Origin of the sequence: Fusobacterium sp. (genome assembly GCF_032477075.1) — a bacterium.
Taxonomy (GTDB): domain Bacteria; phylum Fusobacteriota; class Fusobacteriia; order Fusobacteriales; family Fusobacteriaceae; genus Fusobacterium_A.
The window spans coordinates 1-57,671 of record NZ_JAWDXO010000023.1 but is presented as its reverse complement, the minus strand read 5'-3'; the positions used below and the strand labels follow the sequence as shown (position 1 = coordinate 57,671).

Below are 57,671 nucleotides of genomic sequence, written 5' to 3'. Positions count from 1 at the left end.
AAAAAGAAAGATTTGCAGTTGATGACAGGAAAGTTTTCCCCAGTGAATCATACATAATTTTCAATCCTCCAGATGAAGAACCTGTAACTGCACATACTACCATTGTGGCTACAATAGCTTGAACATATGGATTTAATCCCAGTCCCAGTACCCAATTTACTATATGTTTAAAGGCTATTGAATTAGATACAACTGTTCCAAACCCTACAACTCCTGCCAGTCCACCTATACTTGTTATTCCACCTTCCAGCCCTGCTGTAAAAATATTTTTCATATCTTTATCTTTAAATCTTCCAATATTTAAAACATATGTAAGTAATGCCCCTGTTAGCATTCCCAATACTGCAAGCATAGTTGAGTTAGCTACAAATCTGCTTCCTAAAATAATTATCAGTACAAGAGATATAAGTGGTGTAAAAGATATTGTTACTGAAGGAAGCTGGCTTCTGTCTTTTATTTCATATAGCAAGGGATCAGCATTTTCAGGATAGCTCCAAACTTCTCCTCTCTTTCTAGCCAGCCTTTCTGCATATCCCATATACACCATTGCCATTGTAAACATTGCTATAGCAGCAAGAATTCCAAATACAGGAGCAGCAGTCAATGTTGTTCCTAAATATTGAGTTGGGATAACATTGGTTAAAGCTGTTGTTCCTGGAAGGGAAGTCATGGTATAAGTTGCTGACCCTGTTATCAGACATGCCATTGTAAGATGTCTTGGCAGATTAGCTTCCTTGAACAGCAGAAACATAATAGGAGCTACTGCATAAACAACTACAAATAAGCTTACACCACCATATGTTAAAACACTTATAATTAAAGTTGAAACTAATAGTACTCTCTTTTTTCCAAACCAGTCAATAAATTTATATCCAATAGAAGTTGCACACCCTGAAATATCCATCAGCTTTGCATATAGTGCTGAACTGCAGAATAGTAAAAAATAACTGAAATAAGCATTTGTATATCCACTCATATAATGTTGAGAGAATCCAGTCCAGATTGGAATTCTGCTTGTCAGTATAACAACTGCTGAGGCAAGGAGCGTCAAGGGAAGTGCTCCAAGACCTTTATAAGCTCCTATAATTAAAACTATAACTGCTAATATCAAACCTAGTACAGATAATATATCCATCTTTCCTCCTCATTTTATTATTCTTGATAATATTCAAATTCAAACAGGTCGTCATTAAAATATTTTAAATTATCCATAGAGAGAGGAAGAATTTTTCCTTCTATCTTAGTGACTATCTCAACAATAGTATCGTTAAATGGAGTGTGTATATTATGTTTATCTCCTGTTGAGCTTACATATCCATTTATCATCTGAACTTCTGTTTTCTTTTCTTTTTCAAGGTCTTGAAGCATACTTGCTTTAGCTGTATGCATATCTTTATACATTTCAAGAAACATTTTTTGATTAGTATTAAACATTTCCTGATCTTTTATGTCACATGAATAAGGTTCCTGCTCATTTAAAAGTATTGGCAGTTTATATCCTTCTGCTTCACAGCATTTTTTTACCTCTCTTGCCAGATAGCTGAGGCAGGCTCTTGATTTTTCATTCTTTAAAATCTCCCCGAAAGTCGCTCCGCATGCAGCAGACATTCCACTCATACAAGCATTGTTTATCAGTTTCCCCCATCTTGAAGCCATGAGGCTGTCTGTAATTTTTGCCTTTCCCATATATCCCAGCATATCTGCCACTTTTTTTATTCTTTCCCCTATAGCACCATCTATTTCACCTATTTCAAAAAGATGGTCATTTTTTCTTATATCCTGTGTAAGCTCTGAAATTCCTGGTTCTATGAATGTTGCTCCCCACAATACAGTTCCCCCTACTGTTCTCTTTTCTCCTGCATATTCTGCTACAAAATGCTCTGGAACTCCATTTTGCAGAGTACATACTGTGCTGTTCTCATTTAAATGAGGAAGGAGATTTTTTAATACTACATCATTAGCTGTCTGCTTTGTGAGAAGAAAAACTATGTCATATACTCCTTTCATTTCTTCTGGTGTAATAGCCTTTACAGGTACTGTCATATCAACACTTCCAATAATATGAGCACCATTTTTATTCAGCATATCTACATGTTCCTTGTAACTGTCAATCATCTCTACATTTAAACCATTCTTTGTCATATAGGCTCCCATGACAGTTCCCATTGCTCCACATCCTAAAATTGCTATTTTCATATTTGACCTCCTTTTAACTTTCCTGTCCTATAATAAAGCAATATCTGTGCCAAATAATATAATTAAGTTTTTAATTTTTTTATGTTATAATTTTAAGTAATTTATAAGGGGGTATGTAATGATACAAAGAGAACTTTTAGAAAATGCTCTGGATAATCTTCCCTATGGAATCTACATTGTTGATTCTCTTGGAAACTATATTTTTGTTAATACAGTCTATGTAAATATGGTTAAAATACCAAAAGAAAAACTTTTAGCATATAATGTATATAATCTAAAGAAAAATAAAGAGATAAACATATGTATAACAGAAAAAGTCTGCAAATTGAAAAAAAGAATAGTGATGTTTCAAGATGTGGAGATAAAAGGGCATGAACATTACAAACAGATTGTGGCATCTAGTCCTATTTTAGATATGAATGGAAATGTGGTATGTGTAATTGCACTGTGCATACCTGCTGAGAATATAAATTATCTATATCAGGAAGCTGTTCATAATGAGCTGAGATCCTTTATAAAACTTTCTTCAAGTGAAGCCCATGAGTCAAATAATATAGTAGCTGTAAGTCCTGTCATGAAAAATATTATTAATCTGGCAGATACTTTAGCACCTCTTGACACTACTGTTATAATTTTGGGAGAATCTGGAACTGGAAAGGAAGTATTAGCCAGATATATACATGAAAAAAGTCAGAGAGCCTCAAAAGAAATGATTATTATAAATTGTGCTTCTCTTCCTGAAAGCCTGCTGGAATCTGAATTATTTGGTTATGAAAAAGGCGCCTTTACTGGTGCCTCTTCCCAAGGGAAAAAAGGACTATTTGAAGCAGCTAATGACAGCACACTTTTTTTAGATGAAATTAATTCTCTTCCATTAGCTTTGCAGGGAAAAATATTAAGAGCTATAGAAACTAAGACAATAAGCAGAATTGGTTCTACTGTCACTAGAAAAGTTAATTTTAGATTGATTACAGCTGCCAATGAAGATTTATTGAAAATGGTTCATGAAAAGAGATTTAGAGAAGATTTATATTATAGATTGAATATTGTTCCTGTTTATCTGCCTCCTTTACATGAAAGAAAGGAAGATATCTTGCCTTTGGTAGAGTATTTTAGAAAATACTACTGCAATACTTATAATAAAACAAAGGTATTTTCTCAAAAAACTCTTAAAGCTATACTAGACTATAACTGGCCTGGTAATATCAGAGAACTTCGTAATTTTGTTGAAAGAAGTTTTATCATGATTACAGGAGAAATTATTGAACTTTCAAATATAGCTCCTCTTTTATTTATAGAACAGAAACATTCTTCAACTTTAAATGATACAGATAATGAAGTTGGTTTTTATAAAAATTCAGAGATAAGAGATCAGCCTTTAAATGAATATTTAGAAGAATGTGAGAAAAAATATATTCAATATGCTTTGGAGAAATATGGAAGTACCTACAAAGCAGCTGAATTTTTAAAAACAAGTCAGACTATGATTGCAAGAAAAAAGAAAAAATACAACCTTTAGTACAAGTTATTTTTGACTTGCAATCGAGTTGTTTTTAACTTGTGATTTAAAATCAACTTAAAGAAATAATTTCTGTTGTTATTTAAAAGTCAAATTTTAGTTAGAAAAACTTACTGTTTTTGTATAGGAGTAGGTATGTAAATTATATTAACCTTTAATGCCTGTAAGAGAATCTTAAAAAATAGCATTTCATTTGCAGAAAAGATAATGAGAAAGTTTTTCAGAAATACTGTTAAAAATAATTTCATAAGATTGATTTTAAAATACCTTAAAGAAAAAATATATTTGTTTTTTAATAAAAATGATATAATATATGTAAAAAAGGAGGGTAATAAGATGATAACAAGTTTAGAAGATGTATGGATTGGAAATATGTACCGTCCACCAAGCGAGGCTTATAGCCTTATTCTGCAAGTGACAGTAGGATGTTCTCATAATAAATGTACTTTTTGCGATATGTATAAAGATAAAAAATTTTTTATAAAGCCCATAGAGCAGATAAAAAAAGAAATAGATTATTTTAGAAAAAAAGTAAAATATGCTGAGAGAATATTTCTTGCTGATGGAGATGCAATGATAATACCCACAGAAAGGCTTTTAGAAATATTAGCATACATAAAGGAAGTATTCCCAGAATGTAAAAGAATATCTTCTTATGCTACTCATAAGTCTATAGAGGTGAAAACAGATGAAGAGCTTAAAAAAATAAGAGAAGGTGGAATTTCTCTGTTATATATAGGATTGGAAAGTGGAGATGACAGAGTTCTGGAAAAGATTAACAAAGGAGTATCTGTCGCTGAACATGCTGCACTATGCAAAAAAGCAAAAAAAGCAGGATTTTTACTTTCAGTTACTTTCATAGTTGGAGTCTTAGGAAAAAAAGACTGGACTGATCATGCAGTAAACACTGGAAAATTAATAAGCGAAATAGAACCAGATTATGTAGGAATTCTTACTCTTAGACTGAAAGAGGGAACGAAAATGTATGATGAATATCTGAAAGGAGAATTTCAAAAAGCTGATGGAATAGAAATAGTAAAAGAAACAGAAAAAATAATAGAAAACATAAATGTAAAAAACCCTGTTGTCTTTAGGGCAAATCATGCTTCTAATTATCTGGATTTGGGGGGTACACTTCCACAAGATAAAGAAAAGCTTCTTTCAGAAATAAAGAATGCTTTAGAAAAAAATAATATCTATTATAAAAAATATAGAGAGCTTTAAATATTAGAAAAAGAAATAATATTTTCTTAGAAATTATTACTTTTTTTTCTAGAATAACTATTCATTTAAAATATTTATAAAAAAATATACATAAAGAAAATATATGAAAAAACCTATGAAATTATTAAATAAAAATGGAACTTGAAATAAAATGTCAAGTTCTTTTTTTTTGACCTGCTGAGAAGCAAGGAAAATCAAGGTGGATAAATTATATACATATTATCAAAGAACAATATATATGGAAAATATTTGAATATACCACAAGATATAGTATAATAGATGAGGAACAATAATAAATATAGGAGGAAAGACACAATGCATAAGATAGAAGTAATTAAGAGGAATGGCTCTATTGTGACTTTTAACAAAGAAAAAATAGAAAAAGTTTTAGAGAAAATAGATAAGGAAGTAAAATTTATTGATAAAGTCAGTATCAGGCATATGATGGATGACATAGTAAGAAAAATAAATGGAAATACAAGAATGTCTGTTGAAGCTATACAGGACATAGTTTTTTATACTTTATGTACTAATGGATTATTTGAACAGGCTAAGGCTTTCCAAACATACAGAACACAAAGAGCAGAACAGAGATTAAAAGAAGCTAATGGTGTATTCAGACATATGACAGATATAGTAGATGTAGGAGACAGAGAAAACAGTAATAAAAATTCTATGCTGCCATCAGTACAAAGAGATTTAATAGCAGGGGAGTATTTCAGATATATACTTGAAAAAAGTATAGATAAGGAATTGTGGGCTGCCCATAGAAAAAAAACTATACATTGGCATGACTCAGATGTAGATACTAAGCTTACTAACTGCTGTCTTTTTAATATAGAGGATATGCTTAGAAATGGTACTAGAATAACTAATGCCGATGTCTGTCAGCCAAATTCTGTAGGAACTGCTATGAATATAGCAATGCAGATAATGGCAAGTATTTCTGCCAGTCAATATGGCGGAGTTTCTTTACCAAACTTCAATGAAGTATTTGCTGAGTATGCAAAGAAAAATTTCAAGAAAAATTTTACAAGAGCATATAATGATAAACTATCTACTGAATCAAATATATCTAGGGCAACAGAAGAAGATATAGAAAAAGAATTTGGAGAAATAAGCTCAGGAAATGAAAAATTAGCTTCTGAAAAATCTATTGAATTCCAAATAGCTAAAGAAAGAACAGCAAAAGATATATATGACGCATGTCAATTATTTGAATATCAGACTAACAGTATATTAGGAAGTGCAAGTCAGACACCATTTAGTACAATTACTTTTAATATACCTACTTCATGGGAATCAGAACATATAATATTATCTTACTTAAAGGTCAGACAGACAGGACTTGGAGAAAAACATATACCAGCTATCTTCCCTAAACTTTCATATATGGTAGTAGATGGTTATAATTTTAAAAAGGGAGACAAGTATTTTTATATTACTGAGGAAGTATCTAAATGTATAGCAAATACTTATTATCCTGACATTCTTTTCTATTCTAAAGGAGATTATGATGCAGGTAAATATTATGCGAGAATGGGATGTCGTAGCAGAGTAAACCACGAATATCAAGTAAATGGAGAATACCAGCATTATGGAAGATTCAACTATGGAGTGGCAACATTAAATGTTCCTCAAATTGCTTTAGATGTATTGAAAGACGAACGTTATGGAGGAGCAGAGGGAAATAGGTTAGAAAGATTCCTTGAAATTCTTGAAAAAAGAAAAGAACTTATGAAAAAAGCTATTCAAACAAGATTTGAAAATGTAAAATATCTTCAGGCTAAAAAAGCTCCTATTCTATTTCAATATGGAGGTATAGCGAGATTAGAGCCAGATGATACTATCGAAGAATTATTAAAAACTGACAGAGCATCTGTATCTTACGGATTCTTGGGATTAGATGATGCTGTGAGAATATTATCAGATAATAAAGAAAATATATCTACTGAAAAAGGTCATGAAATAGGTATTGCTATAATGGAGGCTATGAGAAAACAGGCTGATGATATAAAATCTGAAATAGGACTTCCTGTATCTGTATATGGAACTCCTGCTGAAAGTTCTATAGCAACATTCTTTAATAAGGACATGGAAAACTATGGAGAAATAATGCCTGAGTGGCTGAGAGAAAGAGAGTATTATACAAATTCTTTCCATTTTTCATCAGAACTTCCAATAGATTCTTTTGATAAAATAGATGTAGAGGCTCCATTTATTAAATATTGTAATGGTGGAAATATTATGTATGTTGAAAATGGCGGAAAAACATATAACAGCCAAGCTATTATAGAACTTATTCAATATGCTCATGATGCAGGAATAGAATATTTTGCAGTAAATACTATTTCAGATGTCTGCTATGAATGCGGATACACAGGAGAAATATCATATAATGAAAAAACAGCAAGTTATAAATGTCCTCACTGTGGAAATGAAGATGGAATGAAAATGAAAATACAAAGACGTTGTTGTGGATATATTTCAAACTATAATATAACTCATGCTCTTGAAGGAAGAATGAAAGAAATAAAAAACAGAGCAATACATGTGAAGTAATATGAGAATAATATCAATAGTAAATAATGATCCTGTAAATAGTATGACTGGATATGCACTGACTATATATTTTGCTGGCTGCTCACATAAATGTCCTGGATGTTTTTCAAAGAATACATGGGATTATAATGCAGGAAAAGAATACTCAGTGGAAAAAGTAAAGGAAATAATTTTAAAATCAAGATGGAAGAATATAACCTTTTTAGGTGGAGATCCTCTATATTATGAAAATAGAAATGAGGTCATAGAGCTTATTCACTTTATAAAAGAAAATACAGATAAAAATGTTTATCTATGGACTGGATATCTAAAAGAGGAAGTAGAAGAATGGATAAATGTTTCTCTTATAGATTACCTCATAGATGGAAAATTTGAAATAGATAAAAAAGATTTAAGATTAAAGTTGAGAGGTTCATCTAATCAGAGAATATTTCATAAAGGAATACTTATGGATATTTAAAATATATAGCAAGAGGCTGGAAAGAATCAGTAATTTATTTTATTGGTTTTTCCAGTCTCTTTTTTTATTGCCAAAATTTTAAATTAATCTGCTGAAAAGAAAATTAAATCATTAGGGATAAAAGAGGATATTCGATTAAATCTTCTTAAAAAATAAATACAATTGTATTTTTAATAAGTACACTTTAAAAAAATGTAATTTATTTCAAAAAAAAGCAAAAAATTTTTCCTAACTGGTATGGTTGGTACTATTTGCTTTAAAAAAAGAAATAAAGGAACTTTATAACTTATTATAGAAAAATAAAAAAGTAATATTTTCTTCAAAAAAAAACAAATTTTTTACAAACAATTTCTATATTAATTCGTAAAAAAGATATGTATGACAACTAAAAAATTACATTTTAATTAAATGAAATTCAAAATTTGACTGGTATGATAGATTATTGATATAATGAAAATCAAATAAAATTTAAAAATCAAAGATATTTTAAAATAAAACAAAAAGAGGTGGAATATGTCTAAAAGTATTTTTGAACAAACAAACAGAACAATTCTGTTTGAAGAGATCAACAGTGAAAAACTGGATTTATTGACTCTTGTGGGAAGTGGTAACAATATAACAAGTTTAGATGATGAAAAAATCAGGGAGATTCATGAACATCTTCTAGTAAGAAATTTCAAAGAGTTTCTAACAAAATTTGAGCCTAAAGTTTACAGTTTTTTTAATGCAGCAAGTCAAAAGGTAAGATACAGTCTGGAAAAACCAAATGGAATTCCAGATAACTGTATTACTGAAATACCAATAAATATGGAAAATACATTTTTTAAAATGCTTATAACATTACTGGACAGTAAAAAAGTTAATGGAAGCAAAAATGTTGACTTTAATTTTAAAGAAATTTTAAATATGCTTTCTCCTAAAAAAGTAATGGATGATATAAAGCAGTTAAGAAAGGAAATAGCTTATCTTCATGATAAATATGAATCATTAGAAGAAGAGGATCCAACAAAGCTTGAATATGCAGATAAATTAAATATAGCATTTTCTAAAGCAGGGGAAAGTTATAACAACATTCTTGGAATGCTCCCTCTGGCTATTGAAGATATTAAAACAAGAGTATTGATAGGACAGAGTGAAAATGGCGGAAAAGCAGAGGAAATAAAAATTGGAATGCTTACTATGGATGAGCATGGGGAACTTAAAATAATTGAAGAAAAATCAAAAAAGAGTACAGCATTAACTGTGGCATCTAATCAGCATAATCAACTTCTAGCTCAATATTTTGAAGAAGATTTTGAAGAAGTCAATGAAGAGCCAAATGATTATGTAAAAAATTTAGTAGTGAGAACTTTTGTTCCTCTTCCTACAGTAATAGAAGAAATAGATGTAGAAAGAGAAGTAAAAAATTATAATCAGTATTTAACATTCTACAAGGAAGCACAGGAAGATTTTATAAAGACAATAAAACCTCTTATGGAAAAATTATTAGGAGTAAAAGTATTCTTTGAACAGTATGATAAAGATCTTAATGGAATGAAGCCCACTCTTTTAGTAGTAAACAATAAACTTGAAATGCTTTTAAAAGGTGAAAATAAACAGGCATTGGAACTATACTTAAATACTGTCAATCAGAAAAATGATTTTGAAAATACTATCTGGTATGCAATTATTCCAAGCATCAATCTGGATGAAATTGATGACAGCAAAAATATCAGACAGAGATTTAAAGGAACTACCAAAGTACAGAAAAAGAGTGTCAACACAAATGAAAACCTTCAGGTGCTTATGTCTATACTTGCTCAATATAAAATTACAAGCTTTTTCAGTGTGATAGGAACTGATGAGACTACATTTAATAATCTGGCAACTACTGGAATAGGAAAGTATGTAGAGAAAACTAAAAATCTTCAATATAGAGATTTTTCTCAATATTTAATTCCTTGTGTTCCTAACTTTACTATAATACCGAAAGAGAAGTCAAGTGTAATACTGGATTATAAACTTAAAGCAGAAGAATCTAACTTGGCAGAATTTGATAAAAATGAACTAGTTAAATTCTGGATAGAAGGAGTATACATAGAAAGCTCTTATGTAGCAGCAGGAATAACAGCAGCTCAGCAGTGTCCAGACTATTTGAGAAAGAGATTTAAAAAGACTGACTTGAAAGAACCAGGAGTAAGAATAAACATAGAAGAAAAAGACAACAGCTTTAAGATAGTTACAAGTATGTCAAAAGAAATAACTGGATATACTATTGCAACTAAAGACAGCATTAACAGAAATAATTTTGGATTTATATTTTCTTCAGATAATGTACAGCATGGAGGAAGACTTATAAATAATATCACAGTATACAAGGCAAGAACTTTAGCAACTAATGAAGATGGGGTATTTGAACCTATGTATAAGACTGTGGCAACTACATATATAGAAAGAGTATTGAGATTCCTTACAACAGATTTTAAAGAGGATAAAATAAAAGATTTTTTCAGCAACAAACCAACAAGTCAGAAAAATAGATGGCTTTCAAATCAGGAATGTGTAAATTCTATACTTCAGCCTGGAGATGACATATCAGTAAATATAGAGGGAGATAACTGCCACTTACATATTAATTTTAATGGAGATGTAAAAAATCTTACACTTGAAATAACTAAAAATTAGAGACATTTAATCAAAATAAAAAAATGCAGTTATTATTTATATATTAATTTCAATGAAGGTATAAAGAATTACATTTGAGATAACTAAAAATTAGGGAGACCTAATCAAAATAAAAAGGAGATGATTACATGGGATTCAATCTTAAAATCAAAGGGAAAAATGAGGAGATCAATTTAGGAATGGATAATATTACTACTGTTAAATATCTTTCTGATACTCCAGATGATTCAAACGCAAGAGCTAGTGACTTGGGGGTCATATTAGAAGTAAATGGAAAAATAATAACTCCTGTAAATGGGGAAGAGGCAGATGATACTAAAAAAATGGCTAAATGGTCATTGATACCTGCTGAAAGCTCAGACGCTTACAGAGAACTTACTTTGGAAGTTATTTCTGGAAGTGTAGTAGTTAGAAAAATAGATTTACCAAATGCTTTTATCCTTGATTATAGTGAAGACTATAATGATAAAGGGGGAGTAGGAGAGTTTAAAGCTATTTTTAAACAAAAGAAAGAAAAAATAGAAACTGTAACTATCGAAGGTGGTTACGCAGCTGAAGAATAATATCAGCCATATTGCAGTTGGAGGAAAATTATTTTTCTCCAACTCTTTATTCTTTCAATTAATGAATTAGTTGGAAGAATAAAGAGAACATAAAATCAAGGGGGAAGAATTTTGATAACAATAGAAAATAAAATTCCTATATTCAGACGAGGGAATATACTGGATAAAGAAGTTTTAGACAACATGAGGGAAACTCCATACGAATATTATTCTTTATCATATGATAAATATTCTGATGGGGTTATTTGTGGTATTGAAACTTATACAGAAAATGAAATTTTATATATTACACCAGGGGTTATCAAATACAATAAATTTTATTACAAGATAAAGGAAAAATTGAAAATAGAAATTCCCATAGAAGATGGAGATTATATGTTAAAGATAAAATTCCTTCCTCCAGCAGAGGTGGAGAAAGGAAAATATGAAAAATATTCTATGGAAATACAGTTTGTAAGCAATTATAAATGTCAGAATAATGAAATGGAACTGGTAAGAATTAAAAGAAGAGAAGGAGCTGAAATAAGAAATCCTTCAATTTTTACAGGAATAGATAAAGAATACAATATTGTAAATGAAATATATAAGATTACAAGTACAGCTTCAGGGAATTCTTTTTCTGCCAAACTTTTAAAGATGTATGCTGAAAGAATATTTGATGAAAAAGAGATGGAAACTCTAGATGAAGTTTTCTGCAGTATGGCATTGAATGATTATGTATCCAGAGATCTGCTTAATTCATATATAAAGAGAAAAATAAGGGAAGACTGCTCTCAGGGAGATAATCAGAAAATATATGAGTGTCTTAGAGAAATATATAACAATATGAAAAACAGCAGATTTATAAAAAACAATAATATTAAAAAGAAAAATCTGATGATGGTGGAGTGATGGAATGAAAAGTTTGTATGAAATACTTGGGGTAAATATTAATTCTGGAAAAGATGAAATAAAAAAGAAATATAGAGAACTGGCTAAAAAATATCATCCAGATAGAATGGTAAATGCATCTGAAAAAGAAAAGGCAGAGGCTGAAAAAAGATTTAGAGAAATAAATGATGCATATACTATTCTTAGTGATGATGAAAAAAGAAATGAATATGACAAAATGGCAGAATCAAAAAATGGATATGGAAAAAATAAGAAAACTAAATCAAAAAGTGAGCAGGAGGGATATGGAGATATCTATGAAAAATTTACCAAAGAGGGAATGAATAGTATGTTTGGAAAATTTTTCGATCCAGAGAGAAAATCAGCAGAAAAAGGGGATAGCAAAATGAAAGAACAGACAAACAATATGTTTGAATCTTTTTTTTCAGTTAATGGGAGGAAGAAAAAATGAAATTTTTAAAGAATTGGAAATTAAAGAGAGAAATAAAAAAATATCAAAAGAAAGAAATGCGGAAAAGTGAGATAAAAGAGAGAAAAGTAAATTATATTTTCTGGGGAATAGTTCTTATAGCTTCATTTGGATTAGTTTATTATTTCCATTTTTCAAAGGAGATACTGATAATAATTTCAATGATGATAATGGGATTTGTTATAGCTGATCTTTTTTATTACAGCTGGAAGTTGAAAAGAGATTTGATTATGTATGAAAAATCTCAGTTTGTAAGGGATTCAAGAATTGTAAAAAGCATAGAGGATAAAAGAGAACAGTCAAGAAACAATATAACTCATGTCATACTTAAAAATGAAGAAGGATATGACATTAAAACATGGCCAGTTGGAAAGGCTAATTCTATGATAATTGGAAAAAGTGCAAGAATGAGAGTGGATATAAATCTTGGAGAAACTGCATATTCTTCATTGATAAGCAAAAGACATGCAATATTAAATAAAAGTGACAATGGGTGGTTTGTGGAAGATTTAGGCTCATTAAATGGCACAGGAATACAAAGATATGCAGATAACAGAAAAATAAAAATAGGGAATGCACCAGTAAAAGTGCAGAGTGGAGATATCATATATATATCAACAGTGGCTCTGCTTGTAAAATAAATATCAATGAAAATAAAAAAATTGGAGGAAAGAGAATATGATGAAATTAGAAAGATGTGAAAACGGACATGTATATAATGCAGCTAGGTATAAGGAGTGTCCATATTGCAATAATACTGACAGACTTGAAGATATAGCTGTAAGAGAAGAAATACCTATGGACCAGGTAGATGTTGAAGATGATAAAACTGTTGCCTACTGGGCAAATGAATTAGCTGTAGACCCAGTTGTAGGATGGCTGGTATGTTTCAATGGTTATGAAAAGGGAAAGGATTTCAAACTTAAATCAGAAAAGAACTTCATAGGAAGAGCTCCTGAAATGGATATCTCCCTAGAGGGAGATAACAACATATCAAGAAAAAATCATGCAATCATAGCTTATAACCCTAAAAATAGAGAATTTGTAATAACTCCAGGAGATGGAAATGGAATTGTTTATGTACAGGGAGAGGCAGTATATGCTCCAATGAAACTTTCTTCATTTGATGTAATAGAAATGGGAACTTCAAAATTTGTATTTGTTGCATTATGTGGAGAAGAATTTGATTGGAAAATAGATAAAGAGTAGGGGAAAAATATGAATAATATTTTAAGAGATGCAAAAAGGGTAAAGACCAATATAAACAGAGCTAAATCTCTTGTTCCAACAGGAAAATCAAATGATGCTGAAGCAAAAAGCCCTGAAATTGCAATGAGTGGAAGAAAGGCAGAGAGTAAATTTATAACCTCTTTTGTTTCCAGAATAGGAAAGCAGCCAGTGAACTGTGACTATTTTGCATATTCTGAATTAAATGATTTCGGCTGCTGGATAGTGGCAGATGGATTTGATGAGGAAAGAGGGGGAGAAGAGGCGGCAAAGATAATTTCTGAAAGCATAATAGCTCAATTTCTGGAGAAACCTAAGTTTTCAAGAAGATATTTAAAAAAACTTATTTTAAAAGCTCATAGAAAATTGGAGGAAATAAGAGAAAGAAGCAGAGAGAAAAGAGCTATGAGTGCTTCAATAGCAATATTTCTTACAGATTATACATCTATGATATATGGAGCAGTAGGGAATGCAAGATTATATCTTATCAGAGATGATATTGTGAGGGAAAAAACAAGAGATGACTCAATAGCACATCTGGTTTACGAGGCTAATCAACTGGACTATAAAGAAATAAGATTTCATGGTCAGAGGAATAAGCTTACACAGAACATGGGTGAAACAGATGGAATCAGTCCTGAAATATCAAAAAAAATTCAGTTATATGATGGTGACAGAATACTTCTTATGTCACATGGAGCATGGGAGAATCTGGATGAATCTGAAATAGAGGTTGAACTTTCAAAAACTGACAGTGTAGGAAAGTGGGTAGCTTCCTTAGAAGACAGAATCAAGGAAAACAGCAGCAATAATGTTCCAAATTATACACTGGCTGGAATATTCATCAATGAGGTTTCACCATCTGGAAAGAAAAAATTTAAATTTAACTATGTAAAATATCTCATAATTCTCTTCATTATCTTTATTATAGGATTCCTGTTATACAGAGGATACAGCTTGAAAAGAACAAGAGATATAACATATGAGAGAGCATATACCTATGAAGAGGAAGGTTTAAAAGCAGTTGCTGAGGGAGATTTTGAAAAAGCATTAAATTCCTTTGAGCTGAGTAAAAATGAATATAATGCTCTTGAAATAAGTCCAAAAGAAGCAAATATTGTATATAGGACTATCTTTTCTCCTAAAATAACTAATATAAATCTTGGAAAACAGATACTTCTTGTGGATAAAAAGATAGAGCAGATAGGATTCCTCCAGAGTATACTTGAAGATCTGAATGAAGGAGACAAGCTGTATAACAGCAATAATTTTTTAGAAGCAGAGGAAAAATATAAAGAGGGAAAAGGTAAAATACCTCAGCTGAAAGATTTAAAATATAATAAGATAGATGAGATATCTAAAAAATTAGATGAGTCTGTAATGGCAAGCAAAGCTCTTGCTGTAGCATATGATATGAAAATAGAAGCTGATATGATGGTACAGGATAATGATGTAGAAGGAGCTATAAGAAATTATCTTGAAGCTAAAATAATATTCTTGAAATACAATAAAATAGACCTTCTGGCAGAGGTAACAGAAAAAGCAGAACGTCTGGCAAAAGTAAGAAACAGAAAATATGATACAGCACTTATGTATGAGAAAAGAGCCTATGAAATGGAAACAAGAGATATAAATGGAGCTATAGTATATCTTGAAATGGCTAAGGGAATATATGGAGAATTAAGAGATGAAGCAAGAAGAATGGAGGTTACTGAAAAAATCTTGAGATTAGATGAAATGAGAAAAACTCTGATCCAAGAAAGCAGAGCATATTTGAATGAAGCGAAAGCTTATGCAGACAGCGGAGAGTATGAAAGAGCTTTATCTATAATCAAGAAATCACAGGATATCTCAGTTCAGCTGAAAGATAATCAGAAGATGGCTGATGCTATGCAGACAGAAGCAGATCTTTTCTTCAAAAATGAAAAATATCAATTAGCATATGAAAAGTATCAGGAAGCTTATGGAATAGCTGCTGATACAAATAATGCAGTACAGCAGGAATACTTAAAGGGAAAAATAGATACTATGAAGAATATGCTTGAAACTAAGAAACTGGAAACTACAGGGGATACTCTTTTCAGCAATAAAAAGTATAAGGAATCTAGAAAAATCTATAAAGAGGCTATAGAAAAGTATAAGAAGCTGGAAGGTAATAAATACTTTGAAAAAGAGAACTATGACAAACTTATGGAAGAGGTTATGAAAAAGGAGAAAGCAGCTTGGAAAGAAAGCAACTGGATTCCGTTCTTCTAAGAAATGGAGAACAATTTATTACATACTTAATAACAAAGGAAACTGGAGAGAAAAGCATATTAAAATTGATAAATCCTAAATATTTAATTTTTCAAGATAAATATCAGAAAATAAAGGAACAGTTCCAATTGGAAAAACAGGTTTTAAATCTTCTGAATATAGAGGAGATACCTAAATATATAGACAGTGGAGATAATTTTCTCCACTTGTCCTATATCAAAGGTCAAAATCTGCAGGTATATGTTAAAAGTAAAAGAATTTCTGCAGAGGAAATAGAAAAAATAATATGCAGTATATGTGAGACAGCAGGAAAACTTCATAAACTTGGTGTTGTACATTGTGATATAAAACCCGGAAATATAATATATGATGGAGAAAAAACATATCTTATAGATTTTGGAGCAGTATCTTTCAGAGGAGAAGAGAGTATATATATTCAGGGAAGCAAGGGATTTTCATCACCTGAGATACTTATTCAAGGGTCAAAAAGAGCTGTTCAGGATGATATTTACAGTATTACTGCAGTATATTACTGGCTTCTAAGCAATCAGAACTATTATAATCATATAGAAAATAATGAGATATTTAAAATCGGACTGGCTGATAAAAAAGAAAAGAGATTTAAAAGCACAAATGAGTTAATGAGTGCTATCAAGACAATCAGGAGAGAATGATGAAACAGTACTATATCTATGATGAATTAAAAAGAAAGACATATTATGATCTGCATAAAATATGTGTGGATGAAAAACTTATAGAAGGTTTTAGAGAAAATCTAAATAGAAGTGAACTTATAAATATAATATTGAAATATAGAAGCAGAGAGAAAGTATATGGAATAGATTCATATAAGGAAAAAGGAATAGAAAGACTTCAGGAGCTTTTTGATACAAGGCTGGGGTTTAAGCTCAATGATTCAAATAATATTAAAATACCTCACAAAGTGGTAATATACAAGGATATGCCCTTGAGTGACGAAGATGACTATAAAATCACTATTCCAGAACATATTTCAGATAATAATATTTTTCTGATGAATGGAAACAGTTATCTGTGCGGAATTTTTCAACTTTCAAGAAACAAGAGTGAAAGAAACTCTTTCTTCATAAGAAGTGATGAAAAACTATTAAGATTGGAAAACTTAAAGAATCAAAACTACTCTTTGATTTTTTTCAACAGAAGTGATGAGAAATTTTTATTCAATGCTTATTACAAAGAAAAAAATGAAGGCAGTATGCCTATGTCTTTAAACTACTATCAGATTCCACTGGATAGTTTCCATTTTTTAGATCTGGAAATTACAGATACTCCTCTGTGTATAGATTTTGGAACTGCTAACACAACAGCTGGAGTATATCTGGATAAGTATTATATAAAAAATCTTCCACAACATAAGATACTCAGCGGACATATGTTCTTGGATAAAATTAATTATGTAAAATTTCCTAAAAATGAGGAAGAGTATGCAAATGTCATACCAACAGTGGTATATGTAAAAAACTGCTTTGATGAGGATAATATAAAATATGCCTTTGGATATGAGGTGGAGGAGAAACTAAAAAACAGCAACTATAATCTAAAAGGAAGTGTATTTTACGGAATAAAAAACTGGGTAAAATCTATAGATGAAAAAGAGAGAATAGTTGATGAAAATGGAGATATCAGATATATAGAGAGAAAGAAAATCATTAAGGCATATATAGACTATATTGTTGATAGAGCTGAATCTCTTTTTAAATGCAGATTTAGAAATATTCATATAACTACACCAGTAAAATTAAAGAGTGAATTTCTGAATATGTTTAAGGAAATTCTTCCTGACTACAAGATTATTGAAGAAAATGCTTTAGATGAAGGAGTTGCAGTTCTCTATAACTCCATTGAAAGAATAATAGGAAAAGGAAAATTTGAGGACAATGAAGAATATAAAGCTCTCATAATAGATTGTGGTGGTGGAACTACTGATCTGGCCTCATGTGTATTTAAAATAAACTCTGAAGAAATAAATTATGATATTGATATAAAAACTACCTTTGAAAACAGTGAGGAAAGCTTTGGTGGAAATAATATTACTTACAGAATAATGCAGTATCTTAAAATACTGCTTTCTCAACATTATACAAATAAAAAGGATACTGTAGGTATAAATGATCTTATTCCTAATATCGGTGAGCTTATATACAGAGATGTAGATGAAAAGGGAGTTAAAAAAATATATGAAATACTGGAAGAGGAATATGAGAAAGCTGAAAAAATCATACCTACAAAATTTGGAGAATTTGAAAATAAAGCAAGTGATGTATACTCAAAGGTAAAGAATAATTTTTTCTTTATGTGGGAAATAGCAGAACTTTTGAAAAGGGAGCTTTTTAAAAGAAGTACAATAATAAGAACAAAATTTGACAGTGTGAGATATGAAAACAGCGATCTAGCTTCAACATATCTTCCAAGCTGGAATTTAAATGTGTATGATGGAGGGTATATTAGAAATATAACTGTATTTCCTAATATAATAATAAATAAAAGTGAGATAGTGAAGCTGATAAAAGGTGATATATATGAAATATTCAGAAGATTTCTCACATCATATTATGAAACTGGAATAATATTTGACTATTCACTGATAAAATTAAGTGGACAGACTTGTAAGGTAAATCTTTTTAATGACATATTAAAGGAATTTGTTCCAGGTAAAATGATAGACTTCAGAAGAAATATGGAAGAAGATGAGCAGCAGTTGAAAATAAGCTGTTTAGATGGAGCAATCAGATATCTGAATTCAAGTAAAATAGGAAATATAAAAGTATCTGTAAAGAATGATATACCAATAGTGCCATATTCACTTCATGGAACAAAATATACAGGAGAAGAGGTAGAGATATTGAGAACAGGGGAACAGGCAGGATCAAGTGCTGGATATATAAAGAAAATATCTTCTACTGAAATATTACCTTTACATCTGAAAAATAAGGAACAGGAAATAAAAAAATATTTTACATATATAAATAAATCAGAAGACTATAGGGAGATAGATGAATTGGAAGTTCTTGAAATGCTTGATGGACACTTTGGGCAGGAGGAGCTTGACAGTATACTGAATGGAGAAACTAAGTTTTTTGCCTATACAGATGCTAATTTCTGGGGATTTTATGTAACAGGAGTAAAAAGAGAAAATAATCAGACATATGTGGGAAAAAGAAAATATTTCTCATTTGAGGAGGATATAACTACTATAAGTTTCTTTGATGGAAGACACTAATATGAGGGAGGAGATTTTATGAGAGCTTCAATAAAAATAGGTGAAAAAATTAAAAAAAAGCATAATTTTCAAAGTGAAAATGGGGAGATTCAAACTGTAGTAGATGATGGTGACTTGATACAATTATCAGAAAAAGAGATAATAAATATTCAGCTCAATAGTATAAAAATTGGAAAAGATTTAAAAAATAATGAGTTTGATAAATCTATTATTAATATTGGAAAAGAACTTGCACAAAGTGGGGGATATGCTACTCCTACATCACTGGTAAAGGAAGAAATGGGCTTTTCTATTACAGTTAAAGGAAGAATAATAGCAGCAGCAGATGAGATGACTCTTTTGGGAATATTTACCAATACAGGAAATGTAACTGGATTAATTCCTTCAAGTTCTTCAGACTACAAGAGTTATGAAGAAAGTCTGAAAGCAAAATGGAAATTTAAAGATGTCTTTCAAGGAATAGAAATGATGGGAGCGATTAAAAAAGATACACAAAATTGGAAAAAATTAGATTTAGGGAAAAGTGCTGAAAATTGTAATAAATTAAAAAAGTGGGCTCTTACATATAAAAAATCTGAAAATTTTACACCACCAACTTATAATGGTGTAGAAGAGGAATTTAAAGACTATAAAGATGTAAAAATTGAAATAGTGCTTTCAGAAATTCAGAGTCTTGTATATGAAATTCCAAGTATGTATATAGACAGCTATAGTGAAAGTTTTGATATAGAAAAAGGAGAAGGAACATATGTATTTACCCTAAAAGAAAAATATAACAGAGGAATAAATGATGTAACAATGGAGGTAAATAAAGAAAAATTTGGTGATAAAATAACTGGTGGTATAGGGAATATAATGAAGAAATTTTCAGAATTAGAGAAGAAAAAAGAAAATTAAAAAGGAGGATTTATGAAGCGAATAATATATGTAATTCTATTTTTAGTAATTCAAATAGCTACATATTCTTTTAAAGATAATTATATATTTAATGCTGAAAGAATAAAAAAAGTATTTTCAGAATGGGAGTTTGTTGATGAAGAAAAGAAAGAAAACTACTATATGCGATTTATAAATAGAGAAAAAGATGTAACAATAGATATTTCAAATTATAAAAAAGGAGATAATTCTGAAACAGCAGAAAGAAGATTTCATAAATCATCCTTAGAAGATGACTATGTATTTAATGGAAATGGGCTTTTAAGTGTAGGATATTTAGGAATTACTTCAAAAGAATATATAAAATATAGCGAAACTGGAATTGAAAAGAAAGAAAATTTTTTCTTTGAAAAAGTAAAATTTGCAATATATTTAACAGATTCAGAAGAAGACTATAAAGAAACATTAGAACTAGTAAAAGAAGCAATAGACCCATCAATAAAAGTAAAAGAAAGACCAAAAAAAATATTTAAAAAATCATTAAAAGTAGATCAAATATTTGATGTAAAGAAATTAAAAAGAGAATTTGATAATACACATAAATATGTAGAATTAGAAAAAAATGTAGATCCCTCTGGAATAATGCTACTTTTGGATGAAAAAAAAGCAGGCTTTAGAAGGCAAATAATAATAGAAAGTACTAATAATTTCAGTAAAGAAGTAATAACAAGAAGAAGAGATTATAATTTAAAGCTTGCTGATGATATAGATGGATATAAATACATTAGGGAAGATAAAAAATCAGAAAAATATTTTGGAGTATCTTCAAGGGAATATCAAAATACACATTTCAAAGATGCAAAACTTTTTGATGTAGTGGCAATGGCAAATGTTATAGTGACAGACCAATATGAAATATTGATAATAAATTATATACCAGAGGGACAGAAAGAATTTGCAGATAAACAATATGAAGAATATTTAAAAATATTAAGTTCATGTTTAAAAAAGTAAAATGGAGAACCTGATGAAAAAAATAATAACTATAATTCTACTTTTAATAATTCAAATAGTCTCATATTCATTTGAAGATAATTATATATTTAATGCTGAAAGAATAAAAAAAGTATTTTCAGAATGGGAGTTAGTTGATGAAGAAAAGAAAGAAAACTACTATATGCGATTTATTAATAGAGAAGATGATGTTACTATTGATATTTCAAACTATAAAAAAGGAGATAATTCTGAAACAGCAGAAAGAAGATTTCATAAAATAGCACTAAATGGAAATTTTAATTTTATAGGAAATAATCATTTAAGTATTAAATACTTGGGACAAGCTTCAAAAGAATTTATAAAGCATACTGAAACTGAAACTAAGAAAGAAGAAGATTTTTTCTTTGAAAAAGTGAAGTTTTCAATAGTTTATACTGGAACAGAAGAAGAGTATGAAAAAACATTAGAATTAATAAAAGAGGCAATAGATCCTTCAATGAAAGTAAAGGAAAGACCAAAAAAAGTATTTAAAAAACCATTGGAAGTAGATCAAATATTTGATGTGAAAAAAATAAAAAGAGAATTTGATAATACACATAAATTTGTAGAGATAAAAACTGCTAAAAATACTAATGAGACTTCTTCATACATAATGATAACTTTTGATGAAAAAAAAGCAGGTTTTAGAAGACAGATAATAATAGAAGATAATGATAATTTTAGTAAAAAAGTAATAGCAAGAAGAAGGGATTATATTTTAAAGCTTGCTGATGATATAGATGGATATAAATACATTAGGGAAGATAAAAAATCAGAAAAATATTTTGGAGTATCTTCAAAAGAATATCAAAATACATATTTTAAAGATAAAAAAATTTTTGATGTAATAGCAATGGCTAATTCTATAGTAACAGATCAATATGAAATATTAATAACAAACTATATACCAGAAGGACAGAAAGAATTTGCAGATAGACAGTATGAAGAATATTTAAAAATATTAAGTTCGTGTCTAAAGAAATAAAATAATACTGTATAAGAGGTTTTTTCACCTCTTATACAGTGTAATTTGAAATTATAAAAGTTTTTCAAATTAAAATGGAAAGTTTCTATAATTTTAAAAAATGAGAATAATTATAGAGGTGGAAAATGAAACATATAAAAAAGATTATAGAAAATGAACTTAAAAACTTAGTTGAAGATGATAGGATGCTCTTTAGAAAAACCTCTTTAAAGACTTTTGAATTTTTAGTTAATGATTTAGAAGAAAGAATGGAGAATTTTGAAAGTAAAATATTAGATTCAGCTATATCACAAGAAAATAATATAAGCATTATAAATATGATAGTTCCTAAAAATGATTTTTATTTGTATGAAGAAAATTTTTCTCCTATTATACTTTCAGATATGATAGAAAGGTCACTGCTGGAAGTATTAAATAGTGAAGATAAGGTTTATAAAAAAATATTATTAGATTTAGATAAAGAAAATATTGAAGCAATTTTAAATACAACTTTCAGTGGTATTGGAAAACTGAATGATAAAGAATATGCATTTACTTTTAAAATAGAAAGAGATAACAGCTATAATAAAAAGATAAAAGAGATATATGATGTTTTTGGACTAAATGGTTTAAAATGGAGGACATTAAACACACCATATATTTTCAAAGCTTTTAAAATAGTAATAACAGAATTTGAAAAGGAATTATTGGAAGAATTAAAGAAATATGATGGAGCTTTTATAATAAATATTGATAAAAAAAATCTGGAAAAAAACTGGATAGAAGATTATCTCATATTATGGAATATTATACAAATAAATATGCTTGGAAATGGTGAAATAAACCCAACTAAAGATAGAATACACTATGAACATACTTTATTTTTTAATAATAATCATAATGTATATTTATGTCCTGATAAAGAAATCTATATATACTATATTCAAAGAATCTTGAATGGGTTTAGAATAATAACAGATGAAAACAGAGAAATGAAATGGGAGTTTATAAAAATATCTGAAGCAGATGAAAGAATATATGAAAGCAAATTAAAATATCCAGTATTTTCAAATAGAATAAATCCATCTTTTATCAATAAAATAAAAATGGAAAATGATATCAGATTAAGAAACTTAGGGGAAATAAAAAGAATGGTTAACAGCTTTGATGATATAAGCAAAAGAATGGATTTAGTAAAAGTAGAAATAATAGATGGAGAAAAGAAATATACAGTTTCAGATGACTTAAATCCATTTCTTATTGATGAATTTAAATTAAAAGGGAAAAATTCAAATATGTATTTATACTTTAAAATATTAAAAAAAGATTTATACATTAGAGAAGTTCTTGATTTTATAATATCTGAATTGCAATTGTATTTTCCTGAATATAATTGCAGAGGAGTATTGGTATAATGGAGAATCAGTATAATTTTTTATGGTATCCTTTAACAAGTTTTATTGAGAAAAATAATGAAAATATAAATTTTGAAATAGCTGAGATTATTTCACCATATATAGAAGTTAATATGGTCAACATAAATAATATTCAAAGCGAAATAGAAACTACTGATGTAAAAGTTGAAATAAATCCTTTTATAAGATTTAATGATATATTTCAAATAATAACATACCCTGATTTTGAAGATATGGAGATAGAATTGAAAAAATCTCTTGTTAATATATTATTTCATTTATTAGGCGAAATAGATTTATACTTAGGGCAAAATAAAAAAGATATTATAGTAAAAGAAATGCGTAAAGATATAGAAAAAGGATGTTTTGGAAAAGAGAGCACAAAACTTTTTAAATTATTTAAAGAATATGAAAAACATATAGTTGTAGATATTCTCTATGATATGTATTGTCATCTTAATATGATAGAAGCTTTTAAAAAGTCTATAAAAAAAATATTTAAAGATTCCATCATATATGACAATCTTTCTTCAGATACCAATCTTGTAATTTATTTGAATTATATAAAAAGTGAAGAAAATATAAAGAAAGTTGAATTTCTTAAAGAAATCTTTTTACCAATAGGTTTGGAGCTGGATTTATTCTGGGAATATCATTTTGGAGTTATAGGGGTAGAAATAACTATGAAAATAGGAGAAATAGCAGTATTTTAATTTTAGGAGGAATAAAAATGGGGGCAGGGTTTATATTAATAGCTGTAGGTGTATGGATGATGATGAAAAAATCAAGAATGGAAGGTGAAACATATAAAGCAACTATTATTGGAATAACAAAATTTAATAGATATTATATAGTAAAGTTTGAATGTGATGGTGAAATAATAGAGGCAAAAACAATAGAAGGCGGATTAGTAAATTCTAGTGATAAAATAGGAAAAGAAATAGATATAGAATATGATAGAAAACAACCAAAAATTTGTTCTATAAAAGGAGCAAATAGAGGACATTTTTTGATTATTCTGGGGATTCTCTCTATTCTTTTTCAGGCAGTAAAACTATGAAAAAAGTGATAAAATATTTTTTACTGTTATTATTTGTATTGTCATTCATGTCATGTGGTAAGAAAGATATGGAGAAGAATTTGAAATAAAATATATAGGAAGAAGATCAGATGGAGATGATGATATATGGTATCAGGCAGAAATATATCCAAGTAAATATATAGGAACGGTAAAAGAGCATGACAAATACTATAGAAGATCAGGAACAGTAAATGTAAAAAAAGGAATACTGGGAGAAAAGCTAGGCTTTGTAGGAGATACCTATGGAATAGTAAAAATAAATGAATCAGCAGAAGAGTTTTATGGAAAAAAACTTAAAGAATTATTTGGAGAAAATGTATTACAAGTATATGATATATGGTTTAATAGAATATTAGAAGATTATAGCTTTGAAAATATAATAAAGGTAAGTGATGAAGAAAGAACAGCTTTAATAATAAAAGGTGGAATCTACATATTTGGAAGAGTAGAAAATGATGAGGACAGAGAACGGTATAGGAAACAAATTTACGAATTTATTCAGTTTATGAAAGAGACAGGAACTTTTGAATATGTGGCAATAGCTATAAATGTTTTAGATGATAGAGTTTTAAGTAAAGAATTTCAGGAAAATGAAGAATTAAAACAAGAATTGATAATAATGGGGAAAAAATTAGATAAAAATGATCATGATTTATTTAGAATAAAAAGAAGAGAATTAATAAAAAAATTACCTTTAAAATTAGAACAAGGAATAAAAATAGAGGAAATAAATAAAACAAATATAAAGAATTCTGTAAAATGGAGTTACTACAATAATTTATTATCATTACCTTTATATTCAGAAAAATATATAAAATCAAATTATTTAGAAGATACAAGAAAAATAAGTAAATTTGAAAAAATAGAAGATATTCAATTTACCTATGAAGATTATTAGAGAGAGGAGATAAAATGGTTGAAAGTAATCAAAATATAATAACAGATAGAGAATTATTAGCAATATGTAATCTAAGTAATTTAAGAATGGAATTTGCAAATTTAATAAAAGATATTGATGAAAAAACTGGAGAAATTGTGACAAATCATACAATTTATTCACTCTTAGAAAAAGAAATAGAAAGTATAAGATTGGATGAGTTGGGAAAAAATACAGAAAATCCAGATGGAAGTAAAGCACTTCCAAGAGTATTTATGAGAAAAAAAGAGAATGAAGTAAAAGCATATTCAACAGTATACAACAGTATTGAATATTATGAAAAGTATAGACTAGGAAATAATGAAGGAAAATTTTTAGAAGAATGGGAGCTGTTGTATGGTGGAGATGGATATAAAATATCTACTGATTATTTTAAAATATAGAGTAGTTAGATTTTAATATTATAGGAAACTTTTTGATATGAACCTATGAAAAAGTTTCCTATAAAGTTAAGAGTCAAAAGGGAGGAAAGATGAAGAAACTATTTAGAATATTAATTGTTTTATCAATAGCGCTATCATTCATATCATGTGGTAAGGAAGAAAGATATGGAGAAGAATTTGAAATAAAATATATAGGAAGAAGATCAGATGGAGATGATGATATATGGTATCAGGCAGAAATATATCCAAGTAAATATGTGGGAACAGTAAAGGAACATGACAAATACTATAGAGATTCAGGAACAGTAAATGTAAAAAAAGGAATACTAGGAGAAAAATTAGGTTTTGTAGGAGATACCTATGGAATAGTAAAAATAAATGAATCAGCAGAAGAATTTTATGGAAAAAAACTTAAAGAATTATTTGGAGAAAATGTATTACAAGTATATGATATAAGATTTAATAGAGTACTTGAAGACTACAGCTTTGGAAATATAATAAAGGTATGGAAAGAAGAAGGGGTAAGATTAACAATAAAAGGTGGAATTTATATATTTGGAAGAGTAGAAAATGATGAGGATAGGGAACAGTATAGGAAACAAATTTACGAATTTATTCAGTTTATGAAGGAAACAGGAACTTTTGAATATGTGGATTTGGATATAGAAGTAATAGATATAAGAAGATTATATGATAGTTTCAATAATTCAGATAAAATAAAAAAAATGTTAATCAATAACAGGAAAAGTTGGGAAAATAATGAAATATCTGCTAAAGATTCAGATAACAAGAGAAAAGAAATATTAAATACATTAAATGTTTTAACAAAAAATGAAGTTACAAACAATATAAATGAAATAAATAGAAGCACTATAAATGAAAGTCCTTTTAAATGGTCTTACTATACAGTTTTATTATATAGCAAAATATATTCACCAAAATATATATTGAATAATCACTTAGATGAAGAAAAGAAAAAAGAATACAATAAGATAACAGATATTGAATTTGATATGGGAGGTTATTATTGAAAATGAATATAACAGATAAAGAATTGTTAGCAATATGTAACTTGTCAAATTTAAAAATGGAATTTGCAAATATTATAAAAAAGAAAGAAACAATTGATAGAAAAGAAATTGTGACAAATCATACAATTTATTCACTTTTAGATAAAGAGATAAAAAGTATAAAAACTGATGTTGATAATATATCAGATACCAGAGCATTTTATAGAGAAAGAGAAGGTGAAGATAAAAGTAAACCAGTATTAGAAGCAGTATACAACAGTATTGATGAAATATTATGAAAAGTATAGACTAGGAAATAATGAAGGAAAATTTTTAGAAGAATGGGAGCTGTTGTATGGTGGAGATGGATATAAAATATCTACTGATTTTTCTGATTTTATATTTGAAATTGAAGCAAAAATAAAATTAGAAAGAAAAGCAGTTACAGAATTTATAGATCAGGATGGTTATTATGAAAGATATGAATTAGGTAAAATTAATGAAGATGGAATAGAAAAATATAAAGTAGAAAAATTTGATATAAATAATAAAAAATTAGAAATTACAGAACAAGAGGAAGAAGAATTCATAACAAACGAACTAGAAAATATTTATGATTTAAAAGTTTCATATCAACCTAGAGAAGTATATGAAAGAATGCATTTGGTAAATGAGAGAATAGAAATAGGATTAACTGCATTATACTGGATTTCTATTTTTCTTCCACTTGCTCTACAGGGGAATACAGCCTTAAAGAAAAGTCAAATAAGTGAAGCAATGAATGGAATAAAAAATTGTGAACAAAGTCTAGCTCGAAACGGAGTAAATCAAAGCAGTCAAATAGCAGAAAAACTCTCTAAACATTATAAAGAGATAATAAAAGGATTAAAAAATTCTGCAACAGAAGATGTTAAAAAGAAAATGGTTCTATTGAAAAAAGAATATAAAACAATATTGCAAAATGAATTAAAAATGAAATCTTCAAAAGCAAAAGAAGAAAAAATTAACCAATTATTGAAAGCAATGGATAAGAATAATGAAGAAATATTAAAAGGAAGTGCTAGAATAATTGGACAAAGTTTTTTAAAATTTCAAATATCTGATTCTCTTGTTAATTCTGTTAAAGGTACTCTAAAAAATGGAAAATATATAAAAAAAAATGAAAAAACAATAATTATAAATTTAGTGAAAGATTATATAAAATCATCAGTTGATGATGTAGATACTGCTGCAGATGAAATAGTAAAAATAGTAAAAAAAGCTGTATCTGGAAGAATAAATGAGTTATTAGAAAATGCTGTAACTAAAGAAAATATTCTCACATTATTTAATGAAAGGGCAGTGGTAACATTTTATATATTAGATTTATCCCTAAAAGAAATAAAAGAAAATTATAAATATAAAATGAACAGTATAGAAGAAAAAAAGAAATTAGAAGATTTAATAAATAAATTGGAAAATACTCAAAAAGAATTAATAAATTGCCAATTTAAACAAGAACTTAAATTTGATGATTTTGAATTTGGTGTGACTATATTAAAAAATGACAATAAAAAGGCAATAGTTGTATGTTTTAAAAATTCTGATTTTAATTCAAAAATTTCAGAAAGATTAATAACTGGAGATTATCACTCAGACCTTATATTTATGAATATTATAGAAAAATATATACTTGAAAAAATATATTTAACAGATACAAAATTAAGAGATTATGAAGTAATTGTAACAGGGTTTAATATAGGAGCTGAGTTAGCAGGAATGTTTAGATTAAGATATAATCATTCTACAAGAGCTTTTAAAACAAGAAGTTTAGCAATAGAACCAGAATTACTTGCATTTAATGTTTTTGATATAGGACATATTTTTAAAAAGAAATATGTAACACTTGAAAAAGATGTCAGTGACTTTTGTCAAAATTTTTTAAAAGATAATATAATTCCATTTATTTTATCATGGGTTTTTACAGGAGGAAGCTCAATATTAACTGTGGCTGCTTTTTCTGCTCTAACTGCTTCAATATCAATAATTGAAAATATGATCAATAAAGAAAAAATAGATAAATTATATCTTAAAATGTGTAAAGTTGGTTTATTTGACTGTGAGCAAAGAAAACAATGTAATTATACAAAAAATTCTTGTAAATATTTAAAAGAAGAAATTAGATCTCCAGATATAGTTGAAAATGCCGTTGAGATATTACAAGAAAAAATAGAGATTAATTTAAATTACTCTAGATTAAAATTTAATGAAAATACTCTAAAAGAAATTTTTCCAGAAACAAGTCCAATAAAAATTAAAATAAAGAAAATAGACTATATTGTTTTGATGTCAGAATTAAGCTTAGAAAATGGTATAGAAGGCGAAACTGTATATATAGTAAAAGATGGATCAGATATTAAAAATAAAATAATCCAAACTATAAAAACTCCTGAAAAAACAACTAAGGATCAATATAATATAAACTTATTTAAAAGATTCTTTAATAAAGAATTGGATATAGGAATGAAATATGATTTAAAAGAATCTTATTCTTTTAAAATAATAGAAAAAGATGGAGAATATTCATTAGAAAAAGAAGGACATTTTCGTGCAGAAGTATATAAACAAGAATTAGTATTATCAGGTTATGAAACTACAAGAAAGTGGAAAAAAGTTGAAGTTACTCATAATGTTACCAAAAAAGTTCCAATGACTAGTGATATACTAAGCTGGTATTTATTTGAACATATAGAAATGCAGAAAACTTATAAAAAGAATAATAATAATTTATATCAAGCTTTTAATGCAGCTGGAATTAAAATATATTTATTAAAAGATATTGAAGGTGAAGAAGAAAGAAAAAAATATGAGAATGAAAAATTTTATACAATATTAGAAAATAATGAATTTATTTTTTTTCCATTAATAGATTCTGAAAGTGGAAATATTTTATATGAAAATACAGGTAATGGGAAAAAATATATTGTTAAAAGTAATGCTGTTAATGACAATTATATAGGAAGCTTTTTTAGAAGTTACATGGAAGATTATGTAAATTCAAGAGATATTATACCTAAAAAAGATGCTTATAATGATACCTTAAAAGAAACTGATGAGAAAAGTTATTATGAAAAAATAATAAATGGACATTCTTTTTCTTTACAGTCTGGAAAAGAAAAAAAATATATTAATGCAGATTTTTTAAGCTACATATTGGATAAAGAAATAACACTAGAAATTATGGAAGATAATGGAGCAAGGGGATTTTATCTTTTACATAATTTAATAGTAGAAAAATTAGAAGATAATCCTGATATTTTAAATAAGTTTTATATTATTAAAAATGGAGAAATAGAAACAGAAAAAATCATAAAGATAGGACATTTATTAGGAGAAGAGTATAACTCAAAAGCAATAGAATATTTGTATAATTATGACAGTAAGTATAAAACAAAAGGAAAAAATAATTTACCATTTGACAGAATACGAAGAGGAATTTTAACTTTGAATGTAAAAGTTCCCAAAAATGGAAAAGGGGTAGAGGACTTAGCAGCAGATAAAATTATCATGACAACAGGAAGTAAATTAGCATGTACTGAGAGTGGAGATTCTACAACAATATTTAAAGCTACTAAAAATGGTTGGGTAAGAGGAAAAGGAAAAACAATAGGAACTTCCTCAGATAAAATTGTAGGAACTAATATAATCCCATTTGCAAAATGTGCAAAAACTAAAAGTGGAAAATGTGAATGTATGATAGCAGGAGAGTGGTCGAATACAAGTGAAACAAATAAAATTGCAGGAGAAAGATTGTTGACAAATAAAAGTACAATAAAATGTGTAAAAAATGGAACTATATTTGTGAAAAATTCTGAGTGGGATGATTTAATGACAAAGTAAAGGAGATAATATGACAATTGACAATAATTATTCAATAGCAGATTTAAAATTAATATTAAATAATAATGAGATTAGCCCAGAAGGTTATAATATAAATAATTTAGAGATTAATTTTAATGAAAATAAACATACTGAAATTATAATAAAAATTAAAGTGAAAAATGAATTTAAAAATGAATGGATTATTTATTCAAAAGAAACCTTAATAAATAAGCTTAATAATGATACTTTATTTGCTTTTTCCTTAAGTGAAAGAATATATTTTTCAGGAATAATTCAAAATATATCATTATTTGAAGAAGATTCAGGGGATATAAATATTAAATTAAGAGCTTTATCGAAAAGTGAAATAATGGATAGAGAAAAATATTATAGAGTGTATCAAAATCCAAACATAAGATATATAGATATTATTAAAAGTATTTTAAAGAAATATCCAAATATTATAAATATAGTAGGAATAGATAATAGTGATAAAGAAAAAGAAGAAGATAATTTGAATAAAAAACTTTTTTCTAAAATAAGAAATGGAATTATAATTCAGTATTTTGAAACTGACTGGGAATTTTTATTAAGAATAATGTCTCATCTAGGTATGGGAGTATTTAATGGTGATAATGGTGGAATTACTCTAGGATTTTCAAAAAATATTGATATAAAAAAAGAATGGAATAAAAAAAATGGAAATCTTGGAAAAGGAATAGATAAGGAGAATAATGTTTTTTATGAAGCTACTTCAGTAGATTTTTATAACTTAGGGGATATTCTCTGTAAAGAAAATAAAAATATAGGATATATAACAAGAGGGAAATTAGTACTCAGAGATGGTAAGTTCATGGGAGAATATTTTTTGAGACAGGAAGAATATATTTATGAATATATTTCTAATGAAAATATAAAGGGCTGCACAATTGAAGGAAAAGTTGTATATTTGCCTGAGAGTAAAGACAAAAATGCTGTGGCTATAATCAATATAGATTTTTCTAAGGGAATAGAAAAAACTTCTAAAAATAAAATTCAAAATAAAAGAATAGTTAAAAATATAAATGATTGGATTTTATTGGATAAAAATGAAGAAAGATTTTCTTTTCCATATGCTACCCCTTATTCTCAAAGTAATACAGGATATTTCTGTACACCAGAAATTGGAGATATTGTAGCTGTAACTTTTCCAACAACAGAAGAGTTTGAAGGTTATGTGGCCTGGGCAATTAATAATATAGGAAGTATAAGATTTACAAATCCATATGTAAGAAACTATACAACAAAAAAAGAACCTGGAAGTGAAATAAATTCTTTTGAATTTAAAGTCAATAGAGAGAATTATTATATAGAAAGTGCTGAATTATCAAAAGAAGTATTTAAAAATAAAATTATTGAATGTAAAAATGATATAAAAGTATATTCAAAAAATAATATAAGTATTGAAAATCAAAATAAGATTACAATATTGACTGATATTTGTGAAGTAGAAGTAGGAGAAACTTATTCTGAAAGTGTAAAAAATTCTAAAAAAAATGAATATGGAATGCTTAATGAACGTGTTGATAAGGCAATAAATATAAATTCTCAGTCTTATAATGTAACCACAGGGGCTTACAATGTAAAAAAATAAGGGGAGGAAATAGTGAATTTATATTTTAAAAATCAAAATATAGCAAAAGAATATAAAGTAATTATTGAAGAAAAAATAAACAACGAAATAAGAGAAAATAAAGTAAATGTTTCATTTGAATTTATGAAAGATAAAGTGAATTTTTTTATTTTGACAGATTTAGAAGAAAAAAATGGAGAATTAGAAAAAATTTTAGAAAAAACAAATGAAATTTTTAAAGAAATAAGTTATGAACTCGATAAAGCGTGGCAGGTGATAAGAGTTAGAAATTCCAATGAAATAATTAAAAAATGGGATGCTTTAAGAAAAGATACTTTTTTCTATTTAAAAAAAGAAAGTTTAAAAGATTTCGTATTTGAATTGAGCAGAATTATTAATAATAAATCCAAATTAGAAGAAATGTTAAAGAGATTTAATGTGATTCCATATGTATTTTTAGGAATATACAATCAAGAAATAAAAAAATCAAGTCCTTTGAGACTAGAAAAAATTCTTTATAACTTATTTCCTTTAGCTAATATTCCAGTTCAATATGAAATATATGATGATAGCTCTAAAGAAGAGAAACAAATAAAATTTTTAATAAAAGAAAGTTCTAAATTTGATAGGCAAGAGTATATAAAAAAAGTTTTGTCATATATTTCAGAGAATCAGAGAATAGGAAGTTTTGATTTAAATGGTAGTGGAATATATATATTTGATGAAGATGATTTGTTAAAAAAAATGGAAAAAACAATAAATATTGAAATAAAAAATTTACTAACTTACACTTGCAATTATCAAATAGAGGAGATAAAAAAGGATAATGATACGATTTGATATATTTAATAAACCTGCATATTTTATAGCTTTTTCTCCAGTTGATGAAGCAATTGAAGAAGAAACATTAGAAAACATAGAAGAGAAAAAAATATTAGAAAAAGTTTTAGAAAAATATAATGAAAAAAATTTGATTAAACAATATTATATATTAGATGGAATAGCAGCAATAAAAGATTATGAAGTTGAATTAAAAGCTGAAGAAGATATAGGAGAAAAACTTGTAATAGATAAAGAGACTGTAATGAATTTAAATCAGTTTTCAATATTTAAAGGGATAATAGATTTTATATAATAAAAAATAAAAAATGAGGTTATTAAATGAATAGGGAAAAGATTAAAGAGGAAAATGAAGAGAAAAAAACTATGCAGCTGAATCTTTCAGGAAGAAAGTATCAGAGCATATTTGTAACATCTTTTCTTTCTGACAGAGGGGATAAGAATGTAAATAATGATTATCTTACATACATTGAATTAGAAGAATATGGATGCTGGATAATAGTAGATGGGAATAATGGAGGTGTCTTTGAACATAAGATAGCACCTTTTATTGGAGAAACACTGATAGAAGCATTTATAGAAAATCCTACTATAGACAGAAAAAAAATAGAAAGAATGATTCTTTATGTACATAGAAGATATAGAGAGATGCAGATAAGCAACAGTGACATGGCAGAAGAATACAGCAGCTGTTCTATTGCAATGGCAGTTACAGATTATTCAAAAGTAACATTTGCAAATGTGGGAAATGCAAGATTTATGATGCTTAGAGATAATTATATAATAAAAAAGAGTAAAGACAGTACATTGGCTTTTCTTATGTATGAAGCAGAGAAAATACTGTATGATGAGATAAGATTTAGAAAAGATAGAAATATATTTACACATAAATTTGGTATTGATAAAAATATAGCTGTTAATATTTCTAAGACAATGACACTTCTTCCAAATGATAAGATACTTCTTCTGACTCAAGGAGCATGGGAAAATCTTGATGAAGATGACATTGAAAGAGAGACTGCAAAATCTCAAAGAGCAGGACAATGGATAGGAAATCTTGTAAAAGTTATGAATAAAAACTGCTATATGAATCTATCTAATCATACATTGTGTGGTATATTTATTAGCAGACCTGCCCCTCTTCTCCCAGAACCAGAAAGTGGATTAGTTAAATTAAAGAAATGCTTTAATTCAATAGGAACAAAAACATATAAACTTGGAATAATTGCAGTAATCCTGTTATTAATCATATTTGGTGGAAAAAAACTTTTCCAATATCAGAAGCTGGAAAAAATCTATAGCTATGCTGTAGAAAAAGAAAAATCTGGTGATGTATTTATGGCAGAAAGAAAATATAGAGCTGCTTCAGAAGAATATCAAGCTGGTATTGAAAAATATATGGAATTAAGTAAATTCAGAGGAAATAGATACGAGGAAAGTATAAAAGATTTAGAGTATTTTTTAAATCAAGCTAATATTTCTGAGAAAACGGCTCAGAGTGCAAATACAGCAGATATAATGCTTAAAAATCAAGAATTTTCAAAGGCTGTAGATGAATTAAAATCTGCCAGTGTACTTGCTTCAGATTTAAGAGAAGACAACAGCTTAAAAGATGAAGTTAAATACAAATTGGCAACTGCTGAAACTTTAAATTCTGCATATGAAGAAAAATTAAAAGCTGATGAATTGTATCTTCAAAAAGCAAATACAAATAAGAAAAGACAGCAGATGAAAAAAGAAGCAATGGAAATATATGAAAGAATAGCTCCAATCTTTTTGGAAAATACTCAAAAACCTATTTATGTTGAAATAATTGAAAAGATAGAGGCAGAAAAATCTCCTGCACCAAAGAAAACTCCTGTAAAAGCAGCAACAGCTGAATCGCTTTTAAAGGAAGGAAATAGAATGTTTAACCAATTTAGATATTATAAATCATATGAACTTTATACTTCAGCTTTAAAAAAATCAAAAGATTCTAAAATGACAGAGATGATTAAAGGGAAAATAAATATGAATGGGATTCTTTTAAGAGGGGTACAAAGCGAATTAGATGGTGACAGGCTTATAAGAGATAAGAATAACAAAGAAGTAGCTAAAAACAAATATAAAGAGGCTATGAGCCAATATAAAAAATTAAGATATAATGAATATATGCCTTCACAAAGATATAATGTAATAATTGAAAGATTAGAGAAAAAAATAAAAAAATAAATTTGAATATAGCGAAATGTAATGTATTGAAAGATTAGAGAAAAAATGAAAAAGCCAGTCACAAGTTTGAGTTATTATCAAAATAAAGGCTGGCTTTTTAATTAATTTAATTTTTTTGAATTCTTAAATTCCTTATTATAAATAAAGTTTGCTACAAACATAGCTGAAATTCCACCTATAAGCTTAGCAGCTATTACAGGAAACACAAGAGCAGTACCAACTCCAGCAGTAAATCCAAGATGACTTCCTAAAACAAAAGCTCCACTGACAGAAAAAGCAATATTTAATAATTTCCCTCTTTCATCCATATCTTTTAATATATTATACATAGGAATATTATGAGCAAGACAAGCAATAATTCCAGCAGTAGAATTTTCATTTATTCCAAATAATTTTCCTAATCTAATTAATGGAGTTCTAAATACCTTTGTTATAAAATATACCATTGGAAAAGCTCCTGCTAAAGTCATTCCAATTTTACATATTATTTTGACTGCTTCAAGAGCAGGAATCATTCCTTGAACCAATATTTTTCCAGTAAGTGTTTCTACTATTTGTAATGCCAGTCCTATTGTTATAGCAATAAAAATAATTTTAGAAAAAATAGAAAAAGATTTTGATACAGCTTTAGGATACTTAAGAAGAGCTATGCAAATAAGAAAAGCAAAAATAATAGTAGGTATTAAATTAAGTATAAGCATTTTAATGCTGAAACCTGCTATCAATCCTCCAAAAAAACAACCAATAGGAATAGTAGAAATACCAGCCATAATACCTTTAGACAGATATTTTTCATCATCTTTATTTATTATTCCCATAGCAACAGGAATAGTAAAAGAAAGAGTAGCTCCCATAGTAGCAGCCAGAAATAATCCGCCAAAAAGTCCAGCTTCCTGAGATAAAGCAAGTTCTACACTTAATGAATAACCACCCATATCATTAGCTAAAATAGTTCCAGCAAACATTGCTGGATCAGCACCTACCAATTTATACAGTGGTGTAATAACTGGTTTTAAAGCTGAAGCTATCAAGGGAGAAAGAGAAATTATTCCTAACATAGCCAGAGAAAGTGTTCCAATAGCCATGATTCCTTCTTCAAATTTCTTTCCATAACCAAATCTGTTTCCCAATAGTCTGTCAACAGCACCAACTAACATAAAAAATATCATTAAATAGATAATAATATTATTGATATTCATTTCTTTCTCCTCAAATATTTATTAAGTTCAATGTTAATTATAATATATTTTTAAGAAAAATGAAATATAGATTTGTTATGGTTCTTAAAATAAGGAATTGTCACATCTTTATTAAACGGGCTGGTAGAAGATATACAAAAAGCAGGAATTGAAAAAGTTTGGCTTGGTGCCTCAAAATTAAGAAGACCAGTTTATAAAAAGTTTGGTTTCAAAGAAATGGATGAATGGTTAGAAATGACTATTTAATGGATATATTTTATTAGGTTTGTAATTCTTTAAGTAACATAGACCAATAACTCAAACTGGGAGAGCAATTACTTTGCTCAGTATTAAATATAACAAATATCTGATTTTATTGGGTAAAGAAAAGAGAATGTAAGATTATGACTGTAGAATAGGGAATTTCCCTATTTTTTATATTTCCTACCCTATGCTATAATATTCAAGCTTTTTAGAGTTATTATTTTAGAGCTTGGAATAAATAAAATAGTATTGAATGAAATATAGGGAGAAAATTGACAATATGTCATCAAAATGATAGAATAAGCTAGAAAAAGAAAATTAAAAACTGAAAAGAAGAGTTGTATCATTTTTCTTTTTATCAAGGGGGAAGAAGTGTTATCTAGTGGACAAGAAATTATTTTATTTGTTATTTTGTTAATTCTGGGGTTAATATATTTAAATAAATATTTTAGTAAGCATAAAGTAGTAATAAATAAATTTGTTTTTACAGTTTCTATACTTCATACAATAGCAATTATTTTTTTACAAGAATCTAATAAATCAAATATAAGTACTAGCAGTAATCCAGTAATATGGGCTTTATATATAGTAGCAATTTTATTTTATAAAATTGTAAAAGATGAAGAATATGACTCTATCTATTTTTCTCTATTTTTGGGAGTAAATATATTGTGTATAAATACCCTTGATATGTTATCTGGAATAATACATTTGCTTTTTTTAGATAAAGAACTTATAATAAAAAATATTTTTATTATAATAGGATCAGGATTAATCAGTGGATTTCTTTATACATTTTTTAAGAAATGCAATTTTAGAAAATATGAAGAAACAATAAATATGTTTATTTTTAGCATATCCTTAATTCAAAGTATATTTATATACTTTATTGGTATAAGTTTTTTATTGTCTCTTATATTTTTTATAATATATGTAATTTATTTTATTAATGATAAGGAGAATAAGTTTGGTTATTTTTTATTATATTTATTAGGAAGTTTAATAAATAATGCTGTATTTATAGGTTTTTATGCAATTATATTATATGTTTATAAAAGTAGTTCAGCAATATTACATTTTTTACTAGTAATAGCAATAGCATTAGTAGAAAGTTTCCTTTATCAATTTTTTAAAAAAATGTCTATGAAATAAAAGATAAAATAATTTTACCTATATTTTAAAATAAATTTATCCTTAAGTTCAAAAACTGTATTAATTTTCATCAAGAATTTTATCTGAAGATCTTCAAGAGTTTGATATAAAGCATTGATAAATGGCTCAATAAATACAGGACAGAAATAGGCACGATTTTTTTCACACTAATAGTAAATGAATCCCAGTATCCATTTACATTTTCAGTATAATAGTAAAATTTTTGAATCATATTTTTTCTAACTTGATAGTGTTCAAATTTTTCTTTTAGTAATTCTAAATCTTTCATTAAATTGGAAAAATTATATTCTTCTCATTCATATGATTGTTCCAAATCTCTTACATTACAGGTCTTGATACATTAGACTGTCTGTATTTGTCCTATGTTCAGAAGAGGAATTACATTTTAAAATTTTCTAACTTTAAGCGTTTGATTTCAGTAGCCAACTTATTATGCCATTGGGATGTCTTTTCTTGATTTATAGGATTATCAACAAATATATCTGTCTGATATTCTGATGAAAGTATATCATAACTTACAACAGCATCATTATCTGCTAAATATAATACTGCTTCAAAATATTCTCCATCTTTCATCATTGAGAATACAAATTCATTTTTACCATGTGCTTCCATTCCAGATTCAACCATGTCAGTAATCTCATATCCATCATTTAAAAATAGACATATCAATTCATCATAAATATTCTCCATAATATACCCTCCATTTTTGTTATCTTTTAATTTCATTACTGATGAAGTCAAATATATTTTACAATACACAAAGCATTAAGAATTGATTTTACTTTCAAATTGCACTAATATTAGTTTAAAATATTTAGTTTTTTAAAACTTTCTCTTTCTATTTCTTCTCTTTTAGGTAGAAGTTCAGCAGTGGAATTATCAATATTAGTGGCAAAAATAAAAATATTATCAGAAGTTTCCAACCAGCCAACAAACCATCCTATTGGAATTTCTATATTATTAGTTGCCCAGCCTGTTTTGCCATGTAATACATAATCTTTACCTTTTTCTAAAATTGTAATATCAGAAATTTCCTCTTGATGCTTAATATTATAAGATAATTTTTTTTGTGCTAAAAGAGTTAATAAGTCTATCTGTTCAAATGCACTAATTTTTAAAGGGCCATGTAGCCAGAAAGAATCTACTTTTGTTCCAATATTTTTATTACCATAATTTAATTTTTCAATATTTTCTTTCATTAATTTTAAACCTATTTTTTTCGCTAATTCTTTATAAGCAGGAACTTGAGATACTTTTATTGCATATCTTAAACTTGAATCTTTAGCCCAAGATTTAAGAAAAACCTTTTTACCATCATACTTATAAAAAACTTCATCAACATTCATGACACTTTCAGTTTCTAATCCTATTAAGCTACTAAAAATTTTAAAAGTTGAAGCAGGGTAAAACTCTTGTTCAGCTCTTTCTCTATTATAACCTATAAAAACATCTTTTTTTAAATCATAGATAACAAGAGTTCCATTAATATTTTTACCCTTAAATATATGTTTTATTTCATCATTTTCTAGAAACTCAGAAGCTTTTAATTGTGAAATAAATATAAAAAATATATTTATAACCAAAATAAATTTTTTCATAAAATTCTACCTCCATTGTTTTTTGTATTATATTCTATCTTATTTTAAAAGATGAATTCAAAAATTAGTAGATATATTAATTAAAAAACCAGAGATTTCTCTTTGGCTTTTTTTATATTATATCATACCTTAAAATATTATTATTCATTTGAAAATAGAGTTATGGTTAACACAAAACTAACAATATTATTTTAAACTTCCTATTTCTAAAAAGTTTAGAAGATTAATCTTATTTTAAAGGAAAATAGAATGGTTTAAAGGTAAATAATTTCAAAAAAATATAATTATGGGAAAAAATCTTTGAAAAAAATCTCTATACCTGTTAAAATTATAATATAATATTAAAAAATGATAAAGAGGTGGTGCTTTATGAAAAATATATTATTTATATTATTTTTTTCATTGTCTGCTGTTGCCAGTGGATTAAAAGAAGTACCTATGCTTGAAGAAAAAACTTCTGTTATAATGGAAAGAAAAACTGATAATAGTATTAAAATGAATGAGAATATAAAAGAAAATAAAATGGTTGAAGAAGAAATAACAGTTGTGGAAGAAACTATTGAAGAATATGAAGAAAGCAATATTGAAAAAAAAGTTCTACTGAAAAATGAGGAGAAACTTTTAGCAGTAGATGAAAAACTAACTGAAGACAAATTAAGAGAAATAATAAAAAATGCAGAAGAATCTCCAGAACCTGAAATAACTGTAGATATTGCTCTGGGAGGAGAAAAACTTCTTATTAAAAGAGACTTGGAAGAATATACTAATCTAGAAGCAGGACAATCAGGAAGTAATGTAATTAAAAAATATTATGAATTTATTGATACTCTTAATGAAAAATTAAAAAAACATGATTTTGAAGATAAAACAGAGGTTATACATGTAGGACATGAAGTAGCCAAAGAACTAAGAAGTGACAAACTTATATCTGATGTTGAACTGGGAGTGGGAATGGCTTATCAGGATAGATATAGTTTAAAAAGAGACAGAGACAGCATATTTGATCAAGAACAAAGTGGAAAATTTTATGTGAAAGAAGCTTCAGAAGAAGTGGATATGGATTCAATTCCATTGTATATTGCAGGAAGATATAAATTACCTCAGGTAAATGATTGGCGACCTTATTTAAAGCTTAATCTAGGATATGCTGTAAATAATATAGGGGGAAGAAGTTTTCAGAGCAGTAATTCAAAGTATAAATCTATAAATGATAATATAAGTTCACAGAATGGCTCTTATTATGGAATGGGTGGAGGTATAGAGTATAATAATGGACTTACCCTTGACTTGATGTATCAGGTCAGTGAGGGAAGCAGCAGTGCAAGTAGCAGAAAAGACGATGAAAATAGGGTAACAGTATCTGTAGAATATAAGCTGGATATTTAAAAAAATATTGGTTATTATTGAAAAATAATTAAAGTCCGATAAAATTTTAATAAAAAATAAAACTCGTTATTTCTATAAACATTCTACTTAGCATTTTTCTCAATATATTAAAAACCAGAAGTATATTGTACTCCTATATCCTACACAGTAGGACAAAAACAGGTACATTTTCTTCTGGTTCTTTTCTTATTTTTTAACATATTTATTGTATTCTCTGGCATTAAAAACAGGACTTCCATGTTTATATTTGAAGGTGTTTTTTTCATTTAGAACTTTTATTTTTACTTTAATAAGTCCTTCATTAGGATTGGCTATTTTTCTAAAAGCGGCATGACTTAAATCAATATCACGGCCATATTTTTTCTTAAAGGACCCTCTATCAGTTACAACTACAACAACTGACTTATTATTCTCCTTATTAGTTACCCTTAGCACCGTTCCAAAATCATGTGCATTAGATGCACAAGTATACTGCTTAGGATCAAATAGATAACCACTTGCAGTATTTCTGCCTTCAAATCCTTTACCATACCAACTAGCTACTTTCCCACAAGCTGTTTGAGATATCAATAATGCTATAACAAGAAGCTTTTTTAACATATTCAACACTCTCCTATTCTATAGACATTCTTTTGTTTATTATATCATATTATTTTAATATTTTTGAAGAAATATGTTTATCTTCAGAATTAAAGGATTAAATTTAATATGAAAAGTACTTATAAAAGCAACAAAAAAAGAGAACTTATATGCTCAAGTTCTCTCTTAAAAAGGCTATTTTAAATATTGATTTTTAAGTTCAGAAATAGTCCCTCTAACTTCTAATTCAGCTAAAATAAAATTAATTGTATTTAAAAGATGTTGTTGATCTTTATGAACCATATATCCCATTTGACTTTTAGTCAAAGTAGATTCAGTCAATGATCCTTCTAATTTAGGGTTAATTTTTTCATAAGTAATAGCTTCAGGATTTTCAGTCACCATAATATCAACTTCTCCTTTTTCTACAGCAACTGGAACATCTAAGTTATTTTTATAACGAATTATTGTAGCTTTAGAAAGATGCTCATCAGCAAATATTTCATTAGTTCCTCCAATATTTACTCCAACTTTGACACTTGGTTTATTAACTGCTTCAATAGAATTATATTTCTCTTTTTCTCCCTTTCTTACTAGATAACATTTACCAAATATCAGATAAGGATTACTCATTTGAGCTTCTACCTGTCTTTTGACAGTTCTTGTTATTCCTCCCATAGCTATATCATATTTATCTTCATTTAAATCTGATATAAGAGTTTTCCAAGTAGTAGGGACAAATTCTATTTTTACTCCTAATTCCTTTGCTATAAGCTTTGCTACTTCAATATCATATCCTTCATATTTATCTCCATTGAGATAAGTAAACGGCTTGTAATCTCCTGTTGTTCCAATTCTTATAACTCCTTTTTTCATAATTTCTTCTACTTTGTCTTTTCCATAAGCAGTAAAACAAGATAATAGAAGAAGAATACTTATAAAAATCTTTTTCATATTTAACTCCCCCTCATTTTTGATAGCTAGATTATACCAATTACAAAAATAAATTAATAGATAACAATAAAAATACTGATAATGTTCGTATAGAACTTTCTGGAAGCTAAAAAATTCAAAGAATTAAAAAAATTTTATGTGAAAAGTTGTTCCTCTTTTACAGATAAGATTAAAATATGGGATTTTTAATTTTATAAAAAATATACTGAATGATGATTTTATCTTAATAATAAACTTTTATATGATATGCACTTTAGAAAATGAAAAAGATAAATATAGAAATTGATAAAAATATGTGCATAAAAAAATTTGTAATTTATTTATATATAAATTATCATATAAAATATATTGAGTAATTCTAAAAGGAGACCAACTATGAAAAGTATTTTATTAATGGGCGGCAATCAATTTGTAGGAAAAAAATTATGTGAGTTTCTATTGAATAATGGATACAAAGTATATGTTCTCAATAGAGATAGAAGACCTAGCCCTGAAAAAGCAGAGCTTTTAAAATGTGATAGAAATATAGAGAAAGAATTAACAGAGTGTTTAGAAAATATAAAAGTGGACTATATAGTTGATGTATCAGCATACAGTGCAGAACAGGTATCTTTGATTCAAAAAATAATGTCTGGAAGATATACTCAATATATCTTAATAAGCAGTGCTTCTATTTATAATGAAATGCAGAATTCTCCTGCAAGGGAAACTGACAGTAATGGTGCAAATGAAATATGGGGTAAATATGCTGAAGATAAATATCTATGTGAAAAAATAACTATTGAAAATTCTAAAGAATTAAAGTTTATTTATACAATATTCAGACCATTTTATATTTATGGACCTGAAAATAATTTAGATAGAGAAAGTTATATATTTGCAAGACTTGAGAATAATATGCCTATTTTTGTTCCAAATAAAGGTGAAGAAAAAATTCAATTTGGATATATAGATGATCTTTGTGAAGTTATAAATTTATCTTTAGGTAACTCATATTTTTTTAATGAGATATTTAATATTTCTGGTGATGAAAGCATTAGTATTAAAGATTATATTAAAAAATGTGGCAGTATATCTGATAAACAGCCATTAATATATAATGTAGATTTAGAAAAAGAAAATTTGAAAGCAAGGGATTGGTTTCCATTTAGAAATAAAAACTTAATAGGAGATATATCTAAAATAGAGAAAACAGGATTTAGGAATAAGTATTCACTGGAAGAGGGATTAAGAGAGACATATCTATACTTAAAGAAAAATAATAAACTGGGAATACCTACACTTAATGATATTGAAAATAGTTTTTATAAGAAGAATAAAATAAAAAAAGAATAATCTTTAGAAATTTTAAATTTAGAAAGAGTGGTGTAATTAATAAAATTTCAGTAATTAAGCAGTTAAAAAGTTTTAACTGCTGTAATTACTGAGAAATAATAGCTCTTTAAAATCCAAATTAATAACAAAATTATAATGCTTTCATTGCATAAGCTATATTCTGGAAAGTTTCAACACCTTTTAATAATGATTCCTCATCAAAATTAAATTTAGGATTATGAAGTGGATAGATATATCCTTTTTCTTCATTTCTTACACCTAGGAAGAAAAATAACCCTGGAACTTTATCCAGATAGAATGAAAAATCTTCAGCTATCATTTCAGGTTTAGCTTCAACAAAATTACTATCTTTTACAGCTTCTCTGAATATATGATAAAGTTTTTCATCATTGATGAGAGGAGAATATACTGGAGTAAAATTAAAATCTATTTTAACCCCATAAGATAATTCAAATCCATTATTGATATTCTCAAGTTTTTCTTTGATAAATGCCATCATTGATTTAGAAAATATTCTTATAGTTCCAAGAAGAGAAACTTTTTCAGGTATTATATTTCTTGCACTTCCTCCATGAATAGAACCAACAGTAAGTACCATAGGTTCAATAGGAGTTATGTTTCTTGATACAATACTTTGATATGCCTCTATGAGTTTAGAAGTTATAAGGATAGTATCAATACAGTTTTGAGGTTCAGCTCCATGTCCACCTTTACCATAAATATCTATATCAAGATTTATAGTTTGTGCCATAAGAGGACCAATCTTTGTAGATACCGTTCCTTCTGGAAGTAGTGGAAATAAGTGCATTCCAAATATAGCTTCTATATTTTTATTCAGGAATTTTTCATGGACAGAAAGATATCTTGCTCCTCCTTTTCCTTCTTCTCCTGGCTGAAATATAAGAACAATTGATTTTTTAAATTTTACTCCCTTATCCTGCTGTTCTTTTAACCAAACTGCAAATGTAAGGAGAGTAGCTGCATGTCCATCATGGCCACATCCATGTGCACGTCCATTTGTAGAAGCAAAATCACATCCAGTATCCTCTTTTATAGGGAGAGCATCTATGTCGCTTCTAAAAGCAATACATCCTTTTTCTCCCTTAAAATATACTATAGTTCCTGTAGTATATTGCTCATTAGTGATTTCTTCATAGGGTATTTTATATTCTCTAAGCTTCTCTCTTATGTATTCAGCTGTTTTATATTCTTCAAAAGCTACTTCAGGTATTTGGTGAAGTTCTCTTCTGAATTTTTTAAGAAGTTCTTTCACTATTCTTCCTCCTCGCCATCGAAAACTACTTCTCCATTTATTATAGTACATTCAACTTTTGCATCTATTTGAAGAGGGTCTGCTGACCATATAACTATATCTGCATCTTTTCCAACTTTAATAGATCCAATTCTGTCTTCCAGACCTAGTATTTCAGCAGGATTTATTGAGATAGCCTTAAGAGCTTCCCATTTATCAAGTCCATCTTTTACTGCAAGAGCAGCACATATTGGAAGATGCTGAAGAGGAATAACAGGGCTGTCAGTTGTTATAGATATTTTTATTCCAGCTTTATTAAGAATTCCTGCTGTTTTAAAAGATTTATTTATAAGTTCAACTTTAGTTCTATGACCTAAACTAGGTCCAACTATCATAGGATATTTTTCCTCAGCTAATTCACCAACTATACATCTGGCATCAGTTGAATGATCTAAAGTCATTTCTAGATCAAATTCTTTTGCTATTCTTATAGCAGTAAATATATCACTTGCTTTATGAGCATGAGCTTTTAAAGGAATTTCTTTTTTTAAAACAGGAATTAATGCTTCCAATTTTGCATCATATTGAGGTTTTTTAGTAATGTCATCTTTAGCAGCTTCAGACTTCAGCATATATTCTTTTGCTTTTTGAAGAGTTTCTCTAAGTATGCTGGCAATACCCATTCTTGTAGTAGGCATTTTTCCTTTTGTACCATAAAATCTCTTTGGGTTTTCACCAAAGGCACATTTCATAGCAATGGGAGCTTTTATTATCATTTTATCTATTCTTTTTCCAAAAGTTTTTATAGCAGCAAACTGTCCTCCAATTACATTGGCACTTCCTGGTCCAGTAGCTACTGAAGTGATTCCCCCTTGGTAAGCCTCAGTAAATACTCTATCCATAGGATCAATAGCATCTATTGCTCTTAATTGAGGAGTTATTGGTTCAGATTTTTCATTTACATCATCATTTTCAAATCCGACACTATCTCCCATAAGTCCCAAATGACAGTGAGCATCAATAAATCCAGGAGCCACTATTTTATCTGCAGCATCAATAACTTCATCATCTTTCTTAGGTTTAATACTTTTTTTAATTCCAGTAATTTTACCATTTTCTATTGAAATATCCATTTTTTCACTTTTAGATTTTTCAACATCAAGTAAAATACCATTTTTTATTATAATCATGCTAAAAACCTCCCAAAATAAATTATGTATATATTTTATAACAATAACAGTAATAATGCTATACTAAAAATAAAAATATTTCTCTGATATAAAAAATATGATATATTCTATATATGTCTATACTACATATATATTACAATCTTAGGAGATGAAATTAAAATGAAAACTAGAGCCTTAAAATTTGATGAGTTAGAAACAATTTTTTTATTGATAAAAAGTGGAGTAAGAAAAAATGGAATAAGACTAAAAGCTAATCCCCAAATACATTTAATTTGTCTTATTCAATTAAATACTGGGCTTAGAATAGGAGATGTACTGAATTTAAAAGTAAGTGATTTTGTTGATGGAAAATTATCAATACAGGAGCAAAAAACAGGAAAGATACAAAATAGAAATATTAATTATGAAGTTATAAAAATAGTTGAAGCTTACTGTAAAAAACATTTTCTTAGGAGAAATGATAATATTTTTAATATATCAGTAAGATGGGTACAGAAAATATTAAAAAAAATTTCCATATGCGCTTCTATTGAAGGACTTTCTACACATAGTTTTAGAAAAAGTTATGCTCACATTCAATATACTAATAATAAACATAATATAGAATTAGTAAGACGTTTGCTCAATCATTCTTCTGTAGCTGTCACTCAAAAATATTTAGGAATAACAGATCATGATGTAAATACTGCTTCTGAAGGATTTAAAGTGATTTTTTGAAAACTTTCTATTTACAAAATGGAAAATAAAGGTTATATATATAATAAGCAAGAATTGTAATTTTAAGAATTACACATAAAGAAAAACTTAAGGAGGAATAATTATGACTAAAAAAGAATTTGTAGAATTATATGCTAAAAATGGTGGATTTACTAAAAAAGAAGCTGAAAGAGCAGTAAATTTATTTTTAGCTTCTGTTGAAGATACTCTCGTAAAAGGGGATGACATTACTTTTGTAGGGTGGGGAAAATGGGAGGTAAAAGAAAGAGCTGCCAGAGAAGTTAGAAATCCTCAAACTAATAAAAAAATGAAGATTGAAGCTAAAAAAGCAGTTAAGTTTAAAGTTGGAAAAACTCTAGCTGACAAAATAAAATAAAAATGCCAGCCTGTGTATAACTTCACAGGCTTTTTTATTGTTATTTAATTATTATATATGGTATAATTTATTAGAGGTGGAAAATGAGAATAAATATTAACAATATAATAATTCCATTAGAGAGAAATCAAGACAAGGAAATATTAAAAGAACTTGAAAAAAGAGGAATAAAAAAAGATAATATAGAAATATTGAGATGGAATAAAAGATCTATTGACAGCCGCCAAAAAAATGACATAAAATTTATTTATAATATAGAGGTTTTATTAAAAAAGGAAGTAGATATATCTTCATTACCTAATATTCTTCCAGTAAAAGAAATGGAAAAAATGGTAAGAGAACCTTTATTTAAAAATAAAGAGGTAGCTGTAATAGGAGCAGGACCAGCAGGATTATTTTCTGCATTAAGGCTTGCTGAATATGGATATATTCCTCTTGTCTTTGAAAGGGGAGAAGAGGTAGATAAAAGAGATATAACTAATAATAGATTTATATCAAATTCCATCCTTAATCCAGAATCAAATGTACAATTTGGTGAAGGAGGAGCAGGAACATATTCTGATGGGAAACTCAACACAAGAATAAAAAGTGAGTATATAGATAAGGTATTTAAAGAACTTCTTGATTGTGGAGCTCAAGAAGAAATATTATGGGATTATAAACCACATATAGGAACTGATGTATTAAAAGTAGTAGTAAAAAATATAAGAGAGAAAATTAAAAATATGGGAGGTAAATTTTACTTTAATACTAAAATGGAAAATCTTCTTATAAAAAATAACTCTATTGTAGGAATTGAAATTTTGGATAAAGATGGAATAAAAGATATTATCATAACAGATTCTGTAATATTAGCAATAGGGCATTCATCAAGAGATACTTATAGAATGCTTCATAAAAAAGGAGTTCATTTAGAAAACAAACCTTTTGCAGTAGGAGCAAGAATAGAGCACTTAAGAAGTGACATCGATAAAATGCAGTATGGAAAATATGCTGACCATCCTTTATTAGGTGCAGCTACATATAGTGTTACATATAACAATAAAAAAGAGGACAGAGGAGTATTTTCATTTTGTATGTGTCCTGGTGGGGTTATAGTTAATGCTGCATCAGAAAAAGGAAAAACTTTGGTAAATGGAATGAGTTATTCTAAAAGAGATGGAAAATTCTCAAATTCTGCTGTTGTAGTAGGTATAAAGAAAAATGAATTTGGAGATGAACTTTTTTCTGGAATGAAGTTTCAAGAAAATCTAGAAAGAAAAACTTATGAAATAGAAAATAATTATGGTGCTGCTTATCAAAATGTTATAGATTTTGTAAAAGGAAAAAAGACTGCTGGAAGTATTGAAAGCAGTTATGAAATGGAAATGAATTCCTATGATTTAAATAATCTATTTCCTGAATTTATAAATGATAATATGAAAGCTGCCTTTCAACAGTGGGGAAAAAACAATTATTTTATATCTAAAAATGTAAATCTTATAGCTCCTGAAACTAGAACCTCTGCTCCTGTTAAAATAACAAGAGATATAAAAGGACAATCTATTAACATAAATGGATTATACCCTGTGGGAGAAGGAGCTGGGTATGCAGGAGGAATAGTGAGTGCAGCAGTGGATGGTTTAAAAATAGTAGATCTTAGTTTTAGCAAAATTATTCTTTAATTTCAAAGGAGGAAAATGCTATGAAAAATTTTAACTATAATGTAAGTACAAAAATACTTTTTGGTACTGGAAAAGTAGATGAACTGGGAAATGAAGTAAAAAAAATTGGAAGTAAAGTACTCTTGGTCTATGGTAAGGGAAGTATAAAGAAAAATGGACTTTATGATAAAGTTATAGAAGTTTTAAAAAGAGAGAATATCACTATTTTTGAACTGCCAAATGTGGATCCTAACCCTAGAATCGAATGTGTATATTATGGAGCAGAAATATGCAAAAGAGAGGGAATAGAACTTGTACTAGCTATTGGTGGAGGAAGTACTATAGATTGTGAAAAGCAATAGCAGCACAAAGTAAGTATAATGGTGATGTATGGGAAGATCTTTATGTTAAAAATAAAATGAAGCAGCTAACTTCAGCTCTTCCAGTTGCTTCTGTACTTACATTAGCAGCCACTGGAAGTGAAATGAATGGAAACAGTGTAATTTCAAATATGAATGAAAATAGAAAATTAGCAATAGGAAGTGATTTACTCAGACCTGTATTTTCTATACTTGATCCAATATATACTTATAGTGTAAATAAATATCAGACAGCTGCAGGAACAGCTGATATAATGAGCCATATATTTGAACAGTATTTTTCACCTGATCATGATGGTTTCTTACAAAATCGTTTAATGGAAGGACTTTTAAAAACTGTAATACACTTTGGTCCTATTGCTTATAATGAGCCTGAAAATTATGAAGCCAGAGCAAATCTTATGTGGGGAAGCTCTTTAGCATTGAATGGACTTTTAACTTATGGTAAAATATCTACAGATTGGGCAACTCATGGAATGGAACATGAATTAAGTGCTTATCATGATATAACTCATGGTGTTGGACTTGCTATTCTTACTCCAGTATGGATGGAATATGTATTGTCAAATGAAAATGTTCATAGGTTTGAAGAATATGGAAAATATGTATGGGGCATTTCAGGAGATGATCCTATGGCCATTGCAAAGGAAGCAATAAATAAAACTAGAGAATTTTTTAAATCTCTAAATATTCCAAGTACTTTAAAAGAGGTAGAAATAAAGGAAGAAAACCTTGAAAAAATGGCTGATGCAGCTGTTGCTTTTGGACCTCTTGGAACAATGAAAAAGCTTCATAAAGCTGATGTACTTGAGATTTTAAAAAGAGCTTTTTAAAGTTTTAAATATAAATCAGGAGGTAACACAATAATGAACGAGTATGATTTAAATGAAATGCGTAACGAACAAGGGGTCTATGACAATGTGGATACAACTAATAGATTTCTTAGAAAAGTTTTTTTGAATATGGTAATTGGAATACTTATTACAACAATAGTTCCAATATACCTATTTGGTTTTAATGCAAGACTGCTGTATGCTATAATGCCATATTTTAAAATAATAATGTTTGCAGAAATAGCTCTTGTATTTGGATTGAGTTTAGGAATTAATAAATTGTCTTCTGGAACTGCAAGAATAATGTTTTTTCTTTATTCATTAATGAATGGAGTTCTTTTCAGCAGCTTGGGATTTGTATTCCATCCTGCAAGTATATTTTATACTTTAGGAGTGGCTTTGATAATGTTTATAGTTATTGCAGCTTATGGATATACTACAAAGGAAGATCTTAGCAGTTATGGCAAATATTTAATGACTGGACTTATAAGTATAATTATAATGTCATTAATCAATTTCTTCCTTAAAGCTCCAATACTTTATTGGATTGGAACAGTCTTAGGAATAGTTATTTTCTCAGCTCTTATTGCATATGATGTAAATAGAATCAAAAAAATAGCTTTCCAAATGGCAAATGGTGATGAAGAAGTTATGAATAAACTTGGAATAATTGGTGCTCTTAATCTTTATCTTGACTTTATAAATCTATTCCTATATCTTTTAAGAATATTTGGTAAAAGAAGAAGATAACCTGGAGGAGATTGAATGAAAATTAAAAAAATACTGCCTTTGATATTTGCAGCTGTCTCTGCTGGTTTATTTGGAGGAACTCATGACCTTCAAACTAATCTTTCAGAAATAAATGGAAAAATAATAACTGATAGAGGAAGCAATCAATTTAGAGAAAGTGTAATGTTTAAAAAAATGAACAGAAGAGGATTCAGTGGAAGCTCTCAATATATTGAAGGGATAGGAAAAATCAAATCCAGTTATGATAGAGATGATTACAATACTGACTATGATGCTAAGATTAAAGGATTTTTAATGGCTACTAATAGTACTTTTTTATCAAACCCTGATCTGATGACTGGGATGAGTTTTGGATATATAAAATCAAGAGCTGAATTTGATGATTCTCTTGATAGTGATCAGAAAATAAGAACTTATGGACTAAATACTTATCTTGCTTATAATAAAGATAATTGGCTTTTTATTGGAAGAGCTGGATATGATGAAAGTAAAAATATTTTGAGAAGCAAAAATATTTCTAACATAGTTTATAGAACTAAAAATTATTCTTTAGGAGCAGAGGGAGGTTACTTTTTTGAACTTGGAGAAAAATCATTGCTTTATCCTTATTTAGGACTTGGATGGAATCAATATACTACAAAAGGCCATAATGGTATATCTACTTCCAATGATAGAATAGGAAGTGGAAATGCTGGAATTATGTATTCTAAAGAAATGGGAGATAAATTTTTAGTTACAGGAAATGTAGAATGGTCTCATGAATTTGCAGATAGAAAAAGATTCATTACAGATTTAGGTAAAATAAAAGCATTGGAAGTATCAAGAGATGCTGGAATGGTCAGTATAGGTATGGGATATTATATTGATCCAGATTTTTTAATCAATATAAAATATCAGGGATATATAAATAAAAATTATTATTATGATATGGTGGTTATAGGACTTATACATAATTTTTAATTTTAATAGTTATTAAAAGGGCAGTTTTAAACTGCCCTTTTAAATATATCTATTTCATTTTTTATTTATTTTATAAAAACCTATAAATTAATAAATTTTTATATTTTCTGGATCTTCCATTTTATTTACCATTTCTGCAAATAAATCTTGTGATGGTTTGTATTTCTTTTCTTTTGGAGGAAATGAAGATTCATACTTCAAAAATTCCTCCCCATCAAATTGAAGATCACTTAAAAATTCGTGAAGGTTTCCAGAAATTCCCTTCAAGGAATCAGGATAGAGCTCCATAACTAAAAGTGCTTTTGGAAAAGCACCATCAGCTCTTGCTATACCAAATTTAGCCCCACTTTGGAATCCAACTCTAGTATAATAGCCAGGATATCCATATATTGCTATACCTTTATATCCCATTTCAGCTGCCACTTTTCTGCTATGTTCTATTAAAGCTTTTCCTATCCCAAGGTTATGGTATTTTGGTGTTACACATAAAGGGCCAAAATTTAAAATTTCATGTTTTTTTCCGTCTTTATCCTTTATTTCAGCTTTTGTATAAAAGATTTGCCCTACTATTTCTCCATCTTTGACTGCTATAAAATTAAGTTCAGGAACAGCTACTTCAGAATTTCTTAAAGAATGTAATATAAAATGCTCACTAGCTCCTGGAACATACAGATTCCAAAATGCTTCTCTAATAATTTCCTCAACTTTTCTATAATCATTTTTTTCTTCTAATCTTATTTCTAATTTCAATTTTATCCTCCAATTAATTATATTTTTGATTATAAACTTTCATCAAAATCTATAATAGAAATGGAATTTAACACTCTTCCTATTATAGGAAGAATACACTCTCATTATTCAACATCCTATCACCTCTAATTAAAATTTTATTATATATAATAATATTATAACATTTATAAAAAAATAATCATATTACTTTTAGCAAAAATATAAATTATAGGATATTATTACATATTTTCATTGTAAGTTTTATAAAATTCTCCCAATGGAATAAATGCTGCACCTAATAAATTAGCATTGTCAGAAAGAGATGAAAATTCAACAATATCAGTATCATTACTGAAAATATTATTTGAAAAAATTATCTCTTTAAGCAAAGGCTCAAAATATTCCTTATGATTGGAAATTTTTCCTCCAATAATTATTTTATCAGAATTAAACATCATTAAAGCAGTTTTTATTCCTAATGCTAAAATCCATGTATATCTCTCTAATATTTTTTTACCTCTTTCATTTCCTAAAAATTTTTCTTGAAAAATATCCTCATATTCTTTTATTTCACATTGGAATTCTTTTTCAAATTCTTTTATTAAAGCCAAGTTAGAACAATATTGCTCAAAACATCCCTCACTGCCACAGGCACATTTATCTCCATTTGGTATTATTGGTATATGTCCTATTTCTCCAGATTTATTTCCTTTTCCTCTGTATAACTGATCTTCTATTATAATTCCAGAACCTATACCAGTATCTATTGAGACAAAAAGAATATTTTTTTTCAATTGAAGTTCAGAATGGTTAACTATATATTCCCCAATAGCTCCAGCATTTGCTTCATTTTCCAAAAATATTGGAAGACTAAATTCTTCTTCTATTTCTTTCATATCTTGATTTAAAAGAGTAAAATTACCACCTAACTTTATCATGCTATTTTCAGGATCTACTATTCCTGGAAGAACTATCCCTATTCCTTTTATAAATTCTTTTTTATCAAATTCCCATAAAAACTTTTTTAATTCATTTATGACAAGAAAAACAAAATTTTCACTGTTAATAAATTCTTCTTTAACAACAGTCTGTTTTAATATTTTTCCATCAAGATTTATTAAAACCATTGATATATGATTCATTTCCATTTTAATTCCAATAGAAAAATATGCATTAGGATTAAATTGGTATTTTATCGCCTTTCTTCCAAGCTTACCATCATTAGTTCCAGTTTCATATATCAGTTTATTTATTAAAAATCTTTCTAATATTTTTGTGACTGTTGGAATACTGATATTCAAATATTGGGATATTTCTAATTTGCTGAATTCTCTTACTTCTACCAAAAATTTAAAAGTTCTGTTTTCATTTCTGAGTTTTTCTCTTTTTTGATAAATTATTTCCATCTTTTCTCCTTTTGAATAGTTGGATATTTCTATCTATATTTTTACACTAATTATAATATTAAGTCAATAACTTAATTCAATTTTTTTATCTTTATTTGAATTATTATGTTCTAATAAGATATTGTTTCAAAAATGGATGTAAAATATTTCCGTTTTTAAAAACATTCAATAATATTCTTTAAAATATAAAAAATAAAGATAAAATATTTGGAAAAATGTAATCGGATATTTTGATATTGTTTACAAAAATGAAAAAAAATGGTATTATACAGTTAACATTTATATATTTGAAAACTTAGTTAATTTTACTATTTAACACTAATATAAAATATAAAAAATTTCAGAATAGGTGATGTGCCGTGGTTGTAAAAATAACAAAAGTGAAAAATCATTTAGAGAGCAACTTTGAATTTACATTAGAAAATTTTGAAAAAGAATTAAATGATTTAAAAAGAGATTATAAAGTAAATAATGTATCTAATATGGAAGAATTAATAATTGAAAAAATTAAATTTTTTCATTATCTTGAAGAAGGAAAAGCTGGAAATCCATTAGTAATTAAAGATTCAGATAAAAATGGTGGAATTGTTGTTATGCTCACAGGAAAAGATAAAGAAATTGTTTCTTATTTAATAAGTACTATATAATATAAAAGGCTCTCATTGTTGAGAGCTTTTTATATTTTAAATTTATTTGAATTCGTCAGTATAATTTATAATCATGAATATAAAGTAAAGTTCATAACTAATGATTACTTAGCTTGTGCTTCTCCATCATTAGTATCCTCCAAAGTTTCTATTTCTTGTACTTCTACTTCTCCATCATATGGATTTGGAGTAGGAGTTTTTATTTTTTTTTCAAGAGATATAAGATTTTCCTTCATAGTACTAAAAGTTTTTTCCATTTCTTTAGTTAATTTTTCCTGTTCAGCTTTATTTTTTATATTAGCTATTTCTTTTTTTATAGCTTCTTCCTTAGTTTGAATTTCAGCTAATAATTTTTGAATTTTATCTTCTGCCTGAGCTTCAGTCATAGTAGAATCTTTAACAATACTTTCTTGAAAAGCTGCAAAATCTTTTTGAGTCTCTGTCAAAAGTTTCTGAACTTTTTGATTAGGTTTGTCATTTCCACATCCTGCAAGTAATAAAGCAGATAAAAGAGAACCTGCAATAATATAATTTAATTTTTTTATTTTCATATAATTTCCTCCTGTTAATAAATATATTTCTTACATTATATGTATTCGCTAAAAAGATCAATTTCTTTTTATTTATTACTTTATTTTTGAAATTTATTATAATATCAATCATCTCTTTTATTTTATTGTATAAAATAGTATAATATATATAAAAGATTCATATAGAAAGGAATGATATGGAAATAACAAGAGAAGAAAAAATTAAAAGAAAGTTTATTGGTGCTCATGTCAGTATAGTTGGTGGACCTTTTAATGCTCCTAAAAATGCGAAAGAAATTGGAGCCAGAGCTTTTGGAATGTTTGTTAAAAATCAAAGAAGATGGGAAGCTAAACCATTAACTGATGAAGATATAGAAAAATTTAAAAAAGCTTTAAAGGAAAACAACTATACAAATGAATATATTTTACCTCATGATAGTTATCTTATAAACTTAGGTACAAAAGATGAAGAAAAAAGAGAAAAGTCTCTGAATGCTTTTATCGAAGAAATAAAAAGATGTGACCAGTTAGGATTGAAATATCTTAATACTCATCCTGGTAGCCATTTAAATGAAATATCTGAAGATGAGTGCATTAATAATATAGCAGACTGTATAAATAAAGCTATTGAAGCTACAGAAAATATAGTCATAGTACTGGAAAATACATCTGGACAAGGTTCTAATATGGGATATAAATTTGAACATTTAGGAAAAATTATTGAAAAAGTAAAAAACAAAGAAAGAATAGGTACATGTATTGATACTTGTCATACAATAACAGCGGGATATGAATTAAAAGATGAAATCGGTTATAAAAAAACTATGGACGAATTTGAAAAATATGTTGGATTTAAATATCTTAAGGGAGTCCATTTAAATGATTCTAAATTTAATACAGGAAGCAGAAAAGATAGACACGACAGCATAGGAAAAGGTATATTAGGTATGGAATTTTTTGAAAGATTTATGAATGATGAAAGATTTGATAATATTCCTATTATCTTGGAAACTATAGACAGTTCTATCTGGAAAGAGGAAATAAGCCTTTTATATAGTCTTATCAAATAAATTTTAAGGAGGAATATATATGGATTTTTTAAGTAGAAGAACAATAAGAAAATTTAAAGAAAAAAATGTAGAAAAAGAAGTTGTTATGGAGCTTATGAAAACTGCTTTAGTATCTCCAAGTGGAAGAAATCAAAGACCTTATGAATATGTAGTAATAGATGATAAAGAGATAATAAAAAAATTATCTGTGTCTAAAGAAAATGGAGCAGGGTTTGCTGCTGGAGCTCCTCTTATGATAGTTATATTTGGACATGTAAATCCTACTTGGGATGATGATTGTGCTATTGCAAGTACTGTAATTCAACTAAAAGCACATGAACTTGGACTTGGATCATGCTGGATACAGACCAAAGAGAAAGTGGATGCTGAAGGAAATTCAACTGATGAAAATATAAAAAAAATACTTGGTGCTCCATCAGAATTAAAAGTACATAATATGATAGCTTTGGGATATCCAGCTGAAGAAAAACCAGCTTATACAGATTCTGATATTGATATGGCTAAACTTCATTTTAATAAATTTTAAATTGTAGAGAGGATACCAGATGAAGCAAGATATTGTAATGAAATTTGTTGAAGCAATCAATGCCCAAAACTTGCCAATCATTATTGATATGATGTCAGAAAATTTTTATTTTATTGATACCTATGGTAATAAAGAAAATAGGGAACAAATGAAAATAGGTTGGCAAGAATATTTCAATTGGTTTCCTGATTACCTTATTGAAGTTTATGATTATATTGAAAGTGATAAATTTTCTGTTATCATAGGAAAAGCAAGTGCTTCATATTTAGGAAACAAAGAAAAATACTGGGAATTTCCTGCTTGTTGGAAAGTTATAGTCAGTGAAAATCAAATTCAAACATGGCAAGTATTTTGTGATTCAAAAAAGCAATTAGATTCTATGAATTAAATTTTTATTTGCAGAAGGAAATATAAAAAAAATACTTTATTTTGGTATAATATTGTTGAATTATTTCATAAAATAACAACTTTAATAATTTCAATATAAATAAAAAATTTTAGAGGGAAATAAAAACTTTCCCTCTTTTAATATATAAACTTGTAGTTAGAGGAAAAATAAGGTATAAATATAGTAGGAATAGAATCTGTTAATTTAAAATGAAAACTAGCTCTGAAAAGTTGAAAAGGTATAAAAAGTGCTTTTAGAAAATTTCTATCCTAAAAAAGAGTATCACAAA

52 protein-coding genes and 1 pseudogene (1 of these 53 running past the window's edge) are annotated in these 57,671 nt (G+C 27.6%); 41 read left to right on the top strand and 12 right to left on the bottom strand.

Annotation, left to right across the window (positions count from 1 at the left end):
* A protein-coding gene (locus E6771_RS10360; RefSeq protein ID WP_316091251.1) for a GntP family permease crosses the window boundary here: on the bottom strand, positions 1–1,135 show its 5' portion. The gene continues 191 nt to the left of window position 1, outside the view; only the first 1,135 of its 1,326 coding nucleotides appear in the window; the start codon lies at positions 1,133–1,135; its stop codon lies beyond the left edge, outside the window.
* 17 nt (positions 1,136–1,152) lie between these two features.
* Positions 1,153–2,196 (bottom strand): ketopantoate reductase family protein, encoded by a 1,044-nt coding sequence (locus E6771_RS10355; RefSeq protein WP_316091250.1) that lies wholly within the window; start codon positions 2,194–2,196, stop codon positions 1,153–1,155.
* A gap of 118 nt (positions 2,197–2,314) precedes the next feature.
* On the opposite strand from E6771_RS10355, the gene E6771_RS10350 reads away from it, so the two are divergent.
* The 28 genes from E6771_RS10350 (at position 2,315) to E6771_RS10215 (ending at position 35,515) form a co-directional block, all read left to right on the top strand.
* On the top strand, positions 2,315–3,715 hold the full coding sequence (locus E6771_RS10350; protein WP_316091249.1) for a sigma-54 interaction domain-containing protein: 1,401 nt from the start codon (positions 2,315–2,317) through the stop codon (positions 3,713–3,715).
* 336 nt (positions 3,716–4,051) lie between these two features.
* Complete coding sequence (locus E6771_RS10345; RefSeq protein ID WP_316091248.1) at positions 4,052–4,939, top strand: radical SAM protein; 888 nt, start codon at positions 4,052–4,054, stop codon at positions 4,937–4,939.
* A 315-nt stretch (positions 4,940–5,254) separates the two neighbouring features.
* Positions 5,255–7,501 (top strand): anaerobic ribonucleoside-triphosphate reductase, encoded by a 2,247-nt coding sequence (gene nrdD / locus E6771_RS10340; protein WP_316091246.1) that lies wholly within the window; start codon positions 5,255–5,257, stop codon positions 7,499–7,501.
* A gap of 1 nt (position 7,502) precedes the next feature.
* The gene (nrdG, locus tag E6771_RS10335) at positions 7,503–7,961 is read left to right on the top strand and encodes an anaerobic ribonucleoside-triphosphate reductase activating protein (RefSeq protein ID WP_316091245.1); all 459 of its coding nucleotides are present in this window, start codon (positions 7,503–7,505) and stop codon (positions 7,959–7,961) included.
* 513 nt (positions 7,962–8,474) lie between these two features.
* Complete coding sequence (locus E6771_RS10330; protein ID WP_316091244.1) at positions 8,475–10,625, top strand: transcriptional regulator; 2,151 nt, start codon at positions 8,475–8,477, stop codon at positions 10,623–10,625.
* A gap of 128 nt (positions 10,626–10,753) precedes the next feature.
* Positions 10,754–11,188, top strand: coding sequence for a membrane-associated protease 1 (locus E6771_RS10325; protein ID WP_316091243.1), 435 nt, complete (start codon positions 10,754–10,756; stop codon positions 11,186–11,188).
* 111 nt (positions 11,189–11,299) lie between these two features.
* Complete coding sequence (locus E6771_RS10320) at positions 11,300–12,079, top strand: hypothetical protein (RefSeq protein WP_316091241.1); 780 nt, start codon at positions 11,300–11,302, stop codon at positions 12,077–12,079.
* Positions 12,080–12,083: 4 nt separating this feature from the next.
* A complete protein-coding gene (locus E6771_RS10315) occupies positions 12,084–12,530 on the top strand; it encodes a DnaJ domain-containing protein (RefSeq protein ID WP_316091240.1) in 447 nt (148 codons plus the stop codon).
* On the top strand, positions 12,527–13,189 hold the full coding sequence (locus E6771_RS10310) for an FHA domain-containing protein (RefSeq protein ID WP_316091239.1): 663 nt from the start codon (positions 12,527–12,529) through the stop codon (positions 13,187–13,189). Before E6771_RS10315 ends, E6771_RS10310 begins: the two co-directional genes overlap by 4 nt.
* A 37-nt stretch (positions 13,190–13,226) precedes the next feature.
* Entirely contained in the window at positions 13,227–13,757 is a 531-nt protein-coding gene (locus E6771_RS10305) for an FHA domain-containing protein (protein ID WP_316091238.1), read from the top strand.
* Positions 13,758–13,766: 9 nt separating this feature from the next.
* Complete coding sequence (locus tag E6771_RS10300) at positions 13,767–16,031, top strand: hypothetical protein (RefSeq protein ID WP_316091237.1); 2,265 nt, start codon at positions 13,767–13,769, stop codon at positions 16,029–16,031.
* Complete coding sequence (locus E6771_RS10295; protein WP_316091236.1) at positions 15,998–16,705, top strand: protein kinase domain-containing protein; 708 nt, start codon at positions 15,998–16,000, stop codon at positions 16,703–16,705. Before E6771_RS10300 ends, E6771_RS10295 begins: the two co-directional genes overlap by 34 nt.
* The gene (locus E6771_RS10290; RefSeq protein WP_316091235.1) at positions 16,705–19,290 is read left to right on the top strand and encodes a hypothetical protein; all 2,586 of its coding nucleotides are present in this window, start codon (positions 16,705–16,707) and stop codon (positions 19,288–19,290) included. The genes E6771_RS10295 and E6771_RS10290 overlap by 1 nt, the downstream gene beginning before the upstream one ends.
* An 18-nt stretch (positions 19,291–19,308) precedes the next feature.
* Complete coding sequence (locus E6771_RS10285) at positions 19,309–20,187, top strand: hypothetical protein (RefSeq protein ID WP_316091234.1); 879 nt, start codon at positions 19,309–19,311, stop codon at positions 20,185–20,187.
* 12 nt (positions 20,188–20,199) lie between these two features.
* Positions 20,200–21,180 (top strand): hypothetical protein, encoded by a 981-nt coding sequence (locus E6771_RS10280; RefSeq protein WP_316091233.1) that lies wholly within the window; start codon positions 20,200–20,202, stop codon positions 21,178–21,180.
* 13 nt (positions 21,181–21,193) lie between these two features.
* On the top strand, positions 21,194–22,186 hold the full coding sequence (locus E6771_RS10275) for a hypothetical protein (protein WP_316091232.1): 993 nt from the start codon (positions 21,194–21,196) through the stop codon (positions 22,184–22,186).
* A gap of 125 nt (positions 22,187–22,311) precedes the next feature.
* Positions 22,312–23,580, top strand: a complete 1,269-nt coding sequence (locus tag E6771_RS10270) for a hypothetical protein (protein WP_316091231.1) — start codon at positions 22,312–22,314, stop codon at positions 23,578–23,580.
* Complete coding sequence (locus E6771_RS10265; protein WP_316091230.1) at positions 23,580–24,293, top strand: hypothetical protein; 714 nt, start codon at positions 23,580–23,582, stop codon at positions 24,291–24,293. Before E6771_RS10270 ends, E6771_RS10265 begins: the two co-directional genes overlap by 1 nt.
* A 17-nt stretch (positions 24,294–24,310) precedes the next feature.
* Complete coding sequence (locus tag E6771_RS10260; RefSeq protein ID WP_316091229.1) at positions 24,311–24,640, top strand: hypothetical protein; 330 nt, start codon at positions 24,311–24,313, stop codon at positions 24,638–24,640.
* Positions 24,641–25,166: 526 nt separating this feature from the next.
* Positions 25,167–25,559 (top strand): hypothetical protein, encoded by a 393-nt coding sequence (locus E6771_RS10255; RefSeq protein ID WP_316091228.1) that lies wholly within the window; start codon positions 25,167–25,169, stop codon positions 25,557–25,559.
* A 14-nt stretch (positions 25,560–25,573) separates the two neighbouring features.
* Positions 25,574–25,981, top strand: coding sequence for a hypothetical protein (locus E6771_RS10250; RefSeq protein WP_316091227.1), 408 nt, complete (start codon positions 25,574–25,576; stop codon positions 25,979–25,981).
* 89 nt (positions 25,982–26,070) lie between these two features.
* A complete protein-coding gene (locus tag E6771_RS10245; protein WP_316091226.1) occupies positions 26,071–27,012 on the top strand; it encodes a hypothetical protein in 942 nt (313 codons plus the stop codon).
* Between the two features lie 2 nt (positions 27,013–27,014).
* Positions 27,015–27,290 (top strand): hypothetical protein, encoded by a 276-nt coding sequence (locus tag E6771_RS10240; protein WP_316091225.1) that lies wholly within the window; start codon positions 27,015–27,017, stop codon positions 27,288–27,290.
* Entirely contained in the window at positions 27,277–30,870 is a 3,594-nt protein-coding gene (locus tag E6771_RS10235; RefSeq protein WP_316091224.1) for a DUF4280 domain-containing protein, read from the top strand. The genes E6771_RS10240 and E6771_RS10235 overlap by 14 nt, the downstream gene beginning before the upstream one ends.
* Before the next feature lie 10 nt (positions 30,871–30,880).
* Positions 30,881–32,485 carry a contractile injection system protein, VgrG/Pvc8 family gene (locus E6771_RS10230; RefSeq protein ID WP_316091223.1) on the top strand — a complete coding sequence of 535 codons (1,605 nt, stop codon included), beginning with the start codon at positions 30,881–30,883 and terminating at the stop codon, positions 32,483–32,485.
* Positions 32,486–32,497: 12 nt separating this feature from the next.
* Positions 32,498–33,304, top strand: coding sequence for a hypothetical protein (locus E6771_RS10225; protein WP_316091221.1), 807 nt, complete (start codon positions 32,498–32,500; stop codon positions 33,302–33,304).
* Positions 33,291–33,599, top strand: coding sequence for a hypothetical protein (locus E6771_RS10220; RefSeq protein ID WP_316091220.1), 309 nt, complete (start codon positions 33,291–33,293; stop codon positions 33,597–33,599). Before E6771_RS10225 ends, E6771_RS10220 begins: the two co-directional genes overlap by 14 nt.
* Positions 33,600–33,625: 26 nt before the next feature.
* Positions 33,626–35,515, top strand: a complete 1,890-nt coding sequence (locus E6771_RS10215) for a hypothetical protein (RefSeq protein ID WP_316091219.1) — start codon at positions 33,626–33,628, stop codon at positions 35,513–35,515.
* A 101-nt stretch (positions 35,516–35,616) separates the two neighbouring features.
* On the opposite strand, the gene eutH is transcribed toward E6771_RS10215, so the two are convergent.
* Positions 35,617–36,714 (bottom strand): ethanolamine utilization protein EutH, encoded by a 1,098-nt coding sequence (eutH, locus tag E6771_RS10210; RefSeq protein WP_316091218.1) that lies wholly within the window; start codon positions 36,712–36,714, stop codon positions 35,617–35,619.
* A 615-nt stretch (positions 36,715–37,329) separates the two neighbouring features.
* Between eutH and E6771_RS10205 the strand changes: the two genes are divergently transcribed.
* Complete coding sequence (locus tag E6771_RS10205) at positions 37,330–38,109, top strand: hypothetical protein (RefSeq protein ID WP_316091217.1); 780 nt, start codon at positions 37,330–37,332, stop codon at positions 38,107–38,109.
* A gap of 399 nt (positions 38,110–38,508) precedes the next feature.
* Here E6771_RS10205 and E6771_RS10200 read toward each other — a convergent pair whose 3' ends face one another.
* Entirely contained in the window at positions 38,509–38,823 is a 315-nt protein-coding gene (locus E6771_RS10200; RefSeq protein ID WP_316091216.1) for a hypothetical protein, read from the bottom strand.
* 110 nt (positions 38,824–38,933) lie between these two features.
* Positions 38,934–39,731: a class D beta-lactamase gene (gene blaOXA / locus E6771_RS10195; protein WP_316091215.1), complete on the bottom strand. Its 798-nt coding sequence runs from the start codon at positions 39,729–39,731 to the stop codon at positions 38,934–38,936.
* Between the two features lie 369 nt (positions 39,732–40,100).
* On the opposite strand from blaOXA, the gene E6771_RS10190 reads away from it, so the two are divergent.
* Positions 40,101–41,117, top strand: a complete 1,017-nt coding sequence (locus tag E6771_RS10190; protein WP_316091214.1) for an outer membrane beta-barrel protein — start codon at positions 40,101–40,103, stop codon at positions 41,115–41,117.
* Positions 41,118–41,303: 186 nt separating this feature from the next.
* Here the strand turns inward: E6771_RS10190 and E6771_RS10185 are convergent, their stop codons facing one another.
* Both E6771_RS10185 and E6771_RS10180 read right to left on the bottom strand, forming a co-directional pair.
* Positions 41,304–41,717 (bottom strand): septal ring lytic transglycosylase RlpA family protein, encoded by a 414-nt coding sequence (locus E6771_RS10185; protein ID WP_316091273.1) that lies wholly within the window; start codon positions 41,715–41,717, stop codon positions 41,304–41,306.
* 174 nt (positions 41,718–41,891) lie between these two features.
* Positions 41,892–42,650, bottom strand: coding sequence for a transporter substrate-binding domain-containing protein (locus E6771_RS10180; RefSeq protein WP_316091213.1), 759 nt, complete (start codon positions 42,648–42,650; stop codon positions 41,892–41,894).
* A gap of 375 nt (positions 42,651–43,025) precedes the next feature.
* Here E6771_RS10180 and E6771_RS10175 point away from each other — a divergent pair, with 375 nt between their 5' ends.
* Positions 43,026–43,985, top strand: coding sequence for an NAD-dependent epimerase/dehydratase family protein (locus tag E6771_RS10175; protein WP_316091212.1), 960 nt, complete (start codon positions 43,026–43,028; stop codon positions 43,983–43,985).
* A 130-nt stretch (positions 43,986–44,115) separates the two neighbouring features.
* Here E6771_RS10175 and E6771_RS10170 read toward each other — a convergent pair whose 3' ends face one another.
* Positions 44,116–45,258 (bottom strand): M20 family metallopeptidase, encoded by a 1,143-nt coding sequence (locus E6771_RS10170; RefSeq protein WP_316091211.1) that lies wholly within the window; start codon positions 45,256–45,258, stop codon positions 44,116–44,118.
* Positions 45,258–46,427 (bottom strand): amidohydrolase, encoded by a 1,170-nt coding sequence (locus E6771_RS10165; protein WP_316091210.1) that lies wholly within the window; start codon positions 46,425–46,427, stop codon positions 45,258–45,260. Before E6771_RS10165 ends, E6771_RS10170 begins: the two co-directional genes overlap by 1 nt.
* A 159-nt stretch (positions 46,428–46,586) precedes the next feature.
* Between E6771_RS10165 and E6771_RS10160 the strand changes: the two genes are divergently transcribed.
* The 6 genes and pseudogenes from E6771_RS10160 to E6771_RS10135 all read left to right on the top strand — a co-directional run bounded on the left by E6771_RS10160 (position 46,587) and on the right by E6771_RS10135 (position 52,086).
* Positions 46,587–47,144, top strand: coding sequence for a tyrosine-type recombinase/integrase (locus E6771_RS10160; RefSeq protein WP_316091209.1), 558 nt, complete (start codon positions 46,587–46,589; stop codon positions 47,142–47,144).
* Between the two features lie 103 nt (positions 47,145–47,247).
* The gene (locus E6771_RS10155; RefSeq protein ID WP_316091208.1) at positions 47,248–47,520 is read left to right on the top strand and encodes an HU family DNA-binding protein; all 273 of its coding nucleotides are present in this window, start codon (positions 47,248–47,250) and stop codon (positions 47,518–47,520) included.
* 83 nt (positions 47,521–47,603) lie between these two features.
* Positions 47,604–49,184 carry an NAD(P)/FAD-dependent oxidoreductase gene (locus E6771_RS10150; RefSeq protein WP_316091207.1) on the top strand — a complete coding sequence of 527 codons (1,581 nt, stop codon included), beginning with the start codon at positions 47,604–47,606 and terminating at the stop codon, positions 49,182–49,184.
* Positions 49,185–49,204: 20 nt separating this feature from the next.
* Positions 49,205–50,376: pseudogene (locus tag E6771_RS10145) on the top strand (iron-containing alcohol dehydrogenase).
* Positions 50,377–50,409: 33 nt separating this feature from the next.
* On the top strand, positions 50,410–51,126 hold the full coding sequence (locus E6771_RS10140; protein ID WP_316091206.1) for a Bax inhibitor-1/YccA family protein: 717 nt from the start codon (positions 50,410–50,412) through the stop codon (positions 51,124–51,126).
* A gap of 15 nt (positions 51,127–51,141) precedes the next feature.
* Positions 51,142–52,086, top strand: coding sequence for an autotransporter outer membrane beta-barrel domain-containing protein (locus tag E6771_RS10135; protein WP_316091205.1), 945 nt, complete (start codon positions 51,142–51,144; stop codon positions 52,084–52,086).
* 87 nt (positions 52,087–52,173) lie between these two features.
* Here the strand turns inward: E6771_RS10135 and E6771_RS10130 are convergent, their stop codons facing one another.
* Together E6771_RS10130 and E6771_RS10125 are read right to left on the bottom strand one after the other, a co-directional pair.
* Complete coding sequence (locus tag E6771_RS10130; RefSeq protein ID WP_316091204.1) at positions 52,174–52,836, bottom strand: N-acetyltransferase; 663 nt, start codon at positions 52,834–52,836, stop codon at positions 52,174–52,176.
* A 218-nt stretch (positions 52,837–53,054) separates the two neighbouring features.
* A complete protein-coding gene (locus tag E6771_RS10125; protein WP_316091203.1) occupies positions 53,055–54,221 on the bottom strand; it encodes an ROK family protein in 1,167 nt (388 codons plus the stop codon).
* A 359-nt stretch (positions 54,222–54,580) separates the two neighbouring features.
* On the opposite strand from E6771_RS10125, the gene E6771_RS10120 reads away from it, so the two are divergent.
* A complete protein-coding gene (locus tag E6771_RS10120; protein WP_316091202.1) occupies positions 54,581–54,868 on the top strand; it encodes a hypothetical protein in 288 nt (95 codons plus the stop codon).
* 104 nt (positions 54,869–54,972) lie between these two features.
* Here the strand turns inward: E6771_RS10120 and E6771_RS10115 are convergent, their stop codons facing one another.
* Complete coding sequence (locus tag E6771_RS10115) at positions 54,973–55,419, bottom strand: hypothetical protein (RefSeq protein ID WP_316091201.1); 447 nt, start codon at positions 55,417–55,419, stop codon at positions 54,973–54,975.
* Positions 55,420–55,595: 176 nt separating this feature from the next.
* Here E6771_RS10115 and nfo point away from each other — a divergent pair, with 176 nt between their 5' ends.
* Genes nfo through E6771_RS10100 form a run of 3 tightly spaced genes read left to right on the top strand, consistent with a single transcriptional unit; the run spans position 55,596 to position 57,382 of the window.
* Complete coding sequence (gene nfo / locus E6771_RS10110; protein ID WP_316091200.1) at positions 55,596–56,468, top strand: deoxyribonuclease IV; 873 nt, start codon at positions 55,596–55,598, stop codon at positions 56,466–56,468.
* Positions 56,469–56,487: 19 nt separating this feature from the next.
* On the top strand, positions 56,488–56,994 hold the full coding sequence (locus E6771_RS10105) for a nitroreductase family protein (protein WP_316091199.1): 507 nt from the start codon (positions 56,488–56,490) through the stop codon (positions 56,992–56,994).
* Between the two features lie 19 nt (positions 56,995–57,013).
* Positions 57,014–57,382 (top strand): nuclear transport factor 2 family protein, encoded by a 369-nt coding sequence (locus E6771_RS10100; protein ID WP_316091198.1) that lies wholly within the window; start codon positions 57,014–57,016, stop codon positions 57,380–57,382.
* Positions 57,383–57,671 lie beyond the last annotated feature (289 nt).

Bases quoted from the DNA above. Each gene is read 5' to 3' on its own strand.
- E6771_RS10140 (WP_316091206.1), top strand. From the start codon at position 50,410: ATGAACGAGTATGATTTAAATGAAATGCGTAACGAACAAGGGGTCTAT.
- E6771_RS10255 (WP_316091228.1), top strand. From the start codon at position 25,167: ATGAAAGAGACAGGAACTTTTGAATATGTGGCAATAGCTATAAATGTT.
- E6771_RS10290 (WP_316091235.1), top strand. From the start codon at position 16,705: ATGAAACAGTACTATATCTATGATGAATTAAAAAGAAAGACATATTAT.
- E6771_RS10135 (WP_316091205.1), top strand. From the start codon at position 51,142: ATGAAAATTAAAAAAATACTGCCTTTGATATTTGCAGCTGTCTCTGCT.
- E6771_RS10355 (WP_316091250.1), bottom strand. From the start codon at position 2,196: ATGAAAATAGCAATTTTAGGATGTGGAGCAATGGGAACTGTCATGGGA.
- E6771_RS10185 (WP_316091273.1), bottom strand. From the start codon at position 41,717: ATGTTAAAAAAGCTTCTTGTTATAGCATTATTGATATCTCAAACAGCT.
- E6771_RS10330 (WP_316091244.1), top strand. From the start codon at position 8,475: ATGTCTAAAAGTATTTTTGAACAAACAAACAGAACAATTCTGTTTGAA.
- E6771_RS10115 (WP_316091201.1), bottom strand. From the start codon at position 55,419: ATGAAAATAAAAAAATTAAATTATATTATTGCAGGTTCTCTTTTATCT.
- nrdG (WP_316091245.1), top strand. From the start codon at position 7,503: ATGAGAATAATATCAATAGTAAATAATGATCCTGTAAATAGTATGACT.
- E6771_RS10285 (WP_316091234.1), top strand. From the start codon at position 19,309: ATGAGAGCTTCAATAAAAATAGGTGAAAAAATTAAAAAAAAGCATAAT.
- E6771_RS10215 (WP_316091219.1), top strand. From the start codon at position 33,626: ATGAATAGGGAAAAGATTAAAGAGGAAAATGAAGAGAAAAAAACTATG.
- E6771_RS10265 (WP_316091230.1), top strand. From the start codon at position 23,580: ATGGAGAATCAGTATAATTTTTTATGGTATCCTTTAACAAGTTTTATT.
- E6771_RS10325 (WP_316091243.1), top strand. From the start codon at position 10,754: ATGGGATTCAATCTTAAAATCAAAGGGAAAAATGAGGAGATCAATTTA.
- E6771_RS10305 (WP_316091238.1), top strand. From the start codon at position 13,227: ATGATGAAATTAGAAAGATGTGAAAACGGACATGTATATAATGCAGCT.
- E6771_RS10160 (WP_316091209.1), top strand. From the start codon at position 46,587: ATGAAAACTAGAGCCTTAAAATTTGATGAGTTAGAAACAATTTTTTTA.
- E6771_RS10235 (WP_316091224.1), top strand. From the start codon at position 27,277: ATGAAATATTATGAAAAGTATAGACTAGGAAATAATGAAGGAAAATTT.
- E6771_RS10220 (WP_316091220.1), top strand. From the start codon at position 33,291: ATGATACGATTTGATATATTTAATAAACCTGCATATTTTATAGCTTTT.
- E6771_RS10100 (WP_316091198.1), top strand. From the start codon at position 57,014: ATGAAGCAAGATATTGTAATGAAATTTGTTGAAGCAATCAATGCCCAA.
- E6771_RS10310 (WP_316091239.1), top strand. From the start codon at position 12,527: ATGAAATTTTTAAAGAATTGGAAATTAAAGAGAGAAATAAAAAAATAT.
- E6771_RS10230 (WP_316091223.1), top strand. From the start codon at position 30,881: ATGACAATTGACAATAATTATTCAATAGCAGATTTAAAATTAATATTA.
- E6771_RS10190 (WP_316091214.1), top strand. From the start codon at position 40,101: ATGAAAAATATATTATTTATATTATTTTTTTCATTGTCTGCTGTTGCC.
- E6771_RS10260 (WP_316091229.1), top strand. From the start codon at position 24,311: ATGGGGGCAGGGTTTATATTAATAGCTGTAGGTGTATGGATGATGATG.
- nfo (WP_316091200.1), top strand. From the start codon at position 55,596: ATGGAAATAACAAGAGAAGAAAAAATTAAAAGAAAGTTTATTGGTGCT.
- E6771_RS10175 (WP_316091212.1), top strand. From the start codon at position 43,026: ATGAAAAGTATTTTATTAATGGGCGGCAATCAATTTGTAGGAAAAAAA.
- E6771_RS10155 (WP_316091208.1), top strand. From the start codon at position 47,248: ATGACTAAAAAAGAATTTGTAGAATTATATGCTAAAAATGGTGGATTT.
- nrdD (WP_316091246.1), top strand. From the start codon at position 5,255: ATGCATAAGATAGAAGTAATTAAGAGGAATGGCTCTATTGTGACTTTT.
- E6771_RS10280 (WP_316091233.1), top strand. From the start codon at position 20,200: ATGAAGCGAATAATATATGTAATTCTATTTTTAGTAATTCAAATAGCT.
- blaOXA (WP_316091215.1), bottom strand. From the start codon at position 39,731: ATGAAAAAATTTATTTTGGTTATAAATATATTTTTTATATTTATTTCA.
- E6771_RS10245 (WP_316091226.1), top strand. From the start codon at position 26,071: ATGAAGAAACTATTTAGAATATTAATTGTTTTATCAATAGCGCTATCA.
- E6771_RS10315 (WP_316091240.1), top strand. From the start codon at position 12,084: ATGAAAAGTTTGTATGAAATACTTGGGGTAAATATTAATTCTGGAAAA.
- E6771_RS10180 (WP_316091213.1), bottom strand. From the start codon at position 42,650: ATGAAAAAGATTTTTATAAGTATTCTTCTTCTATTATCTTGTTTTACT.
- E6771_RS10345 (WP_316091248.1), top strand. From the start codon at position 4,052: ATGATAACAAGTTTAGAAGATGTATGGATTGGAAATATGTACCGTCCA.
- E6771_RS10240 (WP_316091225.1), top strand. From the start codon at position 27,015: ATGAATATAACAGATAAAGAATTGTTAGCAATATGTAACTTGTCAAAT.
- E6771_RS10125 (WP_316091203.1), bottom strand. From the start codon at position 54,221: ATGGAAATAATTTATCAAAAAAGAGAAAAACTCAGAAATGAAAACAGA.
- E6771_RS10105 (WP_316091199.1), top strand. From the start codon at position 56,488: ATGGATTTTTTAAGTAGAAGAACAATAAGAAAATTTAAAGAAAAAAAT.
- E6771_RS10270 (WP_316091231.1), top strand. From the start codon at position 22,312: ATGAAACATATAAAAAAGATTATAGAAAATGAACTTAAAAACTTAGTT.
- E6771_RS10250 (WP_316091227.1), top strand. From the start codon at position 25,574: ATGGTTGAAAGTAATCAAAATATAATAACAGATAGAGAATTATTAGCA.
- E6771_RS10200 (WP_316091216.1), bottom strand. From the start codon at position 38,823: ATGGAGAATATTTATGATGAATTGATATGTCTATTTTTAAATGATGGA.
- E6771_RS10300 (WP_316091237.1), top strand. From the start codon at position 13,767: ATGAATAATATTTTAAGAGATGCAAAAAGGGTAAAGACCAATATAAAC.
- E6771_RS10350 (WP_316091249.1), top strand. From the start codon at position 2,315: ATGATACAAAGAGAACTTTTAGAAAATGCTCTGGATAATCTTCCCTAT.
- E6771_RS10275 (WP_316091232.1), top strand. From the start codon at position 21,194: ATGAAAAAAATAATAACTATAATTCTACTTTTAATAATTCAAATAGTC.
- eutH (WP_316091218.1), bottom strand. From the start codon at position 36,714: ATGAATATCAATAATATTATTATCTATTTAATGATATTTTTTATGTTA.
- E6771_RS10150 (WP_316091207.1), top strand. From the start codon at position 47,604: ATGAGAATAAATATTAACAATATAATAATTCCATTAGAGAGAAATCAA.
- E6771_RS10165 (WP_316091210.1), bottom strand. From the start codon at position 46,427: ATGATTATAATAAAAAATGGTATTTTACTTGATGTTGAAAAATCTAAA.